Annotated in this window: 39 protein-coding genes; 14 read left to right on the top strand and 25 right to left on the bottom strand. The window is 63.9% G+C overall.

The features are described 5' to 3' along the window. Positions 1-138 precede the first annotated feature (138 nt). Together FBT96_RS13965 and FBT96_RS13970 are read right to left on the bottom strand one after the other, a co-directional pair. Positions 139-1056, bottom strand: a complete 918-nt coding sequence (locus tag FBT96_RS13965; RefSeq protein WP_136907672.1) for a pseudouridine-5'-phosphate glycosidase — start codon at positions 1054-1056, stop codon at positions 139-141. Then, positions 1053-1949, bottom strand: a complete 897-nt coding sequence (locus FBT96_RS13970) for a PfkB family carbohydrate kinase (protein WP_136907674.1) — start codon at positions 1947-1949, stop codon at positions 1053-1055. Before FBT96_RS13970 ends, FBT96_RS13965 begins: the two co-directional genes overlap by 4 nt. 327 nt (positions 1950-2276) lie before the next feature. On the opposite strand from FBT96_RS13970, the gene rpsB reads away from it, so the two are divergent. Further along, positions 2277-3032 carry a 30S ribosomal protein S2 gene (rpsB, locus tag FBT96_RS13975; protein WP_136907676.1) on the top strand — a complete coding sequence of 252 codons (756 nt, stop codon included), beginning with the start codon at positions 2277-2279 and terminating at the stop codon, positions 3030-3032. Between the two features lie 71 nt (positions 3033-3103). Continuing rightward, on the top strand, positions 3104-4012 hold the full coding sequence (gene tsf / locus FBT96_RS13980; protein ID WP_136907678.1) for a translation elongation factor Ts: 909 nt from the start codon (positions 3104-3106) through the stop codon (positions 4010-4012). A gap of 331 nt (positions 4013-4343) precedes the next feature. Here the strand turns inward: tsf and FBT96_RS13985 are convergent, their stop codons facing one another. From FBT96_RS13985 to FBT96_RS14040, 12 genes are all read right to left on the bottom strand, one after another. Further along, positions 4344-5096 (bottom strand): LuxR family transcriptional regulator, encoded by a 753-nt coding sequence (locus tag FBT96_RS13985; RefSeq protein WP_136907680.1) that lies wholly within the window; start codon positions 5094-5096, stop codon positions 4344-4346. A 176-nt stretch (positions 5097-5272) separates the two neighbouring features. Further along, a complete protein-coding gene (locus FBT96_RS13990; RefSeq protein ID WP_136907682.1) occupies positions 5273-5710 on the bottom strand; it encodes a TIGR01244 family sulfur transferase in 438 nt (145 codons plus the stop codon). A 60-nt stretch (positions 5711-5770) separates the two neighbouring features. After that, on the bottom strand, positions 5771-6454 hold the full coding sequence (locus tag FBT96_RS13995; protein WP_136907684.1) for an HAD family hydrolase: 684 nt from the start codon (positions 6452-6454) through the stop codon (positions 5771-5773). Further along, the gene (locus FBT96_RS14000; RefSeq protein ID WP_136907686.1) at positions 6445-7104 is read right to left on the bottom strand and encodes a phosphoglycolate phosphatase; all 660 of its coding nucleotides are present in this window, start codon (positions 7102-7104) and stop codon (positions 6445-6447) included. Before FBT96_RS14000 ends, FBT96_RS13995 begins: the two co-directional genes overlap by 10 nt. After that, positions 7104-7655 (bottom strand): thioredoxin family protein, encoded by a 552-nt coding sequence (locus FBT96_RS14005; RefSeq protein ID WP_136907688.1) that lies wholly within the window; start codon positions 7653-7655, stop codon positions 7104-7106. Before FBT96_RS14005 ends, FBT96_RS14000 begins: the two co-directional genes overlap by 1 nt. Positions 7656-7663: 8 nt before the next feature. After that, on the bottom strand, positions 7664-8350 hold the full coding sequence (gene rpe / locus FBT96_RS14010; protein WP_136907690.1) for a ribulose-phosphate 3-epimerase: 687 nt from the start codon (positions 8348-8350) through the stop codon (positions 7664-7666). A 56-nt stretch (positions 8351-8406) separates the two neighbouring features. Continuing rightward, complete coding sequence (locus FBT96_RS14015) at positions 8407-9783, bottom strand: ribulose-bisphosphate carboxylase (protein WP_136907692.1); 1377 nt, start codon at positions 9781-9783, stop codon at positions 8407-8409. A gap of 27 nt (positions 9784-9810) precedes the next feature. After that, complete coding sequence (fba, locus tag FBT96_RS14020; protein WP_136907694.1) at positions 9811-10875, bottom strand: class II fructose-bisphosphate aldolase; 1065 nt, start codon at positions 10873-10875, stop codon at positions 9811-9813. A gap of 82 nt (positions 10876-10957) precedes the next feature. Next, on the bottom strand, positions 10958-11959 hold the full coding sequence (gene gap / locus FBT96_RS14025) for a type I glyceraldehyde-3-phosphate dehydrogenase (RefSeq protein ID WP_136907696.1): 1002 nt from the start codon (positions 11957-11959) through the stop codon (positions 10958-10960). A gap of 8 nt (positions 11960-11967) precedes the next feature. After that, positions 11968-13941 (bottom strand): transketolase, encoded by a 1974-nt coding sequence (gene tkt / locus FBT96_RS14030; RefSeq protein ID WP_136907698.1) that lies wholly within the window; start codon positions 13939-13941, stop codon positions 11968-11970. Positions 13942-14024: 83 nt separating this feature from the next. After that, the gene (locus FBT96_RS14035; protein WP_136907700.1) at positions 14025-14903 is read right to left on the bottom strand and encodes a phosphoribulokinase; all 879 of its coding nucleotides are present in this window, start codon (positions 14901-14903) and stop codon (positions 14025-14027) included. 4 nt (positions 14904-14907) lie between these two features. Continuing rightward, positions 14908-15903: a class 1 fructose-bisphosphatase gene (locus FBT96_RS14040; RefSeq protein WP_136907702.1), complete on the bottom strand. Its 996-nt coding sequence runs from the start codon at positions 15901-15903 to the stop codon at positions 14908-14910. 92 nt (positions 15904-15995) lie between these two features. Here FBT96_RS14040 and cbbR point away from each other — a divergent pair, with 92 nt between their 5' ends. Both cbbR and FBT96_RS14050 read left to right on the top strand, forming a co-directional pair. Then, the gene (gene cbbR / locus FBT96_RS14045) at positions 15996-16937 is read left to right on the top strand and encodes a LysR family regulator CbbR (protein ID WP_136907704.1); all 942 of its coding nucleotides are present in this window, start codon (positions 15996-15998) and stop codon (positions 16935-16937) included. An 80-nt stretch (positions 16938-17017) separates the two neighbouring features. Continuing rightward, positions 17018-17989, top strand: a complete 972-nt coding sequence (locus FBT96_RS14050; RefSeq protein ID WP_136907706.1) for a quinone oxidoreductase family protein — start codon at positions 17018-17020, stop codon at positions 17987-17989. 97 nt (positions 17990-18086) lie between these two features. Here FBT96_RS14050 and FBT96_RS14055 read toward each other — a convergent pair whose 3' ends face one another. From FBT96_RS14055 to FBT96_RS14080, 6 genes are read right to left on the bottom strand one after another with little or no spacing between them, the layout of a single operon-like run. Further along, entirely contained in the window at positions 18087-19712 is a 1626-nt protein-coding gene (locus FBT96_RS14055; RefSeq protein ID WP_136907709.1) for an alpha-D-glucose phosphate-specific phosphoglucomutase, read from the bottom strand. Further along, a complete protein-coding gene (glgX, locus tag FBT96_RS14060) occupies positions 19709-21733 on the bottom strand; it encodes a glycogen debranching protein GlgX (RefSeq protein WP_136907711.1) in 2025 nt (674 codons plus the stop codon). Before glgX ends, FBT96_RS14055 begins: the two co-directional genes overlap by 4 nt. Beyond that, on the bottom strand, positions 21730-23163 hold the full coding sequence (gene glgA / locus FBT96_RS14065; RefSeq protein WP_136907713.1) for a glycogen synthase GlgA: 1434 nt from the start codon (positions 23161-23163) through the stop codon (positions 21730-21732). Before glgA ends, glgX begins: the two co-directional genes overlap by 4 nt. 57 nt (positions 23164-23220) lie before the next feature. Next, on the bottom strand, positions 23221-24492 hold the full coding sequence (gene glgC, locus FBT96_RS14070; RefSeq protein ID WP_136907715.1) for a glucose-1-phosphate adenylyltransferase: 1272 nt from the start codon (positions 24490-24492) through the stop codon (positions 23221-23223). Between the two features lie 18 nt (positions 24493-24510). Next, positions 24511-26679 (bottom strand): 1,4-alpha-glucan branching protein GlgB, encoded by a 2169-nt coding sequence (gene glgB, locus FBT96_RS14075; RefSeq protein WP_136907717.1) that lies wholly within the window; start codon positions 26677-26679, stop codon positions 24511-24513. Between the two features lie 10 nt (positions 26680-26689). Beyond that, positions 26690-29092 (bottom strand): glycogen/starch/alpha-glucan phosphorylase, encoded by a 2403-nt coding sequence (locus FBT96_RS14080; protein ID WP_169583464.1) that lies wholly within the window; start codon positions 29090-29092, stop codon positions 26690-26692. A gap of 139 nt (positions 29093-29231) precedes the next feature. Here FBT96_RS14080 and FBT96_RS14085 point away from each other — a divergent pair, with 139 nt between their 5' ends. Continuing rightward, positions 29232-30818 (top strand): alpha-glucosidase, encoded by a 1587-nt coding sequence (locus FBT96_RS14085; protein ID WP_136907720.1) that lies wholly within the window; start codon positions 29232-29234, stop codon positions 30816-30818. 157 nt (positions 30819-30975) lie between these two features. On the opposite strand, the gene FBT96_RS14090 is transcribed toward FBT96_RS14085, so the two are convergent. Then, on the bottom strand, positions 30976-32007 hold the full coding sequence (locus FBT96_RS14090) for a sensor histidine kinase (RefSeq protein WP_136907722.1): 1032 nt from the start codon (positions 32005-32007) through the stop codon (positions 30976-30978). 165 nt (positions 32008-32172) lie between these two features. Here FBT96_RS14090 and FBT96_RS14095 point away from each other — a divergent pair, with 165 nt between their 5' ends. Then, positions 32173-32568 (top strand): hypothetical protein, encoded by a 396-nt coding sequence (locus tag FBT96_RS14095; RefSeq protein WP_136907724.1) that lies wholly within the window; start codon positions 32173-32175, stop codon positions 32566-32568. Here the strand turns inward: FBT96_RS14095 and FBT96_RS14100 are convergent, their stop codons facing one another. From FBT96_RS14100 to FBT96_RS14110, 3 genes are read right to left on the bottom strand one after another with little or no spacing between them, the layout of a single operon-like run. After that, positions 32569-33087, bottom strand: a complete 519-nt coding sequence (locus FBT96_RS14100) for a gamma carbonic anhydrase family protein (RefSeq protein WP_136907726.1) — start codon at positions 33085-33087, stop codon at positions 32569-32571. It abuts the gene before it with no gap. Continuing rightward, on the bottom strand, positions 33084-33719 hold the full coding sequence (gmk, locus tag FBT96_RS14105) for a guanylate kinase (RefSeq protein WP_169583466.1): 636 nt from the start codon (positions 33717-33719) through the stop codon (positions 33084-33086). Before gmk ends, FBT96_RS14100 begins: the two co-directional genes overlap by 4 nt. A 12-nt stretch (positions 33720-33731) precedes the next feature. Then, entirely contained in the window at positions 33732-34652 is a 921-nt protein-coding gene (locus FBT96_RS14110) for a YicC/YloC family endoribonuclease (RefSeq protein WP_249306503.1), read from the bottom strand. Positions 34653-34853: 201 nt separating this feature from the next. Between FBT96_RS14110 and FBT96_RS14115 the strand changes: the two genes are divergently transcribed. After that, positions 34854-35615 carry a PAS domain-containing protein gene (locus tag FBT96_RS14115; protein ID WP_136907730.1) on the top strand — a complete coding sequence of 254 codons (762 nt, stop codon included), beginning with the start codon at positions 34854-34856 and terminating at the stop codon, positions 35613-35615. Between the two features lie 69 nt (positions 35616-35684). Here FBT96_RS14115 and FBT96_RS14120 read toward each other — a convergent pair whose 3' ends face one another. Beyond that, positions 35685-37055 carry a class II 3-deoxy-7-phosphoheptulonate synthase gene (locus FBT96_RS14120; RefSeq protein WP_136907732.1) on the bottom strand — a complete coding sequence of 457 codons (1371 nt, stop codon included), beginning with the start codon at positions 37053-37055 and terminating at the stop codon, positions 35685-35687. 166 nt (positions 37056-37221) lie between these two features. On the opposite strand from FBT96_RS14120, the gene FBT96_RS14125 reads away from it, so the two are divergent. The 7 genes from FBT96_RS14125 to FBT96_RS14155 all read left to right on the top strand — a co-directional run bounded on the left by FBT96_RS14125 (position 37222) and on the right by FBT96_RS14155 (position 43981). After that, on the top strand, positions 37222-38337 hold the full coding sequence (locus FBT96_RS14125; RefSeq protein WP_136907734.1) for a GlxA family transcriptional regulator: 1116 nt from the start codon (positions 37222-37224) through the stop codon (positions 38335-38337). 126 nt (positions 38338-38463) lie between these two features. After that, positions 38464-39648 carry an ABC transporter substrate-binding protein gene (locus tag FBT96_RS14130; RefSeq protein WP_136907736.1) on the top strand — a complete coding sequence of 395 codons (1185 nt, stop codon included), beginning with the start codon at positions 38464-38466 and terminating at the stop codon, positions 39646-39648. A 108-nt stretch (positions 39649-39756) separates the two neighbouring features. After that, complete coding sequence (locus FBT96_RS14135; RefSeq protein WP_136907738.1) at positions 39757-40545, top strand: ABC transporter ATP-binding protein; 789 nt, start codon at positions 39757-39759, stop codon at positions 40543-40545. Further along, positions 40542-41246, top strand: coding sequence for an ABC transporter ATP-binding protein (locus FBT96_RS14140; protein ID WP_136907740.1), 705 nt, complete (start codon positions 40542-40544; stop codon positions 41244-41246). The genes FBT96_RS14135 and FBT96_RS14140 overlap by 4 nt, the downstream gene beginning before the upstream one ends. Position 41247: 1 nt before the next feature. After that, the gene (locus FBT96_RS14145; RefSeq protein WP_136907742.1) at positions 41248-41628 is read left to right on the top strand and encodes a hypothetical protein; all 381 of its coding nucleotides are present in this window, start codon (positions 41248-41250) and stop codon (positions 41626-41628) included. Continuing rightward, a complete protein-coding gene (locus FBT96_RS14150) occupies positions 41628-42635 on the top strand; it encodes a branched-chain amino acid ABC transporter permease (protein WP_136907744.1) in 1008 nt (335 codons plus the stop codon). Before FBT96_RS14145 ends, FBT96_RS14150 begins: the two co-directional genes overlap by 1 nt. Beyond that, the gene (locus FBT96_RS14155) at positions 42632-43981 is read left to right on the top strand and encodes a branched-chain amino acid ABC transporter permease (protein ID WP_136907746.1); all 1350 of its coding nucleotides are present in this window, start codon (positions 42632-42634) and stop codon (positions 43979-43981) included. The genes FBT96_RS14150 and FBT96_RS14155 overlap by 4 nt, the downstream gene beginning before the upstream one ends. Positions 43982-44044: the final 63 nt, after the last annotated feature.

Here is a 44044-nt window from a genome sequence, read left to right on the forward strand (position 1 = left end):
CGTGGCGGGTATTCCCCCCCGGCAACCCCCCCGGCGACCCGCCGGGGGCTCCGCCCCCGGACCCCCGAGGTCTTTGCGGCAAGATGAACCCCGACCGCGGGTTCCGCCCGCATGGGCAGGATCGGCGCCCCGCGGGCGTCACCTCTGCGCGGCGATTTCCGTGGCAATCGCCGCCGCAAGACGGGCGTTGTTCAGCACAAGGGCGATGTTGGCCTCAAGCGAGCGCCCCTGCGTCAGGGCGAAGATGCGCGAGAGCAGGAAGGGGGTGACCGCCTTCGCCGCAATGCCCTGCGCCGCGGCCTCGGCCAGAGCGGTCTCGATGACGGGCAGGATCTCCTCGCGCGCGATCTCGGCCTCGGGGGGGATCGGGTTGGCGACGAGCTGGCCGCCCGCAAGGCCAAGGCGGCCGCGCAGCAGATGCGCGCCGGCGATCTCGGCGGCGGTGTCGGCGCGCAGCGGCGCCCGCAGACCGGAGCTGCGCGACCAGAAGGCGGGAAACGCGTCCTGACCAAAGGCGATCACGGGAACCCCATTCGTTTCAAGAACTTCCAGGGTCTTGTTCAGATCAAGGATGGCCTTGGCCCCGGCCGCGACGACGGTGACGGGGGTCAGGCCCAGCTCGGTCAGGTCGGCCGAGATGTCAAAGCTGTCCTCGGCGCCGCGGTGCACGCCGCCGATGCCGCCGGTGGCGAAGACCGCGATCCCGGCCAGATGCGCGCAGATCATCGTTGCCGCAACCGTGGTCGCCCCGGTGCCCCCGGTGGCGAGGCAAAAGGCCAGATCGGCGCGCGAGAGCTTCATCACCCCCGTCGCCTGCGCCAAGGCTTCCAGCTCCGTCCCGGTCAGGCCGATGTGGATGCGCCCGCCCATCACCGCGATCGTGGCGGGGGTGGCCCCGGCGGTGCGGACCTCGGCCTCGACCCGGCGCGCGGTTTCGAGGTTTTGCGGCCAGGGCATGCCATGGGTGATGATCGTGCTTTCCAGCGCGACGACAGGGCGGCCAGCCTCAAGCGCGGCGCGGACTTCGGGGGAAAAGGCAAGCGGCAGGGTCGTCATATGGGTTTGTCTCCGGAGACGTAGCGGGCGGCGGCGGCAAGGGCGCGGGCAAGCGCGGTCTCGCGATCGGCGCCGTCGCGTTCGGCCACCAGATGGGCGGCCATGAAAGTGTCGCCCGCGCCGGTGACGCGGGTGACAAGCACGGGGGGCGGCGCGGCGGTGAGGACACCCGCGCCCTGCCGACCGTCCGCGGCAGGCTTGCCGCCGTCGGTGACAAGCACATGACGGGCCCCGCGCGCCAGCAGGGCTTCGGCGGCGGCCTCGGCGCCCGCGAAACTGCGCTGGCACAGGATCCCGGCCTCTTCGAGGTTCACATAGATCGTCGCATTGGGCTGCGCGAGCAGCGGTGCCAGCCGCTCCGCCTTGCCGGGGCTGGCTGGCGCCACCCGCAGATCGGCGGCCGCGAACAGCGGCGCGCGGGCGATCTCGGCCAGCAGCGCCTGGGTCAGGTTGCCGTCGAGCGCCACCGGCCCCGACCAGGGCGTCCGGGCGCTGCCCAGCCGGCCATCGGCCAGCGGGCGCAGGATCTTGTCCCCCGCCGCTTCCAGACTGTGGGCGTCGGCAATCGCCGCGACAAGACCATTCGCCCCCTCGATCGCCATGTAGCGGTCGGTGGGCAGATCGTCCGAGCGATAAAGATAGCGGCAGTCGATCCCCATCAGCTCGGCCGATTGAACAAGCTCGGCCCCCTGCGTGTCGCGGCCGATCGCGGTCAGGATGGCGGGGCGCAGGCCGAAGCGTGTCAACGTCATCGCGATGTTCATCGCCACGCCGCCGGGCAGGCGGGTGATCCGCCCGGGCACGTCCGACCCCGCCCGCATGTGCACCGGCGCGCGGCCGATGATGTCCCACAGGACCGAACCGATGCAAAGAATGTCGGGAGTGTCTTTCATGGTGCCTTGGTGCTACGGCTTGGCCGGGAGAGCAAGGGGGGCGCTGCCCCCTCGGCGCTTTCGCGCCTCACCCCCGGGATATTTGGGGCAAGATAAATGAGGAATTGGCGGAGAAGACCAATTTATCTTGCCGAAAATATCCCCGCCGGAGGCATCCTTGGCCAAAGACGGGGGCGGGGGCTTGCCAGAGGGGCGGGGCTGGTCTATAGGGCGCACACTTCACAGGCGGAGGCGGGCCAACGGCGGGAGACATCCCCGTTCGGTCCACCGGTTGGGGGCAACCCTGAAATTCCTCCGCTCAGGCGCAAACCGGAAAGGAAATGGACCATGGCGCTTCCCGATTTCTCGCTGCGTCAGCTTCTTGAAGCTGGCGTTCACTACGGCCACCAGACGCAACGCTGGAACCCCCGCATGGCGGAGTTCATCTATGGCGATCGCAACGGCATCCACATCATCGACCTGACGCAGACCGTGCCGATGCTCGACGCGGCGCTGAACGTGGTCCGTGACACCGTCGCCAAGGGCGGCCGCGTGCTCTTTGTCGGCACCAAGCGTCAGGCTGCGAAAGCCGTCGCCGATGCCGCGGAAAAATGCGCGCAATACTACATGAACCACCGCTGGCTGGGTGGCACGCTGACGAACTGGAAGACCGTGTCGCAATCGATCGCCCGTCTGAAGCAGATCGACGAGATCATGGCCTCGGGCGCCGAAGGCCTGACCAAGAAAGAACGTCTGGGCATGGAACGCGAGCAGGCCAAGCTGCAGGCGTCGCTCGGCGGGATCCGCGAAATGGGCGGTCTGCCGGACCTGCTCTTCGTGATCGACGTGTCGAAGGAAGATCTTGCCATCCTCGAAGCGCAGAAGCTGGGCATCCCGGTCGTCGCCGTGGTCGATACCAACTGCTCGCCCAAGGGCGTGGATTACATCATCCCCGGCAACGATGACGCCGCCCGCGCCATCGCGCTGTACTGCGACCTCGTCTCGCGCGCCGCGCTGGACGGCATGAGCGCCCAGATGGGCGCCGCCGGCGTCGACCTGGGCGCGCTGGAAGAAGCCCCGGTCGAGGTTGTCGCCGAGGCCTGAGCCGCGGCCGTCACACAAGCTTCATTGGGCGGGGGTAACTCCGCCCTCACCCCATTCCAAGGAGAGTTCCCATGGCTGTCACCGCTCAGATGGTGAAAGAACTGCGCGAAACCACCGGCGCCGGCATGATGGACGCGAAGAAGGCGCTGACCGAATGCGACGGCAACATGGATGCCGCCATCGACTGGCTGCGCACCAAGGGCCTGGCGAAAGCCGCGAAAAAGGCCGACCGCGTTGCCGCCGAGGGGCTGATCGGCGTCGCCGTGACCACCGGCCGCGGTGTCGCGATCGAGATCAACTCGGAAACCGACTTCGTTGCCAAGAACACCGATTTCCAGGCGCTGGTGCGCGACGTGGCGAAAACCGCGCTGGAAGTGGGCGAATCGGTCGAAGTGGTGAAGGCCGCGGCGCTGAACGGCAAGACCGTTGACGAAGTGCTTGGCGAAGCCATCGCCCGGATCGGCGAGAACATGACCTTCCGCCGCCTGCACATCCTGGAAGGCGACACCATCGTCTCCTATGTCCACAATGCCGCCGCGCCGGAAATGGGCAAGATCGGCGTTCTGGTCGCGCTGAAGGGCGATGCCGCCAAGGCGCAGGAAATCGGCAAGCAATTCGCGATGCATATCGCGGCGACCGCGCCGATCTCGCTGAACGAAGCCAGCCTCGAGCCGGCCGTGCTGGAGCGCGAGCTGCAGGTGCAGACCGCCAAGGCGCTTGAAGAGAACGCGACCTCGGCCAAGCCGAAGCCCGAGCAGGTGATCCACAACAACATCATCCCGGGCCGGATGAAGAAGTTCCTCGAGGAAGTGACCCTCGTGAACCAGAAATTCGTGATGAACCCCGATGTGACCGTGGCCCAGGCCGCGACCGAGGCGGGCGTGGAAATCACCGGCTTCGCGCGTCTTGCCGTGGGCGAAGGCGTCGAGAAGAAGGAAGAGGATTTCGCCGCCGAAGTGGCGAAGATGGTCGGCGCGTAAGCGCTGCCCCCTCGGCAAAAGACAGCGCCGCCCTTCGGGGCGGCGTTTTTCGTTGCGCAGGAGGGCTTTGACGGCGGGTGGGCCGCAAGGCGCCAAATCCGGATCTTGATGCGGGAAATTGAAACGGCCCAGACGGGTGACTATAAACCCGCTGGGCCGTACCGGAAAACCGGGTGGGATCTCGTCGGATCAATCTTCGACTGCTTCCCTGTTCCTGGCCGAAGCCACCACTCACGGAACACGTGTATCTAAGGCATTTCCGTAGATTCGGAGTAGTCAGGTATTCCTTACCCTGCCAGAATGTCGCAGTCCTTTTGGACAGGTGCTTTGGCTAACTCGCCGATGTGATGAAAAGCTGCTTCTGCATCGAGGCCTTGAGCAGGGCCTGCGCGGTGGTCTCGACCTCGAGGGCCTCGCGGGCAAGGCGCAGATGCTTTTCGACCGTGGCCGTGGTCAGGCCCAGGATCTGCGCGATATCGGCCGAGGTCTTGCCGTCCCCGACCCATTCCAGCACTTCGCGCTGGCGTGCGGTCAGCGGCCGACGGGTGGTCGAAAAGGGCAGGGCGCTGATTTTCAGATGCATGATCGAATTCAGCACCCGCAGGTCGCGGCCATGTTCGTCCCAGATCGCATCGACATCGGCCTGTGTCAGGCCGGGCTGCGCGCACAGACCGATGGCCCCCTTGGCGCGGGCCGAGGTGTCGGGAAAACCGATCGAATAGCCCGCCAGGACCTGAAAGCGGCGGTTGAGGTCAAGCACCCTGCGCTCGCCCTCGGTCAGTTCGCCCGCGGCCATCCGCTCGGCGACAATGCGCCAGGAACAGGCCCCCACCGAGTCGACGGCCCATTTCACCATCGGCGCCTCCGAGAAGAGGCCGGCGCCCAGAAAGGAATTCAGATAGGCCGGATCGTGATTGGACAGGATCAGCGTATCGTCAAGAGAGCCGAGATTCTGCGTCGCGCTGAACCGGGTGAACCCATAGATCAGACGGTCGAAGCCGAACTTCGCCATCTGCGCACAGTGCATGCTCCAAATGGTCGCGATGTCATCGGCGACCAGAAGTTGTTCAAGATGATCCAGCATTGCGTGCGTCTCACACCTCGCAAGCTTGCACAGATCACGGTTTTGCCACGCGCCACCCCTTCGGCGCAAGTCCGTTCCGTCCCGCGGCGCGCGGCATGTCACAAGGTCGCAGACTGCACCATCCCCGGGCGACCTGTGCGATTATGCTTTTTTACCAAGCGTTTAAGTTTCGATCTTCATGCGCTGAAACCGCTGTTGGCGGCCTTGGCGCGCAGCATCGGCACAAGGGCCGTCAGATCGTAGCCCGCATTTTGGGCGGTTTGAACAATCTCGTCGAGGGGCCGTCGTCCGACCTGGCTCAGCGCCCAGAGATGCGAGGATCGCGTCCCGGAACGGCACCAGGCCAGAACCGGAGCTTCGGCGGCGGCAAGGGCGGCCTCGAAGCCGGCGATCAGATCGGGGGTCAGCTCGCCCGGATAATAGGGCAGATGCACATAGGAAAGCCCCGCGGCGGCGGCGGCGGCTTGCAGCGCGGCATTGAGACCGGCCTCGACCTCTTCATCCGGGCGATTGTTGATCAGGGTGCGAAAGCCGCGGCGGGCGGCTTCGGCGATATCGTCAAGGTCGATCTGCGGCGCCACGGCGAAATCGGGCGTCAGGTTGCGCAGGTCCATGTCTTCCTCCGGCAAGGTCTGCGACCACTCTGGACCGCGCTGCCGACAGGTGCAAGGGGCTCAGGGCAGGTCCGGGATGCCTTTGGTCGCGGCGGCGGTCAGATCGGGGATCCGCCAATCCGCGGCGGAAAAGTCATCGTGCCGGGTATATTCCGAGGGCGTCAGAACGACCCGAAGGCCCGCGGCCTTGGCCGCTGCAAGACCGGCGCGGCTGTCTTCAAAGGCCAGGCAGGCCGCGGGCGGCAGGCCAAGCCCCTGCAACGCCAGCAGATAGACATCCGGGGCAGGTTTCTTTTGCGCCACCTCGTCCCCGGCGGCAATCACCTCGAAGATGTCCCCGGTCGGTTGGCGGAACGTGGCGGCGATCAGCGCATCCACATTCGCCCGCGTCGTGGTGGTGGCAATGGCGAGGCGCAGACCCGCGGTTCGGGCACGGGAAATCAGCTCCGCAACCCCCGGCAACAGGCCGACCTGCCCCGAGGCGATGATCTCGACATAGCGTTTGGTCTTGGCTTGGTGCAGATCGGCAATCTTGGCATCCGAAGGGCCGGACCCCAGATTTTCGCGATGTTTCGCCATCCGCTCCTTGCCGCCGGTGGTGCGCAGAAGAGTCCGATAATCTTCCTTCGACCAGTGCCAGTCGACTCCCTGCGCCGCGAAAGTCTCGTTGAAAGCCTGCCGATGCGCTTCTTCGGTTTCCGCCAAAGTGCCGTCGACATCGAAAATCAGCGCTTTCAGCTCCATGTCCATCCCTCAACGATGCCCGGCAGGGCGCTGAAATCGTGAAACTTTGCGGCGTGGGGCAGCGCTTCGAGCGGGGTCTTGCGATAGCCCTCGGTATAGATCACGAAGGGCAAGCCTGCGTTCCGGGCGGTCTGCGCGTCGATCTCGCTGTCGCCGATGTAAAGCGCGTGTGGGCGGCGCAATACTCTGTGCGCCTCCTGCACCATCTCGGGGTTGGGCTTGCGCGTGGGCAGGCTGTCGCCGCCGATGACAAGCTGGAAATAATCGCTCAGTCCGACATGGGCGATCGCCGCAAGGGCGGGCTTGTAGGGCTTGTTGGTGGTGATCGCCATCGGGCAGCCCATCGCCCGCAGACGGTCCAGAGCCGTGATCACATCCGGGTAAAGGGTGTTCCCCTCGACTTCGGTTTCATAGCGGGTCACCAGATCGGCATAGATCGCGTCGAAAAGCGGCCCTTCCGGGTCTTCGCCCGCGGTCGTCAGCAGGCAGCGCACCAGATGGGGGGCGCCTTGCCCGACGAAACTGCGGATCTGATCGAGGCTGAGGGCCGCGTATCCGCGCGCCATCAGCACATCGTTCGAGACCTTGTGGATGGCGGGCGCCGAATCGATCAGCGTGCCATCAAGATCGAAAATCAGCGCCGGCGCCATCACTCTTTCCATTTGATCGAGCAGCCCATCGAGGCGATCTGGTCCCGCGGACCTTCGCCGGTTTCGGCCACGCTCAGCATCGCTTCGTAAAGCTCGCGACGCGCATCGACCGGGCCGGGGGTGCGCCCCGACGCATCAAGGCGACCGCGATATTGCAGCCGATAATCGGCGTTGAACCCGAAGAAATCCGGTGTGCAGATCGCATCGTAAGCCTTTGCCACGGCTTGCGTTTCGTCAAAAAGATAGGGAAAATGGAAACCCCGTTCCGCAGCCAGCCGCGCCATGTTTTCCGGGCTGTCCTCGGGGTAGCTTTCGACATCGTTCGACGAAATCGCCGCCACGCCGATCCCTGCTTCCATCAGCGCCTCGGCATCGCGTTGCAGCCGGTCAAGGATCGCCTGAACATAGGGGCAGTGGTTGCAGATGAACATGATCAGCAGGCCTTTCGGCCCGCGGATGTCGTCGAGGCTCCAAAGCCTGCCCGAAGTGTCGGGCAGGCGGAAATCGGGGGCTTTCCAGCCGAAGTCGCAGACCGGAGGGGAAACGGCCATCGCGAACCTCAGAGGGCGGCTTGCGCCGCGGCGCGGATGGCGGCGATGTTCTTGCCATAGACCTCGGGGGTCGCGACCGAGCCGCCCTTGAAGACGCCCGAACCGGCCACGAAGACATCGGCCCCAGCGGCGGCCATCAAGGGCGCCGTCACCGGGTCCATGCCGCCGTCGATCTCGATATGCACCGGACGGTCGCCGATCATCGCGCGCAGCTTGCGGACCTTGCCGGTCATGTCGATATATTTCTGCCCGCCGAACCCGGGGTTCACCGTCATCACGCAGACAACATCCGCAATATCAAGCACATGCTCGATCGCTTCGGCGGGGGTGCCCGGGTTGATCGCCACGCCCGATTTCATCCCCGCGGCGCGGATCGCCTGCAGCGTGCGGTGAATATGCGGCCCGGCCTCGACATGGGCGGTCAGCACATCGGCGCCGGCTGCCGCATAAGCATCGATATAGGCGTCGACCGGGGAAATCATCAGATGCACGTCCATCACGGTTTTCACGTGCTTGCGGAAAGCCGCGACGGCGGGCGGACCAAAGGTGAGGTTCGGCACGAAATGCCCATCCATCACGTCGACATGCACCCAATCGGCGCCCTGCGCCTCGATGGCCTGGATTTCACGGCCGAAGTCGGCGAAGTCGGCAGAAAGGATCGAGGGGGCGATCTTGATCGAACGGTCGAAGGTCATGTCGGTCTCCTGAGGGGTTGGGGCGGGGGTGTCCCCCCGCCCGAGTATCACGGCGTTCAGTTCACGCCCAGAGCGACGCGCCAGCCCGGATAGAGCTTGTCGGCATCGTTCGGGAAGCTTTCGAACGCCCGGGCCAGTTCGCGATGCGATTTCGCATAGGTCACCAGATCCACGCCCGCCTTCCAGGCGTCGCAGGACTGGCGCAGCGATTTCGCCCCGGCGGTGCCGCCATCAAGGTGGCCAAACGCGCCGCCGCCCGAGGTCTGGATCACGTTCGAATGGCCGAGGTTGTCGAAGAAGCCCGGCAGACGCAGCGCGTTCATGCCGCCCGAGATGATCGGCGTGGTGGCTTTCATGCCCAGCCAGTCCTGATGGTAGAACGGGCCCTGCGCCGCCTCGTCGGTCAGCATGTAGGCCATGATCTTGTCAGAGGCATCGCCTTCCATCTTGCCATAGCCCATCGTGCCGGTGTGGATGCCCGAGGCGCCTTGCAGACGCGACATCTTCGACAGAACGAAGGCGGTGTAGCCGCGCATCGATTGCGGCGAGGTCACGGCGCCGTGGCCCGCACGGTGATAGTGCAGGAACTGCCGCGGGAAGGAGCGACGGGCGGTGGTGATCGCCGCCGGGCCGGTGACGTAACCATCCACGAGGAAGGCGACGTGATCGGCGTTTTCGCCAAAGGTTTCAAGGATGTATTCACCACGAGCGAGCATTTCGTAATGGTCGTCGGCGGTGATGTTGGCCGAGAAAAGCTTCGCCTCGCCGGTTTCATCCTGCGCCCGTTTCATCGCATCGGCGACCAGACGGATGGTTTCCTTCAGCGGCGCGAAGGTCTGGTTGCCTTGCGGTTCATCGTTCTTGATGAAGTCGCCGCCCAGCCAGAATTCATAGCAGGCGTCCGCAAAGGGCTTCGGACGCAGGCCCAGCTTCGGCTTGATGATCGTGCCGACGACCATGCCGCCGTCCTTCACGTCGCGGCCCAGAACGCGCCACATGTCGGCGATGTTCATCGAGGGGCCGTCGAACAGGCGCAGGTAGCAGGGCGGCACGTAGAAGTCGTGCATCTTGGCGTATTCGACGTCGCCCATGCCCTGGTTGTTGCCGATCGTCAGCGTCAGGAACGAGCACAGCATCGCCCGGCCATCGATGATGTTGCGGTCGAAAAGCTCGACCGGATAGGCGATCTTCATGATCTCCTTGGCCGGGTCGATCTCATAGACCAGCGCATCGACGCCGCGGGTGAAATCGTCGGTGGTCGAGACCTCGACGTTCGTGCCGGTCGAGCTTTCGGCGGCGAAATGGGCGGCGGTTTCCAGATAGCCGTAGCCCGCCTTGGGCTTCATGACATAGGCGCAAAGCACATGGCGCCCGCCGGCGATGAGATCGGCTTCCTTGAGGTCGAGCCGGGCGTAACGGTTAGACTGATCCATGATGAGGGTCCTTTCGATCAGTTGGCTTCAGGCGGTTTTCGGCGCAAGCGAACCGCTGGCATAGCGTTTCGCCATGTCATCCATCGGGATGACCTTGATTTTCGAAGCATGGCCCGCGGTGCCGAAGGCTTCAAGACGGGCACGGCACAGATCGCGCATCGCATCCATCGCGGGCTTCAGGAATTTGCGCGGGTCGAATTCGGCCTTGTTCTGCTCGGCGATGCGGCGGAACTGCCCGGTCATCGCCATGCGGCAGTCGGTGTCGATGTTGACCTTGCGCACGCCCATCTTGATGCCGCGCACGATTTCCTCGACCGGCACGCCGAAGGTTTGCGGCATCGCCCCGCCGAATTCGTTGATGATGTCCTGCAGATCCTGCGGCACCGAGGAAGACCCGTGCATCACCAGGTGGGTGTTCGGCAGTTTCTTGTGGATCGCCTCGATCACCGACATGGCGAGGATCTCGCCATCGGGCTTGCGCGAGAACTTGTAGGCGCCATGCGAGGTGCCGCAGGCGATGGCCAGCGCGTCCACTTGCGTTTTCTTCACGAAATCGACGGCCTGATCGGGGTCGGTCAGCAGCATCGAATGGTCGAGCTTGCCCACCGCGCCATGGCCATCCTCGGCCTCGCCTTCGCCGGTTTCAAGCGAACCGAGAACGCCGAGTTCGCCCTCGACCGAGGCGCCAACCCAATGCGCCATCCGCGCAACGCGTTCCGAGATTTCGACGTTATATTCGTAGCTTGCGGGCGTCTTTGCATCCCCTTCCAGCGAGCCGTCCATCATCACCGAGGTGAAGCCGTGACGGATCGCGGTCATGCAGGTGGCCTCGTTGTTGCCGTGGTCCTGATGCATGCAGAGCGGGATTTCCGGATAGATCGCGGCCAGCGCCTCGATCATTTTCGCCAGCATGATGTCATTGGCATAGGACCGGGCACCGCGCGAGGCCTGGATGATGACCGGCGCATCGACGGCCTTGGCGGCCTCCATGATGGCGAGGCCCTGTTCCATGTTGTTGATGTTGAACGCGGGCACGCCGTAGGAATATTCCGCAGCGTGGTCCAGCAGTTGCCGAAGGGTGATCAGTGCCATTTTGGTTTCCTCAACTCGTGGAGCAGCTTTATCTTGCTCCAAATATCCCGGGGGTCCGGGGGCGAGCCGCCCCCGGCTTGGTTCAGATCAGCTTGCCCATCGCGACGGCCGTATCGGCCATGCGGTTCGAGAAGCCCCATTCGTTGTCATACCACGACAGGATGCGGACCATCCGCCCCTCCATCACCTTGGTCTGATCCATGTGGAAGACCGAGGAATGCGGATCGTGGTTGAAGTCGGTCGACACGTTCGGCTGGTCGGTATAGCCCAGAACGCCTTTCAGCGGGCCATCGGCGGCCGCGCGGATCGCGGCATTGACCTCGGCGACGCTGGTGTCGCGGGCGGCTTCGAACACGAGGTCCACCACCGAGACATTCGGCGTGGGAACCCGGATCGCGACGCCGTCGAGCTTGCCTTTCAGTTCCGGCAGCACAAGACCTACGGCCTTGGCGGCGCCGGTCGAGGTCGGGATCATCGACAGCGCCGCGGCGCGGGCGCGATACAGATCCTTGTGCATCGTGTCGAGCGTCGGCTGATCGCCCGTATAGCTGTGGATCGTCGTCATGAAGCCTTTCGAGATCCCGATCGCGTCATTCAGCGCCTTGGCCACGGGGCTCAGGCAGTTCGTGGTGCAGGACGCGTTCGACACGACCAAGTCTTCGGCCGTCAGCGTGGCGTGGTTCACACCAAACACGATGGTCTTGTCGGCGTTATCGCAGGGCGCCGACACCAGAACGCGCTTCGAACCATTTTGCAGGTGGGCCGCGGCCTTGTCCTTGGTGGTGAAGATGCCGGTGCATTCCAGCGCGACATCGACATTGCCCCAGGGCAGCTCGGCCGGGTTGCGGATCGCGGTGACCTTGATCGGGCCGCGGCCGACGTCGATCCAGTCCTCGCCGGTGGTGACGGTCGCGGGGAAGCGGCCGTGCACGCTATCAAAGCGCAGCAGATGGGCGTTGGTTTCCACCGGGCCAAGGTCGTTGATCGCGACGACTTCGATATCGGTGCGGCCCGACTCGACGATGGCGCGCAGCACGTTGCGGCCGATGCGGCCAAAACCGTTGATGGCAACTTTGACGGTCATCTTTTCCCTCAGATCAGGTTTTTTGCTTCAGAGACAATCGCCTCTGCGGTGATGTTGAAGTGTTGATAAAGCTGCGGGGCAGGGGCAGAGGCGCCAAAGCCGGTCATGCCGACAAAGGCGTCGGTCGGCCCGAGCAGCATGCCCCAGCCCTGGCGGATCGCGGCCTCGCAGCCCACCCGCGGCGCCGTGCCCAGAACCTTCGCCCCATAATCGCGCGGTTGCGCCGCGAAAAGTTCAAAGCAGGGGGCGGAGACCACGGCGGCGCGGATGCCTTCCTTCGCCAGCTGATCGGCGGCGGCGAGCGCAATCTCGACCTCGGACCCCGTCGCGATCAGCGTCACCTGCCGATCTTCGGGATCGCGCAACAGATAGGCGCCGCGCGCGGTCAGGTTCTCGGCCGTGTGGGTGGTGCGCAGGGTCGGCAGGTTCTGCCGCGACAGCACCAGCAAGTTGGGCGTCGCTTTCGAGGTCATGGCGATTTCCCAGGCCTCGGCGGTCTCAACAGCATCGGCCGGGCGGATCACGTTCAGGTTCGGGATCGCCCGCAGGCTTGCCAGATGCTCGACCGGCTGGTGCGTCGGACCGTCTTCGCCAAGGCCAATCGAGTCATGGGTCATGACGTAAGTGACCGGAACCCCCATCAGCGCCGAAAGCCGGATCGCGGGGCGGCAATAATCGGCAAAAGCCATGAAGGTGCCGCCATAGGGGCGCAGGCCGCCATGCAGCGCGATGCCGTTCATCGCCGCCGCCATCCCGTGTTCGCGGATGCCGTAGTGGATGTAGTTGCCCGCAAAGGCGCCCGGTTTCACCGAAACCATCCCCTTGGAGCGGGTCAGGTTCGAGCCGGTCAGATCGGCCGAGCCGCCAACGGATTGGGGCAGGGTGGCATTCACCACCTCGAGCGCCATTTCGCTGGCCTTGCGCGTCGCCACTTTCGGCTTGTCGGCGGAAAGACGCGCTTTATAGGCCGCGATGGCGGCGGGCAGGGCCGCGGTGTCATCGGCCTCGGCCTTGATGAAGTCGGCGCGGGCAGCGTGGTTTTGCAACCGCGCCTCCCAGTTGGCCCGCGCCGAAGCCCCCCGTGCCGCAACCCGGCCCCAGGCCGCGGTGAGTTCGGAAGGGATTTCGAAAGGAGCATGCGGCCAGTCAAGGAAGGCCCGGGCGGCGGCGATTTCCTCGGCGCCGAGCGGCGCGCCGTGCACGTCATGGCCGCCCTGCTTGTTCGGCGCGCCGAAACCGATCACGGTGCGGCAGGCGATCATCGAGGGACGCGGGTCGGCCTTGGCGGCCTCGATCGCTGCGGCGATGTCATTGGGCGCATGACCGTCGCAGGATTGCACATGCCAGCCCGAGGCGGCAAAGCGGGCCAGCTGGTCGGTCGAGGTCGAAAGATCGGTGTCGCCGTCGATGGTGATGCGGTTGTCATCCCAAAGCACGATCAGACGGCCAAGCCCCAGATGCCCGGCCATGTCGATCGCCTCGTGGCTGATGCCCTCCATCAGGCAGCCGTCCCCGGCGATGACATAGGTGAAATGATCCACAAGATCATTGCCATAGCGGGCGTTCTTCATGCGCTCGGCCAGCGCCATGCCGACCGCGGTCGCAATCCCCTGACCGAGCGGGCCGGTGGTCATCTCGATGCCGTCCGCATGGCCATATTCGGGATGGCCGGCGGTGCGGGCGCCAAGTTGGCGGAAGTTTTTCAGCTGTTCGATATCCATGTCGGCATAGCCGAGCAGATGGTGCAGCGCATAAAGCAGCATCGAGCCATGGCCCGCGGACAGCACGAAGCGGTCGCGGTCGGGCCATTTCGGCGCGGCGGGGTCGATTTTCATGAACCGGTTGAAAAGAACGGTGGCCACATCGGCCATGCCCATCGGCATGCCGGGATGCCCGGATTTCGCCTTTTCCACCGCATCCATCGCCAGCGCCCGAATGGCATTGGCCATCCGCGTTTCCTGCGCCATATCCAGATCCTTCATGGCTCCTCCTCCCTGATGAGCCGTTCGTCCGAGCGGCGGGCCCGGTTTGCCGGACCTCGCCAATGTCTTGAAATCATTGCGCCTCAGGCGCGGGCGCGGCGGCCTTCGCGGACCAGCCGCTCGATCAGCGGCGTCAGGATCAGCTGCATCGCCAGATCCTGCTTGTTGCCCGGGATCACGATCGAATTCGCCCGGCTCATCCAGGATCCATGGATCATCGAGGTCAGATAGGGGAAGTCGATGCCGCGCGGATTGCGGAACCGGATCACGATCAGGCTTTCGTCCGGCGTCGGGATCCAGCGGGTGATGAACGGGTTCGACGTGTCGACCACCGGCACGCGCTGGAAGTTGATGTCGGTCTGCGAGAATTGCGGCACGATGCAATGCACATAGGCATGCATGCGGCGCAAGATCACGTCGGTGACGGCCTCGGTCGTGTAGCCGCGCTGCGCCCGGTCGCGGTGGATCTTCTGGATCCATTCGAGGTTGATCACCGGCACGACACCGATCTTCAGGTCGGCATGGGCGGCAATGTTGACCTGATCATTCGTCACGCAGCCATGCAGGCCTTCGTAGAACAGAAGGTCGGTATCTTCCTCGAACGGCGCCCAGTCGGTGAAATGGCCCGGTTCGACACCGTATTTCGCCGATTCATTGGCGTCGTGGACATACCGCCGGGTGCGGCCCTTGCCGGTCTCGCCATATTCGCGGAAGACGCGTTCCAGATCTTCCAGCGCATTCGCCTCGTAGGAGAAATGCGAGAAGGTGGCATCGCCCGCGGCATAGCGGCGTTCCAGTTCCGCCTTCATGTCGGCGCGATTGAAACGGTGGAAGGCGTCGCCCTCGATCGAGACGGCTTTCACCTCTTCGCGGCGGAAGATCTGGTCGAAGGTGGCCTTGACGGTCGAGGTGCCCGCCCCCGAGGAGCCGACGACAGAGATGATGGGATATTTTTTCGACATGGGATCAGCTCCGGAAAAGACCGCGGGTGTTGAAGAGTGCCGAGGTCTCCTCCCCGGGCAGGTCGTGATAGGCGGTGACGCGCGCCACCTTGGCCGCGCAGCCGAAGACGAAGGGCGTGCGCGCATGCAGCTTGTCGGGCAGGGCCGAGAGGATGTCCTCGCAGCCGTCGGTGGCGCCGCCGCCCACTTGTGTGATCAGAAAGGCGATCGGCGCACATTCATAGACATGGCGCAGACGGCCGCGGGCATAGCCCTTGCGTTCGTCGCCCGGATAAAGGAACACGCCGCCGCGCATCAGGATGCGGTGGGTTTCGGCAACGAGCGAGGCGATCCAGCGCATGTTGAAATTGCGTCCGCGCGGACCCTCGGCGCCAGCGACAAGATCGTCGATGAAGGCGCGGATCGGCGAGGGCCAGTGCCGGTAGTTCGAGGCGTTGATCGCATATTCCGACGTGTCTTGCGGCAGCGCCTTGATGTCGGGCAGGCGCTTGAAGTTGCGGCTGTCGAGATCAAGCACCCAGTGATGCACGCCGCGCCCGAAGCTGCAGACCAGCGCGCATTGCGGCCCGTAGATGATATAGCCGCCCGCCAGCTGTTCCGAGCCCTTGCGCAGGAAGCTGGTGTTCGGATCGTCGGTCGCCGGGAAGACCGAGAAGATCGTGCCGATCGACACGTTCACGTCGATGTTCGAGGAGCCGTCGAGCGGGTCGATGGCAAGCGCCAGCGTGCCTTCGCCGAGCGTCACCACCTCGTCCTGTTCTTCGGAAGCGTAATAGGCGACGGCGGTGCCCGTCAGCGCCTCGCGGAAGGCGTCATCGGCCATCACGTCAAGCGCCTTTTGACCATCGCCCCCGGCATTGGTGCCGACGCCCGCCGCCAGGTCCGCATCCACCCCGTTGCGGGCAATGGTGCGGGCCAGATCCGCCCCCACACGCGCCAGCCGGGTCATCACATCCGCCAGTTCCGGGCTAAGCCCGAGACCTTCAAGCTCGATCGCCATGGCCTCCTCCTCATTCGGTTGGCCGGACGTTGCGCCGAAAGCGGTTTCATGCAAATTTGAAATTCGGCAACTCGCTTTCAGGAAAATTTAACATGGTCCGGCTGGACGGGATCACGATGAAGCAACTGCGCGCGCTGAGAGCGGTTGCAAAATGGGGCTCTCTGACCGCGGCGGGTCAGGCGCTTGGCTTGACGACGCCCGCAATTCATACGCAAATCAAGGGCTTGGAAGATGCAGTTCAAGTGCGCCTGTTGCAGCGGGCGGCGGATGGGGCGGGCTCGGACCTGACCGATGCCGGTCATGCGATGCTGTCGGCGGCGAAGCGGATCGAAGACGCTTTGTCGCAGGCCGGGGCGGATTTGGCAGCGCTATCACGCGGGAAAACCGGCCGGGTCACGCTGGGGGTGGTCTCGACGGCGAAATATTTCGCGCCAAGGCTGGTCAAGGCGCTGAGTCTTTCGCACCCGGATATCGAAGTGGCGCTGCGGGTGGGCAACCGCGAAACCACGATCGAGGGGCTGGAACGCGGCGCCTTTGAAATTGCGATCATGGGGCGGCCACCGCGGCGACCGCCGGTTCTGGCCGAGCCGCTTGGTCCGCATCCGCATACCTTGCTCGTGCCGCCGGGGCATCGGCTGCTGGGGCAGGGGGTCAGCGCCGATGCGCTGCTCGACGAGGTGTTCCTGACGCGCGAGCCGGGGTCGGGGACGCGGATCCTGATGGAGCGCTGGCTGGATCGGGTGGCGGACGGCCGCGCTTTCGAGACGATGGAGATGGAGAGCAACGAGACGATCAAGCAGGCGGTGATGGCGGGCCTGGGCATCGCCTTTCTCAGCCTGCATACGGTGACCGAGGAGCTGGGCTCGGGGCGGCTGGTGGAACTTTCGGCGCCGGGTCTGCCGATCGTGCGCAACTGGTTCATGGTCCGGCGCGAGGACGAGGTGCCGCGTCCGGTGGCCGAACGGCTGTGGGAGGCGATCCTGGCGCTTCGTGGCAGTTATTTCCCAACGATTCCGCTGATTGACGCATCGTGATCGCGGGGTCATTGTGAGCGCAAACGGTCCGCTGGCCAAGGTTGCTTCAGGCCCGGACCATCTGTCGGAAGGAGACTGCAATGCGCTATGCGATGGCCGTGACCGCCCCGGGCGGGGTGGAGAATTTTCGCCGGATCGACTGTGAGCTGCCGCCGCCCGGCCCGGGCGAGGTGGTGCTGCGCCAGACCGCGATCGGGTTGAACTATATCGACGTCTATTTCCGCACCGGGCTTTATCCCTGGGGTGTGCCGGCGGATCTGATCACCGGGGGCGAAGCGGCGGGGGTGATCGAGGCGGTCGGGCCCGGGGTTGATCTGCCGCTGGGCCTGCGCGTCGCTTATACGGTGCGCAATGGTGCCTATGCCAGTCATCGGGTGATCGCGGCCGATGATCTGGTGCCGATCCCGGACGGGATCAGCGACGAGATCGCGGCGGCGGTGATGCTCAAGGGGCTGACCGTGCATTACCTGATCCATCATTCCTATCCGGTGGCTGCGGGGGATTGCGTGCTTGTGCATGCGGCGGCGGGCGGTGTCGGGTTGCTGGCCGGGCAATGGCTGAAGCACAAGGGCGTGCGCGCAATCGGCACGGCGGGCACGCCCGAGAAATGCGCGCTGGCGCTGGCGCATGGTTATGATGCGGTGATCGATTACAAGACGCGGGATTTCGTCGCCGAGACGATGCGGCTGACCGACGGCAAAGGTGTGCAGGCGGTTTACGACTCGGTCGGTGCGGTGACGGTGAAGAAATCGATCGAAGTGCTGGAGACCTTCGGCACGCTGGTCAGTTTCGGACAAAGCTCGGGGCCTGCGCTGGATTTCCGCATCACCGATCTGGCGCGCGGCTCGCTGCGTCTGACACGGCCGACGCTGTTCCATCATACGGCGCAACCGGGTTGGCTGCGTAAAGCCAGCCGCGACATGTTCGATCTGATCCTGGGCGGAACGATCCGGGTCGAGATCGGCCAGCGCTATGACCTGAACGATGTCGCCGCGGCTCATACTGCGCTTGAAAGCCGAAAAACCACCGGCTGCACGATTTTGACCCCATGACGGATCTCGGACAGCATCTATATTTTACATAATACTGATTATCGGATTTTATAGAAACCCTAAAGGCGCCACCTCTTCGAGGTGGCGCCTTTGTTTGTCAGGTGATCACATCCGGACCTGCACGCCCAGTTCGGGCCTTGATACCTACGATCTCCTCCGTCGCCGCGATGATCGGCGCCAAAGCGACCTGCGGATCTTCGGTCAGGCCCTCCGGTCCGGCGACGTAACGTTCAAGATAGACACGCAGCGTTGCGCCTTCGGTGCCGGTACCGGACAGACGCAAAACCGCGCGAGAGCCCCCCTCGAACAAGATGCGGAAGCCCTGATGCGCGGAAACCGAGCCATCGACCGGGTCTTCATAGCTGAACTCATCTGCATCCTGAACGACAAGTCCCTGAACTTGCAGCCCTTTCAATGACGCAAGCCGATCGCGCAAATCACCGAACATGGCGTTGGCCAAATCGACCGGCAAAGCTTCGTAGTCGTGCCGCGAATAATAGTTCCGCCCGAAAGTCTCCCAGTGATCCGCCATGATTTCGGCCACGCCCATGTTTCGGGCCGCAATGATGTTGAGCCACATCAGCACGGCCCAAAGCCCGTCCTTCTCCCGGACATGGTCGGAACCCGTGCCGAAACTCTCTTCCCCGCAGAGGCTGACCCGGCCGGCATCCATCAGATTGCCGAAAAACTTCCAACCGGTGGGAGTTTCATAGCAGGTCAGCTTCAAGGCTGCCGCCACACGATCAACCGCGGCAGAGGTCGGCATCGACCGCGCCACCCCCTTCAGACCATGCGCATAACCGGGCACAAGATGTGCATTGGCGGCGACGACCGCAAGGCTGTCCGAGGGCGACACATAGATACCCCGACCGAGAACCATGTTGCGGTCCCCATCTCCGTCCGACGCGGCTCCGAAATCCGGCGCATCCGGCCGCATCATCTCGGCCATCAGCTCGTGCGCCCAGGTCGGGTTCGGATCCGGGTGCATGCCGCCGAAATCGGGCAACGGTTGTTCGTGAACGACCGTGCCTTTCGCCGCGCCCAGCCGGTTTTCGAAGATCTCGACCGCATAGGGACCGGTGATGGCACACATGCTGTCCATCCGCATGGCGAAGCCTTCGTGAAAAAGACCTCTCAAGGCTTTGAAATCGAAAATGGATTCCATCATCTCGGCATAAGCCGCGACAGGATCGACCACTTCCACCACCATATCGCCCAAGCGGCTTTCCCCGACCATCGTCAGATTGACATCCGGGGCTTCGATCTTCCGATAAGAGTCTATGACCTGCGTGCGCGCGAATATTGCCTCTGTCACTGCCTCCGGTGCGGGACCGCCATTGGCCATGTTGTACTTGACCCCGAAGTCCTCCTTGGGGCCGCCCGGATTATGGCTTGCCGAGAGAATGACGCCACCATCGGCCTTGCGCAGGCGGATCAAATTGGATGCCGCAGGCGTCGAAAGCCAGGACCCCTGCCCCACGATCATCCGCGCCGCCCCGCCAGCTGCCGCCATCTTCAGGATCACCTGAGCGGCTTCGACGCCGAAGTAGCGGCCATCGCCCCCAAGGACGAGCGTCTTGCCCGCAACGCCGCCGATCGCATCGAACGTGCTTTGAACAAAATTCTCGAGATAGCCCGGTTGCATGAAGACGGGCGTTTTCTTGCGCAACCCGGAGGTGCCGGGTTTTTGGCCCTCGAACGGGCGCGTCGGATGGGTGGTCATGGACTTGGCTCCTGCCGTGCAGTCGATCGGATGAACAGTTGAACGGATTGCGCAGCAACGCAAGTCACTGCGGCAAAATGCGGGGCTTCGGGGCGATCGGGGTCTGCCGTGTCGATCAGAAGCCGCCATTGGCCGTCGGGCAGATGCACCTCGGTTTCGCCCCCCGCATTGAAGACGGCAAACATCGCTTCACGCGCGGCAAGCCCCGGAGGGCCCTCGGCCGCCCCCCGCACCTCGGCGCAAAGACAACGAGACTGGGCATCATGCCAATCCTGCGACGACAATTCCGCACCGGAGGGCAGCCGCCAGATCAAGTCGCGAATGCCGTCCTGGGCGCGGATCTTCGCATGCAGAAAACGGGTCTGTCGCAATACAGGATGATCTCGGCGCAGACGAACAAGACGTGAGACAAAAGCAATAAGCGCCTCGTCGGCGTTTTGCCAGTCGATCCAGCCGATCGGATTGTCCTGCGCATAAGCGTTGTTGTTCCCGTCCTGAGAATTGCCCAGCTCATCCCCGGCAAGCAGCATGGGGACGCCTTGCGACAGCATCAGTGTTGCCAGCATCGCCCGTTTTCGTGCCGTCTTTGCGCGGGCATCGGGCAGCGCCTGCGAGAAATTCGCATTGTGCCCGTCGCGATTGTTTTCACCATTCGCTTCGTTTCGTTTTTCCGTATAGGAAACAAGATCATGCAGGGTGAATCCATCATGCGCCGTGAGAAAGTTGACCGAAGTCGTTGCCGGTCGGCCACGATGATCGAAGATCTCTGCAGAGCCCGCAACGCGCCGCGCCAGTTCCGGAATCAACCCCGCATCACCGCGCCAGAACTGCCGCACACCATCACGAAAGCGATCGTTCCACTCCACGAAGGGATAAGGAAAGGCGCCAAGGCGATAGCCGCCGGGACCGATGTCCCAAGGCTCTGCAATCAGTTTCACCGCGTTCAGCACCGGATCCTGCCGTATCGCAGAGATCAGCGAAGCCAGTTCCTTGAATTCTCCCGTCGAGGCTCGACCAAGCGTGGTGGCCAGATCGAAGCGGAAACCGTCGACCCCCATTTCCTCGACCCAGTGACGCAGGGCATCCATCACCAGACGCAGAACCATCGGATGCGCAAGGTTGAGCGTATTGCCCGTTCCAGTGTCATTCACGTAAGAGCGACCGCCCTCGCACAACCTGTAATAGGAATTATTGTCAATTCCGCGCAGGCTCACGGTCGGACCTGCGCCGTCGCCCTCGCCCGCATGATTGAAAACGACGTCCAGAATGACCTCGATCCCGGCCGCATGCAAAGCCCGGACCATGCTGCGAAAGCTCTCGCGCGTTCCATAGCGCGGATCGGGGGCCATGAACCCGATCGGCTGATACCCCCAGTAATTGCGCAGGCCCTTCTCGACCAGAAAGCGGTCATCGATGAAGGCGGCAACGGGCAACAATTCCACGGCCGTGACCCCAAGCCGTTTCAGATGCGCGATGATCGGAGGCGCCGCCACCGCCTCATAGCGGCCTCGCAAGGCGACGGGGATCTCGGGGTGCTGCATCGTCAGTCCGCGCACATGAGCTTCATAAATAACTGTTTGCGACCAAGATTTTGCGGGCCGATCCCAAAGTGGTTTTTGAACTTCGCAAACGATTCCGCGCGCCGTTGCCGCGACAGAATCGCGCCGATCCGGTCGGGTCGCGCCGACGCCCCCCTGCATCTGCATTCCCCAGACCAGAGGTCCCGTCAACGCCCGCGCATAGGGATCGACGAGCAGTTTGGACGGGTTGAACCGATGCCCAATCTCGGGCGCCCAAGGTCCATATACACGATATCCGTATTCCGCACCGGGACACAGACCGGGAACGAACCCATGCCAGACATCCCCGGCACGCCCGGGCAGGACAAGCCTGGTCTCCCTGTCCCCCTCAAACAGGCAAAGCTCGACCTTTTCCGCATGCGCCGAGAACAGAGCAAAGTTCACGCCACCGCAAACCGGGATAGCCCCCAGAATCTCTGCCCTTCCCGGTCCGATTTTCATTGCGCCAGCAACCGTTCATAAAGTGCCGCATAACGTGCGGCAGAACGCGACCACCCCAGATCGGACTTCATGGCCCGCTTCATCATCGCGGTCCAGATCCTGCGATCGGCATGCAGATCGCACAGCTGCCGCATCCCCTGTCGCAGCGCCAATGCATCGACCGGATGGAACACGACGCCCGTCGCCGCTTGCCCCGCCAAGCTTGCCGGGGAAGCCCCGATCACCGTGTCGGCAAGGCCGCCGACCGCGGAAACCAGGGGCAGACAGCCGTAACGCAACCCGTAAAGCTGCGTCAGGCCGCAGGGCTCGAAACGCGAGGGCACAAGCACCGCATCTCCGCCTGCAAACATCCGATGGCTCAGCGACTCGTCATAGCCGATCCGAACCCCGACACGGCCGGGGAAGCGCGCGGCCAGACCGCGCACAAGATCCTCGGCCCAGGCCTCGCCAGAGCCGAGCACCGCAAGCGCCCCTCCTCTGGCGACCAAATCCTCGACCGCAGGCGGCAGAAGGTCGATCCCCTTCTGTGCCGTCAGCCGCGAGACAAGGATCACCAAAGGTCCGTCGATCTTCTTCTCAAGTTGAAACTCAGCTTGCAACGCTTTGCGATTTATGGATTTTCCAGAAACGTTCGTGGCCGAGAACGAAATGCAATCCGGGTCGGTCCCGGGGTTCCACACCCGGTCATCGATGCCGTTCAGAATCCCGAAAACCACGCCCGCCCGCGCGGCAATGACCCCCTCAAGCCCCTGACCATATTCGCCCCGCATCAATTCCTCGGCGTAGCGGGGACTGACGGTTGTGATCGCATCGGCGGTCGTCAGTCCGGCCTTCAGGGTCGAGATATCCCCCCAGAACTCATACCCATCGCGGTGGAACGCTTCGCGCGGCAAGCGCAAGGCCACCATCCTGTCAGCCCCCACGCGCCCCTGAAACGCCATGTTGTGAATTGTGATCACACTTGGCAACGACGCCCCCGCATAGCGCAGATAGGCCGGGGCAAGGGCGCCTTGCCAGTCATGTGCATGCAGCACATCCGGCCGCCAGTCACCCGCCCCCTCGCGCGAGACCGCCGCCGCCGCCCAGCACAAAGCGGCAAACCGCGCGGCGTTATCACCGAAATCGCCGTGGATATCCGAATAGGGCCCGCCCGCCCGATCGTAGAGATGCGGCGCGTTCAGCGCCATCACCTCCATCATCCCGATTTTGCCCAGATGCAGCTCAGCCGGTCCGCCAAAAAGGTCCGGATCGCGCCAGATGACGGTCGTCGCCCCGAGCCGCACCAGCACGCCGCGATAGGCCGGGATCATCACCCGCATGTCCCAGCCCTGCCCCGCCAGAGCTTCGGGCAAGGCCCCCACAACATCGGCCAGGCCGCCCGTTTTCACCAGCGGAACCGCCTCGGACGCAACGGAAAGAACGCGTTTCATCCCCGCCCCCTTGATTATGCGTATCTGTTCGCCATTTGGACCAAGGCTGCCGCCGCCTCAGTCCAGGGCCGCCGCACGGGCGTCAAGCATGCTTTGCGTGATCAGCACAATCCCCCCCTCGGTGCGGCGGAACCACTTCGCATCTTCTTCCGGGTCCACCCCGACGACAAGCCCCGGCGGAACCTTCACCCCTCGGTCGATGACGCAACGCGTGAGCTGGGCACGTTCGCCGATATCGACATAAGGAAGGGCGACAACATGTTGAACTGTCGACCAACTATGCGACCGGCACCCGGTGAACAGAAGCGAGTTGCGCACCTCGGAGCCCGAGACGATACAATCCCCCGAGATCAGGGAACTGACCGCACTGCCGCGCCGCCCGTCCTCGTCATGGATGAACTTGGCCGGCGGCACGATCTCGGCATAGGTCCAGATCGGCCAGGCATTGTCATAAAGATCAAGCTTCGGCGTAAATTCCGTAAGGTCAATATTGGCCTGCCAGAAGGCGTCGATGGTGCCGACGTCGCGCCAATAAGGCTCGTGTTCCAGCCCGGACGTGACGCAGCTTTCAGAAAAACGATGCGCCATCGCCTTGCCGTATTTCACGATCTGCGGGATCAGGTCATGGCCGAAATCATGGCTGGAATGCGGATCCTCGGCATCGCGGATCAGCAACTCACGCAGGAATACCCAGTCGAAGACATAAATCCCCATAGAGACCAGCGAATGGGTCGGATCTTCGGGCAACCCCGGCGGATTGGCCGGCTTCTCGATGAACTGGGTGATGCGCCCGGTCTTGTCCGCAGCCATGCAGCCGAAAGCCGAGGCTTCGGCGCGCGGCACGGTCAGACAGCCGATCGTCACATCGGCCTTGCTCAACACATGCTGCAGCAACATCACCTCATAATCCATCTTGTAGATGTGATCACCGGCCAGGATGATCACATATTTGACGTCATAATCCTCGATGATGTCGATGTTCTGCGCCACCGCATCGGCCGTGCCCAGATACCATTTGCTTTCGTCGATCCGTTGGCTTGCCGGAAGAATATCAAGATATTCATTACGCTCCGCACGGAAGAAGTTCCAGCCACGCTGCATGTGACGGATCAGGCTGTGTGCCTTGTATTGCGTCGCGATCGCCATTTTGCGAATGCCGGAGTTGAGCGCATTCGACAGCGCGAAATCGATGATGCGGGTCTTGCCGCCGAAATAGACCGCAGGTTTCGCACGCCGGTCGGTCAGTTCCTTCAGACGGCTCCCCCGACCGCCCGCCAGAACGAAGGCCATGGCCTGTGACGAAAGCCTCTGGTTCGGTTGCGGTTTCATGCTTTCCTCCCTTGCGCCTCAGGCGGGCGTGAACATCACCACGGAAAGTGGTGGCAGATAGACCTCGGCGCTGAACGGGCGTCGCGCGGTGGCAATCTCGTCGGCCTCGATCGCGCCGAGATTGCCCCAGTTGGCACCGCCATAATAGCCGCTGTCGGAATTGAAGATCTCGCACCAGGTCCCCGCCTGGGGCAGGCCGATGCGATAGGTGCGGTCGAGAGGCGTCAGATTGGCTGCAACCACGACAGGATCGGCCCCCGGCGCGCGACGTTCGAAGACATAAACCGAAGCTTCGGCATCATCCGCCTCGATCCAGTCGAAACCGGAGGGGTCGCAATCGCCCCAATGCAGCGCCGGGGTGTCACGGTAAAGCTTGTTCAGATCGCGCACCAGCGCCTGCATGCCGCGGTGCAGCGGGTCGTCCAGAAGGTGCCAGTCAAGGGTGCCTTGATGCGCCCATTCGCGGCCCTGGGCGAATTCCTGCCCCATGAAAAGCAGTTTCTTGCCCGGATGCGCCCATTGGAACGCATAAAAGGCCCGCAGGTTGGCGAATTTCTGCAACCCGTCCCCCGGCATCTTGCCAAGCATCGATCCCTTGCCGTGAACCACTTCGTCGTGGCTGATCGGCAGGATAAAGTTCTCACTGTAAGTATATGAACTTGCAAAGGTAAGTTCATTGTGATGCCAGCGGCGATGAATCGGATCGCGGGAAAAATACCGCAGGCTGTCATTCATCCAGCCCATGTTCCACTTGTAGCCGAAGCCCAGTCCGCCCAGATGCACCGGCCGGGTCACGCCCGGAAAAGCCGTGCTTTCCTCGGCCACCGTCATGATCCCCGGGGCGCCGCCATAGGCCTCTGCATTGACGTCTTTCAGAAAATCGATCGCCTCCAGGTTTTCTCGGCCGCCATGGATATTGGGCACCCATTCGCCATCCCGCCGCGAGTAGTCGCGATAGAGCATCGAGGCCACGGCATCGACCCTGAGCCCGTCGAGGTGATATTCCTCAAGCCAGAACAGCGCATTGGCCAGCAAGAAATTCTTCACTTCGCGCCGACCGTAATTGTAGATCAGCGTGTTCCAGTCCTGATGGAACCCTTCTTTCGGATCCGCATGTTCGTAAAGTGGTGTTCCGTCAAAGCGGCGCAACCCGTGGTCGTCGGTTGGAAAATGCCCCGGCACCCAATCCAGGATGACCCCCACGCCCCGACGATGCGCGGCATCGACAAAGGCCGCGAATTCCTCGGGGCGACCATGGCGGATGGTGGGGGCATAAAGCCCGACCGGCTGATAGCCCCAGGAGCCATCAAAGGGAAATTCGGTTATCGGCAAAAGCTCGATATGCGTGAACCCCATCTCGACGACGTAATCGACAAGTTGCCCGGCCAGTTCGTGGTAGCTCAGAGGGCGTCCGCCCTGGTCCCAGACCCGCCGCCAGGATCCAAGATGCACCTCGTAAATCGAGATCGGCGCATGTATGTCCTGCATCTTCTGACGTTGCCCGATCCAGGCGCCGTCGCCCCACAGATGCAGTCCAAGCTCGCGCACCTGAGACGCCGTCTGCGGCGGGTGCTCGGCGCCAAATCCCACAGGATCGGCCTTGAGCGGCTGAACGACTCCCTCGGCCGACAGGATTTCATATTTGTAGACCTCGCCCGCCATCAGGCCGGGCACGAAGATTTCCCAGACCCCGGTGGCGCCACGCCGACGCATCTGATGCCGCCGACCGTCCCAGATGTTGAAATTGCCAACGACGGAAACGCGCCGCGCCGAGGGCGCCCAGACCGCGAAATGAACGCCGCGAACCCCCTCGTGCCAGATCACATGCGCGCCCAGAACCTGCCACAGACGGCGGTGTGTGCCTTCGCCGATCAGATATTCGTCAATCTCGCCCAGCACCGGGCCGAACGCATAGGCATCTTCGAAATCCCAAGTGGAATGGGCATTGCGGGCCCGCAGCCGGTATTTCCCCGCATCCCATTTTCCCGTGAAAAGTCCGCTCGTTACGGGTTGAAGCTCAACTTCCGCTCCGGTTTCCCTTGAAATTGCCCAAACCTGATCCGCCCCGGGCACAAGAGTCATGACACGGCCCCCCTCCGGGGTCTGATGCCAGCCCAGAATGGAAAAAGGATCGTCATGCCGGCCCTCGGCCAGCGCCAGCGCCTCGGCAGACAAGATCATCGACATTCCTTCACCTTCAAAGGGCGGATTCGGTCTCCCAGATATCCGTCATGTAACCACGAATGGCGCGGTCAGAGGAGAAAAACCCCATCCGCGCCGTGTTCAAGATCGCCATCCGCCACCACCGATCAGATTCGGCAAAGGTCTGGTCGACTTCCATCTGCGCATCGCGATAGGCCTCGAAATCCGAGGCCACCAGGAAATAATCGCTGTGCCACATGTTATGGACAAGCCCGTGATAGCGGCTGGGCTCCTCGGGACAAAAACGCCCCTCGGCGATCATCTGCAACACGTCCTGCAGCGGCTGGCTTTTCAGGATCGCATGGCGGGCATGTTCGGGATCCTTGCGCCGCTCCATCACCTCTTCCGCGGTCAGACCGAACAGGAAGAAATTCTCCGCCCCCACCTCGTCGCGGATCTCCACATTGGCGCCATCCAGCGTGCCGATCGTCAGCGCCCCGTTCAGCGCGAATTTCATGTTCCCCGTGCCCGAAGCTTCCTTGCCCGCGGTCGAGATCTGTTCGGACAGATCCGCAGCCGGGATCAACCGCTCGGCCATCGAGACATTGTAATTCGGCGGATAGATGATCTTCAGCCGATCCCCGACATAGGGATCGTTGTTCACCACCCGCGCCACATCATTGATCAGCCGGATGATCTCTTTCGCGGCCTGATAGCCGGGCGCCGCCTTGCCGCCGAAGATCTTCACCCGCGGCGCCACCTCGGCGGTCGGGTTGGAGCGGATCACATGCCATTCCGCGATCGTCTGCAGGATGTTCAGCAGTTGCCGCTTGTATTCGTGGATGCGCTTGACCTGTACGTCAAACAACGCGTCGGGATTGACCGTCACCCCCTGCGTCTGCGCGATCCAATTTGCCAAAGCGACCTTGTTCTCGCGTTTCGCTTTCGCAAAGTCGTCGCGGAAAGCCTTGTCTTCGCTCAGTTTATCCAGTTCGCGCAGGCGATCGAGATCCGCCTCCCAGCCCGACCCGATCGCCTCCGAAATCAACCGCGACAGCGCCGGATTGGCCATGCGCAGCCAGCGCCGCGGCGTCACGCCGTTGGTCTGGTTGATGATCCGCCCGGGATGCAGCTTGTCGAGTTCGGGGAACAGGTTCTTCTTCACCAGTTCCGTATGCAGCGCCGAAACGCCGTTCACCTTGTGCGAGGTGATGAAGGCCAACTCGCCCATCCGCACCTCGTGATGTTTGACGATCCCCACATAATGCGGTCGCGTCGGGTTCGTCCGCAAATGCCAGGCATCGATCGCTTCGATGATCTGCATATGCCGCGGCAGAACCGAGCCCATCAGATAGGTCGCCCAGCGTTCGAGCGCCTCGGGCAACAGCGTGTGGTTCGTATAGCCCAGACATTTGACGCCGATCTCCAGCGCCTCTTCGAAACTCATGCCATGCACGTCACTGAGCAGCCGGATCAGTTCGGGACCGGCGATGGCGGGATGCGTGTCATTCATCTGGATCGCGACATGATCGGGCAGATCGGTCAGCGTCAGACCCGCGGCAAGATGGCGCCGCAGAATATCCTGCAACGCCGCCGAGGTCAGGAAATACTCCTGCTTCAGGCGCAGTTCCTTGCCCTGAAACGTGGTGTCATCGGGGTAAAGCACCCGGCTGAGCGTTCGCGCCAAGGCCTCCGGTTCGGCGGCGGCGGCGAAATCCCCATGGTTGAAGCGGGCCAGATCGAAAAGCGTCGTCGGCTTTGCCGCCCAAAGCCGCAAGGTGTTCGCCCAGCGTCCCTGCCAACCGATAACCGGCATGTCATAAGCTTCGGCGATCACCGTTTCCGCCGGTGCCCAAACCGATTTGCCATTCACGATCTCGACGGAGCCCTTGAAGCCGATCTCGTAACAGACTTCGGGCCGCTCGAATTCCCAGGGGTGGCGCTGTTTGAGCCAATCTTCCGGGGTCTCCACCTGCCGGCCGGCATCGAACCACTGCCGGAAAAGCCCATGTTCATAGCGGATACCATAGCCATAACCGGCACAGCCCAGCGTCGCCATGCTTTCCATGTAACAGGCCGCAAGCCGCCCCAGACCGCCGTTTCCAAGCGCCGCATCGGGCTCGTCCTCGACGACCTGATGCCAGTCCTGCCCCAACCCCTCGATGGCTTCGCGCGCAATGGCCCGCATGCCCAGATTGATCGCGGCATCCTCAAGCACCCGCCCGATCAGGAATTCCATCGACAGGTAATAAACCCGCTTGCGGCCTTGGTCATAGGTTTGCCGGGTGGCATCGAACCAGGGGCCGACAATGTGATCACGCAGCGCAAGGCTCAGTGCCATGCGCCAGTCGTAAAGCGAGGCATGGCCCGCATCCTTGCCCATGGAATAGGTCAGATGGCGCAGGATTTCCGCTCGGAAAGCCTCGACGCTGGGCGCGCTTGCATCTCTCACTGTCAAACCCTTCTTCGTTCTCCCACCCCCTTGATGGGATGCCGCCCCGCCGCCGTCAAGCCGAACCCGCCCCATCGGACGTTCTGTCATTGCCGCGGCAAGGAATGCGCCTATGCTTGCTTCATATAGTGGCACGGAGATGACGATGGGCAGAGATTGGTGGCGGGGCGCGGTGATCTACCAGATTTATCCGCGCAGCTTTCAGGATTCGAACGGCGACGGCATCGGAGACCTGAAAGGCATCACCGAAAAGCTGCCGCATGTCGCCGCGCTTGGCGCTGATTCGATCTGGCTCAGCCCGATTTTCCGCTCGCCGATGGACGACATGGGCTATGACGTGTCGGCGTATCGCGACATCGATCCGGTGTTCGGCACGCTGGCCGATTTCGACGCGCTGGTCGCGCGCGCCCATGATCTTGGCCTCAGGGTGATCATCGACCAGGTGCTCAGCCATTCGTCTGACCGCCATCCCTGGTTTGCCGATTCGAAGCGGCGCGGTCCCAAGGCGGACTGGTATGTCTGGGCCGATCCGAAGCCCGACGGATCGCCGCCGAACAATTGGCAGTCGGTCTTTGGCGGATCGTCCTGGGAATGGGCGCCCGAGCGCGGCCAGTATTATCTGCACAATTTCCTGATCTCTCAGCCCGATCTGAACCTGCGCAATCCCGAGGTCCAGGACGAGATGCTCGAGGTGTTGCGGTTCTGGCTCGACCGCGGCGTCGACGGCTTCCGGCTCGATACGGTGAACTATTACATCCATGACGGCGCACTGCGCGACAACCCGCCGATGCCCCCCGACCCGGAGCGCTGGCCCCCGGTTTCGACCTATGACATGCAAGATCATGCCCATGACAAGAACCAACCGGAAAACCTTGATTTCCTTGCACGAATGCGCAAGCTTCTGGATCAGTACGAGAACCGCTGCATGGTCGGCGAGATCGGTGAAGTGCCCCATCGCGCGCTGCCTCTGATGGCCGAATACACCTCCGGAACGGCGCATCTGCACATGGCCTACAGCTTTGACATGCTGGGGCCGAAGTTCGCCCCGGCGCATTTCCGCAAGGTGCTGGAGGGCTTCTTTGCGGCTGCGCCCGACGGCTGGCCCTCCTGGTCCTTCTCCAACCATGACGTGAACCGCCATGTCACCCGCTGGGCCAGATACGGCGAACAAGATGCGGTGGCGAAACTGGCGATCTCGATGCTGACCTCCTTCGAAGGCACGATCGGGATCTATCAGGGCGAGGAACTGGGCCAGACCGAAACCGACCTCGCTTACGAAGAACTTACCGATCCGCCCGGCCTGCGCTTCTGGCCGGAGAACAAGGGGCGCGATGGCTGCCGGACGCCGATGGTCTGGGACGGCTCGGCGCAGGGCGGCTTCAGCACGGTGAAGCCCTGGCTTCCGGTCAAGGCCCCGCAACTTGCCCGCAATGTCGCGGCCCAGGAAGCCGATCCCGCCTCGGTGCTGCATCATTACCGCGCCGTTCTGGCCTTCCGCCGCGCCAGCGTCGCGCTGCGCACCGGCCGCACCCGCTTCCTCGACCTGCCCGATCCGGTGCTGGGATTCCGTCGCGAGACCGACACCGAAAGCCTGACCTGCCTGTTCAATCTCGGCCCCGATCCGGTGACCCTGAGCGGGATTATCGGCACGCCGACCGGACCTGTTCTGGCTGCGACGGCCGAAAACGGGATCGTGCAGCTTGGCCCGAATGGCGTCCTCTGGCTGCGCTGATACGGCAAGAACGGATAAGGAACGCGCCCTATCCCCTTCATCTTGCTGCAAATATCTCGGGGTGAGACAAGATCGGAAAGCCTTCCGGTGGCAGGCTTTCCCGCCCCCCGGGCTGTCCGTGACTGCCCGGGGGCAGAGCCCCGGAAGCCGCGCGGGATCAGGACACCGGCAGCAGGATCAGGAACCGACTGCCCTGGCCCTTCTCGCTTTCGATCTTCATCCGCCCGCGATGGCGCAGAACGATGTGCTTGACGATCGCCAGCCCCAGCCCGGTGCCGCCCTGTTCGCGCGAGCGATGGGTGTCGATGCGATAGAACCGCTCGGTCAACCGGGGCAAATGGATCGGATCGATGCCTTCGCCGCGATCCGCCACCACGACCCGCAAGGCCGCGCCCCGCAGAACCGGCTCATAATCGATCTTATCGACGGAAATCCGCACCTCGCCGCCGCTGCCGCCGTATTTGATCGCATTCTCGATCAGATTGGTGAAAACCTGCGTCAGCTGGTCGGGGTCGGCCGGGATCTTCAACCCCTCGGTCAGGCCCTCGCGGAGCAGCTGCACCTGCCGCGCCTCGGCCAGTGGCGCCAGCGCCTGCATCGCACCGCGCAGCACCGCGCCCAGATCCGTGCCCGTCGTCGGCCGCCGCCGCTCCTCGGCCTCGACCCGGCTGAGCGACAGCAGATCCCCCACCAGTCGATTCATCCGCCCGGCTTCCCGTTCCATGATCGCCAGAAACCGGTCCCGCGCCACCGGATCATCCTTGGCCGCACCGCGCAGCGTCTCGACAAAGCCCATCAGGGCCGTCAGCGGCGTGCGCAGTTCATGGCTGACATTGGCCACGAAATCACGCCGCATCGCCTCGGCCGTCTCGACCGCGGTCCGATCTTCGAAGGTCAGCGCCAAAGGTCCCTCGGCCAGCGCCGCGACCGTGACCAGCACCTGCGTTTCCCGCCCCTGACTGCCCAGCCGCAGCCGCACCTGCTGGCGCCCCTGCCCGGCCAGCACCGCTTCGACCGCGTCGATCAGCCCGGGCTGGCGCAGCACCGTCACCAGCGTCCGCCCCACCAGCCCCGGCCCCAGCAGCGCTTCGGCCCCGGAATTGGCATGCAGCACCCGTTGCGCGGGAGACACGAGCAGGATCGGAAACGGTAACGACTCAGCCAAGGAGATTGTTGACGAATCCGTCATTTTTCGGCCACCCTGACATTTCCAATGCTTGACCCGAACAAGCTTCGGGGAAACGATACGCAAGTTCAAGGCCGCATGCAAAAGCCAGGGGGGCTAAGCTTTTGCACAATTCGCGGATTAAAGTGTCATAAGCGATGGATTTCCATCGCAATACCGGATGGAACGATGCCCCCGCCGATCGATGCCCCCAAAGGCAGCAAACGTCTTGATCCCGCCGAGGTGTCGCTTGCCGGGCGCCGTATTCTGGTGGTTGATCCCTCGCAATCGCTGCCGCGCGCCCTGCGCGGCGTGCAAGGCGCCTCGATCACCATCGCGCGGCTGTCGATGATCGACGCCGAGATGCTGGCCCGCGTCCGTCCCGATGTCGTGCTTTCGCCGCTGTTCAGCCCGGGGCATGACATTCTGGATCTCGCCCGTCTGCTCGACCGGCTGGGCTATCAGGGGCCGCTGCGGGCCTATTCGCCGCCCCTGCCCAATACGTCGATCGTCTGCGCCGAAGTGCGCCAGATCTGGGGGGCACGAGATTTCGACATTCTGGAAGTGCCGCCCACCTGGAACTGATCAGACCGGCGTCAACCCGCGGGCGAACCGCGCCGCATTGGCGCGGTAATGCACGGCCGATTGCAACAGCCGCGCCTGCGCCACCGCATCAAGCGCCCGCACCACCTTGCCCGGCGCGCCCATCACCAGCGATCCGTCCGGGATCTCCTTGCCCTCGGTGATCAGCGCCCCGGCGCCGATCAGACAGCCGCGCCCGATCTGCGCGCCGTTCAGCACAACGGCCCCCATCCCGATCAGAGACCCCTCGCCGATCGTGCAGCCATGCAGCATCGCCCGATGGCCGATGGTGCAGTGCGCCCCGATGACCAGCGGAAAGCCCATGTCGGTATGGCAGATCACCGCTTCCTGCAGGTTCGTGCCGGCCCCGACCCGGATTTCCTCGTTGTCGCCGCGCAAAGTGCAGCCAAACCAGACCGAGGCGCCCGCCTCCAGGACGACCCGCCCGATCACGTTGGCGTCGGGCGCCACCCAGACCTCCGGCCCCAGCACCGGGGCCACCCCGTCCAGCGCATAGATCATCGTGCCTCGAACTCCCTGTTCAGCCCGCGCACGAACTCGGTCAGCCCCGGCTGACGCACCGCGCGCGCCCGTTCCGCCTGCAAGATCGTCACCAGCTCGGCTTCAGACGCCGCGATATCGCGGTTGATCACCACGTAATCATATTCGCCCCAATGGCTGATCTCGTCGCGGCTTTTCGCCATCCGCCCGGCGATCACCGCGTCGCTGTCCTGCGCGCGCTTCCGCAACCGGTGCTCCAGATCGGCGATCGAGGGCGGCAGGATGAAGATCGACACCACATCCTGCGCCAGCCTCGAGCGCCGCACCTGCTGCCCGCCCTGCCAGTCGATATCGAGGATCACGTCCCGCCCCTCGGCCAGCCGCGCCTCGACCGGGGCCGAGGGCGTGCCGTAAAGATTGCCGAAAACCTCGGCATGTTCCAGCATCTCGCCCGCCGCCACCATCGCCTCGAATTCGGCACGGGTGCGGAAATAATATTCCCGCCCGTCTTCCTCGCCCGGGCGCGGGTTGCGCGTCGTCGCCGAGACCGAAAACGACAGCGACGCATCCCAGGCCATCAGCCGCCGCGCCAAGGTCGACTTCCCCGCCCCCGAAGGCGAGGACAGGATGATCAAAAGGCCCCGGCGCCGCATCTCGGCCATGACTTACTCCACGTTCTGAATCTGCTCGCGCATCTGGTCGATCACATGTTTCAGGTCAAGCCCGATCGCCGTCAACGCCGTCGATCCCGATTTCGAGCACAGCGTATTCGATTCACGCACGAATTCCTGCGTCAGAAAGTCGAACTTGCGCCCGATCGGCCCGGGATCAGTCAAAAGCGCCCGCGCCGCCGCCACATGCGCCCGCAGCCGGTCGATTTCCTCGGTCACATCGGCCTTGACCGCCAAAAGCGCCAGCTCCTGCGCCACCCGCTGCGGATCGCCCCCGGTGTCCAGCACCCGCGCCAGCGCCGCCTGCAGCGCCGCCGCCACCTCGGGCCGCCGCGCCGCGGCCACTTCGGCCGCGCGCTCGGTCAAGTCGGCGATTCTGTCGATCTGCGCCACAATTATGCCACCAAGCTGCCCGCCTTCGGCCGCACGCATTGCCAGAAAATCAACCAGAAGCCGGTCCAGATCGGTCAGCAGCGCGTCGCGCAGCGGCCCCTGTTCCTCGGTCTCGGCACCGCTTTGATCCAGCACGCCGCGCAGCGACAGCAGGTCCGTGGCCCGGGCGGGCGCCAGCGCCACCCCGTGCAGCCGCGCCGCCTCCTCGACCTCGCGCAGCGCCGCCAGCGCCGTCGCCAGACCCGGGCCGGAAAGGCGCAGCCGCTCTGCCCCACTTCCCCGCGCAAGCTTAAGAGAAAGCTGGATATTCCCGCGCGAGACCCGTTGCGTCAGCGCCGCCCGCGCGGCCCCTTCCAACCCCTCCAGCTCCGGCAGGCGCAGCCGCAGATCAAGGCCCTTGCCATTGACCGAGCGGATCTCCCACAGCCAGTCGTGACCATGGCCGGAGCCGGAAACGGAGGCAAAGCCGGTCATCGACAGCGGGCCTTGCAGCGAACGGGCGGTAGAGACAGGTTTAACCATTTAAGACTTTAGTTCCCCATATGGCCGAAAAAAGGCGTATTAAGACTTCAGTAAGCATTTCACTCCCGGGGTCAACCGAAAGACCCGAAACGCCGCAGGCCGGGGGTGCAGGGGACGGCAGCCTCGGGCTGCAGGGACAGTCGCAGCTTCAGGCTGCATCGGGATGGCGCGGCTGCGGCCGCAAACACGGGAAGAACGACGATGGACCGCGACTTCGACACAGTTGAAAAAGTGGCACGGCTTGGACAGGCTGGCGTCGGGCGGCGCATCGTGGCGCAGATGCGGGCCTATTGGGACGGGCTGCGCGCCGGTCGCGACGTGCCTGCCCGGGCCGACATCGACCCGCGCGGTCTGGAAAACGCGCTCGAATATGCCTTCATCCTGGAACGCGTCGCCCCCGGCATGGGCCGCTTCCGGCTGGCCGGCATGCATCTGAACGATCTGATGGGGATGGAAATCCGCGGCATGCCGCTGACCGCGATGTTCACCCCCGAGGGCCGCAAGCGCGTGGCCGATGCGACCGAGGCGGTGTTTCAAGGCCCCGCCATCGCCGAACTCGTGCTGACCGCCGAGGCCGGGATCGGCAAGCCGCCGATGACCGCCCGGATGCTGCTGTTGCCGATGACCTCGGACATGGGCGACGTGACGCGCATCCTTGGCTGTCTGGTCGGCGAAGGCCAGGGCATCGGCCGCACCCCGCGCCGGTTCCTTGTCGATGCCGCGCATGTGCAGCCGATCACGCCCTGCGCTTCTGCCGCGCCGCTGCCCGCCCCGGTCCGCCCCGAGGCCTTCGGCCTGGGCAAGCGCCTGCCGCATCTGAACGCGCCGAAAACGCCGACGCTCGCCCCTGCGCCCGCCGCCCAGACCCCCGCCTCCCAGACCCCGGTGGCGCAGCCGCCGCGGCAGCCGACTTCGGCGATGACGCCCGAGGAACGCCGGGCGATGTTCCGGGTGGTGAAATAAGCCGCAAGAAAAAGGCCCGGCGCACATGCCGGGCCTTTTCTTTTTGTCTCAACGCATTACGGGGCGTTCTTAAAGCCCCGCCGCCTTTTTCATCACGCGCAGGTCCTGCAGCTCCTCGGCGACGAGGAAGGCCAGCTCCAGCGATTGGCTGGCATTCAGCCGCGGATCGCAGGCGGTGTGATAGCGGCTCGACAGATCTTCGTCGGACACCGCCCGCACGCCGCCGGTGCATTCGGTCACATCCTTGCCGGTCATCTCGAAATGCACGCCGCCCGGGATCGTGCCCTCGGCCTTGTGGATGGCAAAGAACTCGCGCACCTCGCGCAGCACGGAATCGAACGGCCGCGTCTTGAAGCCCGAAGCCGATTTGATCGTGTTGCCATGCATCGGATCGCAGGTCCAAAGCACCTGCGCCCCCTCGGCCTGCACGGTGCGGATCAGCCGCGGCAGATGCTCGCCGACCTTGCCCGCGCCAAAGCGCGCGATCAGCGTCAGCCGCCCCGGCTCGTTCGCCGGATTCAGCTTGGACATCAACAGCTTGAGATCTTCCTCGGTGGTCGAGGGACCGCATTTCAGCCCGATCGGGTTCTGCACGCCGCGGCAGAATTCGACATGCGCGCCCTCCACTTGCCGGGTCCGGTCGCCGATCCACAGCATGTGACCAGAGCCCGCGATCGGCAGCCCCGTCGTGCTGTCGATCCGGCACAGGGCTTCTTCGTATTCCAGCAGCAGCGCCTCGTGGCTGGTGTAGAAATCCACCTTGCCCAGCTGATGCGCCGTTTCCGAGGTCACGCCCGCGGCGGTCATGAAATCCATCGCATCCGAGATCCGCTCGGCCACTTCGCGATAGCGCGCGGCATCGGCCTCGTCGGTAAAGCCGGAAATCCAGCTTTGAACCCGGTGAATATCGGCATAGCCGCCGGTCGAGAACGCCCTCAGCAGATTGAGCGACGCCGCCGCCTGGGTATAGGCCTGCAGCATCCGGTTCGGATCGGGCAGCCGGGCTTCCTGCGTCGCCTCGAACCCGTTCACGATATCACCGCGGTAGCTCGGATATTCGACACCGCCGATGATTTCGGTCGGCGCCGAGCGCGGCTTGGCAAATTGCCCCGCCATCCGCCCGACCTTGATCACCGGCACCTTGGCGCCCCAGGTCAGCACGATCGCCATCTGCAACAGCACCTTGAAGGTGTCGCGCAGGTTGTCGGCGGAAAATTCGGTGAAGCTTTCGGCGCAATCGCCGCCCTGCAACAGGAAGGCCTCGCCCTTCGCGGCCTTGGCCAGATCCGCCTTGAGCCGACGCGCCTCACCGGCAAAGACCAGCGGCGGCATCTTGCCCAGCTGCGCCTCGACCGCGGTCAGGGCCGCAGCGTCGGGATAATCGGGCATCTGCACCCGCGGCTTCGCGCGCCAGTCCGATTTCATCCATGCCTTGGCCATAGTCCACTCCCTTCGGGGCTTTTCGTCGCTCGGCCTTATAAAGCGATGCGTGAAATAGAACAAACCCGTTTTTTCGGCCCCGGCACCGGGGCTGGCAGGCTCCTTGCCCTGCCCCAAAGGCCCCCTTGCGCTGCGACGCAAAGCCTGATTGTGTGCATGAAACGACATGAAAGACGTCGCAAAAATGCGCCTCCCCTCGACCACCCCCCGCACCCATACCCGTCCCGCGCCGTCGCAGGGCACCGTGCGCCTGACCGCGCCCGAACGCTCGCGCCGCTATGTGTTTCTGCTGCTCGACCGCTTCACCATGATGGCCTTTGCCAGCGCCATCGAGCCGCTTCGGCTGGCAAATCAGGTCTCGGGGCTGAAGCTTTACGACTGGAAACTGGCCTCGGACGACGGCCAGGACGTCACCTGTTCGAACGGCACGGTGCTGCGCGTCGATATGGGGCTGGAGGAAATCAGTCGCGACGACACCGTGCTGGTCTGCGGCGGCATCGACGTGGCCGAGGCGACGACGAAGCCGATCCTGAACTGGCTGCGCCGAGAGGCCCGGCGCGGCGCGGCGGTGGGCGGGGTCTGCACCGGCGCCTGGGCGGTGGCGAGGGCCGGTCTGCTCGAAGGCAAGCGCGCCACCATCCACTGGGAGAATCAGGACAGCTTCCTTGAGGATTTCGAGGGCGTGAAGCTGACGAAATCGGTCTTCGTGATCGACGGCAACCGGCTGACCTCGGCCGGGGGGACGGCTTCGATCGACCTGATGCTGAAGCAGATTGCCCGCGATCATGGCGAGGGTCTGGCCAATACGGTCGCCGATCAGTTGATCTACAACTCGATCCGCACCGATCAGGACACGCAAAGGTTGTCGATCCCCACCCGGATCGGCGTGCGCCATCCGAAACTGGCCCAGGTGATCGGCCAGATGGAGGCGAATATCGAAGAGCCGATCAGCCCGGCGAAACTGGCCGAGGATGTGGGCATGTCCACCCGCCAGCTGGAACGGCTGTTCCGCCGCTATCTGAACCGCTCGCCGAAGCGCTATTACATGGAGATCCGTCTGCAAAAGGCCCGCAACCTGTTGATGCAAACGGAAATGAGCGTGATCAACGTGGCCTTGGCCTGCGGCTTCGCCTCGCCCTCGCATTTCTCGAAATGCTACCGCGCGCATTATCAGACCACGCCCTACCGCGAACGCGGCACCTCGGGCGGCAGCGAGGAAGAGGCCGCCGAAATCACCGCGGAAACCGCGCTGGACGGTCTCGACGAGGATTTTCTTGACTGATGCGTCAGAATGTTGCGCAAAACAGGCCCGTTCCGACCAGAAGTTGACCAACTGGCCTATTTTCTTTTCCAGTTTACGGTTCTAACCTGCGCCGCCAGGACAATGTTCCAACTTGGGAGTGAACACATGAAGAAGCTTCTCCTGGCAAGTGCCACGCTGGCGCTGACCGCTGGCGGTGCCTTTGCCGACGAAGTGAAACTGGGCATCTCGCTCGGCTTCACCGGTCCGCTCGAATCGATGTCGCCCGCGATGGCGCAGGGTGCCGAACTGGCGATGAAGGAAGTGAGCGACTCGGGCAAGTTCATGGGCGGCGCGACCGTCGTGGGCGTGCGGGGCGACAGCACCTGCATCGACTCGGCGGCAGCCTCGGCCACCGTCGAAAAACTGATCACCGCCGATGGCGTCAAGGGGATCGTCGGCGGCATGTGCTCGGGCGAAACCGTCGCCTCGCTGCAAAACGTCGCCATGCCGAAGGGCATCGTGATGATCTCGCCCTCGGCCACCTCGCCCGCGCTGTCGTCGCTCGAGGACAACGGCCTGTTCTTCCGCACCTCGCCCTCGGATGCGCGCCAGTCCGAAGTGATGACCGACATCATCATGGAACACGGCATCAAATCGGTGGCGCTGACCTATACCAACAACGACTACGGCAAGGGCCTGGCCGACAGCTTCGCCGCGGCTTTCGAAGCCAAGGGCGGCAAGGTCACGATCAACACCGCGCATGACGACGGCAAGCCGGATTACTCGGCCGAAGTCGGCTCGCTGGCCTCGGCCGGCGGCGACGCGCTGGTGATCGCGGGCTATGTCGATCAGGGCGGCTCGGGGATCCTGCGCGGCGCGCTCGACACCGGCGCGTTCTCGACCTTCGTCTTCCCGGACGGCATGGTCGGCGGCAAGCTTGAAACCGATTTCGGCAAGGAAGTGAACGGATCGTTCGGCCAGATGCCGTCGTCGGAAGGCGAAGGCAAGGACAAGTTCCTCGCCCTCGCGACTGCCGCGGGCTTCGACGGGTCGGGCGTCTATTCGGGCGAGGCCTATGACGCGGCCTCGCTGATCCTGCTGTCGATGGCGGCGGCCAATTCGACCGATCCGGCCGTCTACAAGGGCAAGGTGATGGATGTCGCCAATGCTCCGGGCGAAAAGATCCTTCCCGGCGAACTCGGCAAGGCGCTCGATCTGATCGCGGCCGGTCAGGACATCGACTATCAGGGCGCGACCTCGGTCGAGCTGATCGGCGCGGGCGAATCCGCCGGCACCTTCCGCGAAATCGAGATCAAGGACGACAAGATCGAAACCGTCAAATACCGCTGAGGTTTCGAAAGAGATCGAAGCAGCCCGGAGAAATCCGGGCTGTTTCCTTTGAAAACAAAGCCGAAAACGGCACAGAGACCGGCCCCTCGGGGCCACCGAGGGGACTTCATGATCCGGGTCGAGAACCTGCACAAGCACTTTGGCGGCTTTCACGCCGTCGATGGGGCCTCGCTAGACATCGCCAAGGGGTCGATCACCGGGTTGATCGGTCCGAATGGCGCGGGCAAGTCGACGCTTTTCAACGTCATCGCCGGGGTGCACAAGCCCACCTCGGGGCGGGTGACGATGGCGGGCGAGGACATCACCGGCCTGAAACCGCATGAGCTGTTTCACAAGGGGCTGTTGCGCACCTTTCAGATCGCGCATGAATTCCCCACGATGACGGTGCGCGAAAACCTGATGATGGTGCCTTCGGGGCAGTCGGGGGAAACGCTGTGGAACGCCTGGTTCGGCCGCGGCCGGATCGCCGAGGAAGAGGCGGCCCTTCTGAAGAAAGCCGATGAAGTCCTTGACTTTCTGACGATTTCTCATCTGCGCGACGAACGCGCCGGGAACCTTTCGGGAGGGCAGAAGAAGCTTCTGGAACTCGGTCGCACGATGATGGTCGAGGCGAAGATCGTGTTTCTGGACGAGGTGGGCGCCGGGGTGAACCGCACGCTTCTGAACACGATCGGCGATGCGATCGTGCGGCTGAACAAGGAACGCGGCTACACGTTCTGCGTGATCGAGCATGACATGGATTTCATCGGCCGCCTGTGCGATCCGGTGATCGTCATGGCCGAGGGCAAGGTGCTGGCCGAGGGCAACCCCGCCACGATCATGCAGAACGAAGCGGTGATCGAGGCCTATCTGGGCCGCGGTCTGAAGAACAAGATCAAGGCGGAGGCGCAACAATGAGCTTTCTCGACGCCTCGGAAATGACTGGCGGCTATGGCGCCGCCGACATCCTGCACGGCTGCACGCTGAAGGTCGAAAAGGGCCAGATCGCGGTGATCGTCGGCCCGAACGGCGCGGGCAAATCGACCGCGATGAAGGCGGTCTTCGGCATGCTGCGTCTGCGCGGCGGCCGGGTGACGCTGGATGGCGAAGACATCAGCGCGCTCTCGCCGCAGGAGCGGGTGAAGAAAGGCATGGGCTTCGTGCCGCAGGTGAACAACGTCTTCCCGACGATGTCGGTCGAGGAAAACCTCGAAATGGGCGCCTTCATCCGGAAGGACGATTTCCGCGACACGATGGAACAGGTCTATGAGCTGTTCCCGATCCTGCGCGAAAAGCGCCACCAGAACGCCGGGGAGCTTTCGGGCGGGCAGCGCCAGCAGGTCGCCGTCGGCCGCGCGCTGATGACGAAACCCAAATTATTGATGCTGGACGAGCCCACCGCCGGTGTCTCGCCCATCGTCATGGACGAGCTGTTCGACCGCATCATCGAGGTGGCGCGGACCGGGATTTCGATCCTGATGGTGGAACAGAATGCCCGTCAGGCGCTCGAGATCGCCGATCAGGGTTATGTTCTGGTGCAGGGCGCGAACAAATACACCGACACCGGGGCGGCGCTGATGGCCGATCCCGAGGTCCGCCGCACCTTCCTGGGGGGTTGAGATGAAAACGCCCCTTCTGGCCGCGCTGCTCTTGGCCGCGCCCGTGCAGGCCGAAACGATCCCGCCCGACCGCGCGCTTGTGCTGAACTGTCACTTCACCCAGTCCTGCATCTCGGGCGGCTGCGGCGAGGAAGATTACAACGTGACGCTGCAAGCCCAAGGCGCAGAGGCCACCTTTCGCGACCACCGTGCCAAGATCGCTTTGGCGGGCGGTGTCGATCCGGTCAGCGGACAAATGAGCTTTGCATCGCAACCCTCTGACGGATCTTCCTATTTCTTCTCCGACTTCGGCGCCTCCGGGGCCGTTTTGTCGATCCACACCCAATCCGAGGGACAAGCCCTCGTGATCGCCTTCGAAGGCCGCTGCGAGGAGGTGCAGTGATGGATATCCTCAATGCCCTCGTGGCGATCCTGAATTACATCATCGTTCCCGCCACCGCCTATGGCGCACAACTGGCGCTGGGCGCGCTGGGCGTGACGCTGATCTACGGCATCTTGCGGTTCTCGAACTTCGCCCATGGCGACACCATGGCGTTTGGCACCGGGTTGACCATCCTTGTCACCTGGGGGCTGCAATCGATGGGCGTCAGCTTCGGCCCGTTGCCGACGGCGCTTCTGGCGTTGCCGATCGGCATCGCGCTGACCGCGGCGATGGTGCTGGCGACCGACAAGGTCGTTTACAGCTATTATCGCAAGGTCCGCGCCGCGCCGATCTACATCACCATGGTTTCGGTCGGCGTGATGTTCGTGATGAACGGCCTCACCCGCGTGCTGATCGGCGTCGACGAGATCAAATTCGCCGATGGCGCCCGCTTCCTGATCTCGGCGGCCGATTTCAAGGCCGCAACCGGCCTGACCGAGGCGCTGGCGATCCGCGCCACCACCGCGATCACCGTGATCACGGCCGGTCTGGTGGTCTGGGCGCTGTTCTGGTTCCTGGCGAAGACCCGCACCGGCAAATCGATGCGCGCCTATGCCGACAACGAGGATCTGGCGCTGCTCTCGGGCATCGATCCGAACCGCGTCGTCGCCGTGACCTGGGTGATCGCCGCGGCGCTGGCGACGATCGCGGGCACGCTTTACGGCCTCGACAAGTCGTTCAAGGCCTTCAACTACTTCCAGCTGCTGCTGCCGATCTTCGCCGCGGCAATCGTCGGGGGACTGGGCAGTCCGCTTGGCGCCATCGCCGGCGGCTTCGTGATCGCCTTTTCCGAGGTGTCGATCACCTATGCCTGGAAGAAGGTGGCGATGTATCTGATCCCCGGCTACGAACCCGAGGGGCTTTTGCAACTGCTGTCCACCGAATACAAATTCGCGGTGAGCTTCGCGATCCTGATCATCGTGCTGCTGTTCAAGCCCACCGGTCTGTTCAAAGGGAAATCGGTATGAGCACGCATCAACCGAAAGCCGCCCGCGGCGGCAAATGGCGCGCGCCCGCGATGTTCGGCGCCCTCGCCCTGCTCTTCCTGCTCGAAGGCACGGTCTCGAACAGCTTCTTCTCGGGGCATTGGGACAACGCGCTCGGCATCCTGCGGGTGGGGCTGATCTCGGCGATCCTCGCGCTTGGGGTGAACATCCAGTGGGGCTATGCGGGGCTCTTCAACACCGGCGTCGTCGGCTTTCTGGCGCTGGGCGGACTGGCGCCGGTGCTCGTCTCGATGCCGCCGACGCCGGGCGCCTTTTCGGCCGGGGGCTGGGGCGTGCTGATCGCGATGGTCATCGCCATGGCAACCCTCGTCGCCGCGGTCTTCCTGCATGGCCGCCTTGACGCGAAGCTGCGCGGCTGGGCGGTGGCCGGGGTTCTGCTGCTGGGCTTCATCGCCTATCGCACGCTCTTCGACCCGGCGGTCGAGGCGATCCAGGCGATCAACCCCTCGGCCTATGGCTATCTGGGCGGGATCGGCCTGCCGGTGCTGATCTCCTGGCCGGTGGGCGCGCTTCTGGCCGCCGCCGCCGCCTGGGTGGTGGGCAAGACGGCACTTGGCCTGCGCTCGGACTATCTGGCCATCGCCACGCTCGGCATCGGCGAGATCATCGTCGCCGTCCTGCGCAACGAGGAATGGCTGGCCCGTGGCGTTTTGAACGTGAACGGGATTCCGCGTCCCTGGCCCGTGCCTTACGAGACGAACCTGCAGCAGGATCCGGGCTTTGTCGCGCGCGCGACCAGCTTCGGGCTTGACCCGATGACCGGCTCGACGCTGCTGGTGAAGGTGCTTTATTGCCTGCTTTTCATCGCGGTGCTGGGCCTTCTGATCTGGGCGGCGCAGCTGGCGCTGAACTCGCCCTGGGGCCGGATGATGCGGGCGATCCGCGACAACGAGGTCGCCGCCGCCGCGATGGGCAAGAACGTCACCGGGCGGCATCTGCAGATCTTTATCCTCGGCTCGGCGCTACTGGGTCTGGCGGGGGCGATGCTGATCTCGCTTGACGGACAGATGACGCCCTCGGCCTACAACCCCCTGCGCTACACCTTCCTGATCTGGGTGATGGTGATCGTCGGCGGCTCGGGCAACAACTGGGGCTCGGTGCTGGGCGGACTGCTGATCTGGTTCGTCTGGATCAAGGCGGGCGAATGGGGCCCGACGCTGATGGGCATGGTCTCGACGCATCTGGCCGATGGCACGCTGAAGACCCATCTGCTCGACTCGGCGCCGCACATGCGCCTGGTGATCATGGGGCTGATCCTGCTTTTGGTGCTGCGCTTCAGCCCACGCGGCCTGCTGCCCGAACGCTAAGACCGCGAAAGGGGCCCTCACCGGCCCCTTTTCTTTTTATCTTGCCACAAATATCCCGGGGGT

Source organism: Rhodobacter capsulatus (genome assembly GCF_005144475.1).
Taxonomy (GTDB): Bacteria; Pseudomonadota; Alphaproteobacteria; order Rhodobacterales; family Rhodobacteraceae; genus Rhodobacter; species Rhodobacter capsulatus_C.

Excerpts from the sequence above, each read along its gene's own strand:
- FBT96_RS13965 (WP_136907672.1), bottom strand. The coding sequence starts at position 1,056 with ATGACGACCCTGCCGCTTGCCTTTTCCCCCGAAGTCCGCGCCGCGCTT.
- FBT96_RS13970 (WP_136907674.1), bottom strand. The coding sequence starts at position 1,949 with ATGAAAGACACTCCCGACATTCTTTGCATCGGTTCGGTCCTGTGGGAC.
- rpsB (WP_136907676.1), top strand. The coding sequence starts at position 2,277 with ATGGCGCTTCCCGATTTCTCGCTGCGTCAGCTTCTTGAAGCTGGCGTT.
- tsf (WP_136907678.1), top strand. The coding sequence starts at position 3,104 with ATGGCTGTCACCGCTCAGATGGTGAAAGAACTGCGCGAAACCACCGGC.
- FBT96_RS13985 (WP_136907680.1), bottom strand. The coding sequence starts at position 5,096 with ATGCTGGATCATCTTGAACAACTTCTGGTCGCCGATGACATCGCGACC.
- FBT96_RS13990 (WP_136907682.1), bottom strand. The coding sequence starts at position 5,710 with ATGGACCTGCGCAACCTGACGCCCGATTTCGCCGTGGCGCCGCAGATC.
- FBT96_RS13995 (WP_136907684.1), bottom strand. The coding sequence starts at position 6,454 with ATGGAGCTGAAAGCGCTGATTTTCGATGTCGACGGCACTTTGGCGGAA.
- FBT96_RS14000 (WP_136907686.1), bottom strand. The coding sequence starts at position 7,104 with ATGGCGCCGGCGCTGATTTTCGATCTTGATGGCACGCTGATCGATTCG.
- FBT96_RS14005 (WP_136907688.1), bottom strand. The coding sequence starts at position 7,655 with ATGGCCGTTTCCCCTCCGGTCTGCGACTTCGGCTGGAAAGCCCCCGAT.
- rpe (WP_136907690.1), bottom strand. The coding sequence starts at position 8,350 with ATGACCTTCGACCGTTCGATCAAGATCGCCCCCTCGATCCTTTCTGCC.
- FBT96_RS14015 (WP_136907692.1), bottom strand. The coding sequence starts at position 9,783 with ATGGATCAGTCTAACCGTTACGCCCGGCTCGACCTCAAGGAAGCCGAT.
- fba (WP_136907694.1), bottom strand. The coding sequence starts at position 10,875 with ATGGCACTGATCACCCTTCGGCAACTGCTGGACCACGCTGCGGAATAT.
- gap (WP_136907696.1), bottom strand. The coding sequence starts at position 11,959 with ATGACCGTCAAAGTTGCCATCAACGGTTTTGGCCGCATCGGCCGCAAC.
- tkt (WP_136907698.1), bottom strand. The coding sequence starts at position 13,941 with ATGAAGGATCTGGATATGGCGCAGGAAACGCGGATGGCCAATGCCATT.
- FBT96_RS14035 (WP_136907700.1), bottom strand. The coding sequence starts at position 14,903 with ATGTCGAAAAAATATCCCATCATCTCTGTCGTCGGCTCCTCGGGGGCG.
- FBT96_RS14040 (WP_136907702.1), bottom strand. The coding sequence starts at position 15,903 with ATGGCGATCGAGCTTGAAGGTCTCGGGCTTAGCCCGGAACTGGCGGAT.
- cbbR (WP_136907704.1), top strand. The coding sequence starts at position 15,996 with ATGGTCCGGCTGGACGGGATCACGATGAAGCAACTGCGCGCGCTGAGA.
- FBT96_RS14050 (WP_136907706.1), top strand. The coding sequence starts at position 17,018 with ATGCGCTATGCGATGGCCGTGACCGCCCCGGGCGGGGTGGAGAATTTT.
- FBT96_RS14055 (WP_136907709.1), bottom strand. The coding sequence starts at position 19,712 with ATGACCACCCATCCGACGCGCCCGTTCGAGGGCCAAAAACCCGGCACC.
- glgX (WP_136907711.1), bottom strand. The coding sequence starts at position 21,733 with ATGAAAATCGGACCGGGAAGGGCAGAGATTCTGGGGGCTATCCCGGTT.
- glgA (WP_136907713.1), bottom strand. The coding sequence starts at position 23,163 with ATGAAACGCGTTCTTTCCGTTGCGTCCGAGGCGGTTCCGCTGGTGAAA.
- glgC (WP_136907715.1), bottom strand. The coding sequence starts at position 24,492 with ATGAAACCGCAACCGAACCAGAGGCTTTCGTCACAGGCCATGGCCTTC.
- glgB (WP_136907717.1), bottom strand. The coding sequence starts at position 26,679 with ATGTCGATGATCTTGTCTGCCGAGGCGCTGGCGCTGGCCGAGGGCCGG.
- FBT96_RS14085 (WP_136907720.1), top strand. The coding sequence starts at position 29,232 with ATGGGCAGAGATTGGTGGCGGGGCGCGGTGATCTACCAGATTTATCCG.
- FBT96_RS14090 (WP_136907722.1), bottom strand. The coding sequence starts at position 32,007 with ATGACGGATTCGTCAACAATCTCCTTGGCTGAGTCGTTACCGTTTCCG.
- FBT96_RS14095 (WP_136907724.1), top strand. The coding sequence starts at position 32,173 with ATGCCCCCGCCGATCGATGCCCCCAAAGGCAGCAAACGTCTTGATCCC.
- FBT96_RS14100 (WP_136907726.1), bottom strand. The coding sequence starts at position 33,087 with ATGATCTATGCGCTGGACGGGGTGGCCCCGGTGCTGGGGCCGGAGGTC.
- gmk (WP_169583466.1), bottom strand. The coding sequence starts at position 33,719 with ATGCGGCGCCGGGGCCTTTTGATCATCCTGTCCTCGCCTTCGGGGGCG.
- FBT96_RS14110 (WP_249306503.1), bottom strand. The coding sequence starts at position 34,652 with ATGGTTAAACCTGTCTCTACCGCCCGTTCGCTGCAAGGCCCGCTGTCG.
- FBT96_RS14115 (WP_136907730.1), top strand. The coding sequence starts at position 34,854 with ATGGACCGCGACTTCGACACAGTTGAAAAAGTGGCACGGCTTGGACAG.
- FBT96_RS14120 (WP_136907732.1), bottom strand. The coding sequence starts at position 37,055 with ATGGCCAAGGCATGGATGAAATCGGACTGGCGCGCGAAGCCGCGGGTG.
- FBT96_RS14125 (WP_136907734.1), top strand. The coding sequence starts at position 37,222 with ATGAAAGACGTCGCAAAAATGCGCCTCCCCTCGACCACCCCCCGCACC.
- FBT96_RS14130 (WP_136907736.1), top strand. The coding sequence starts at position 38,464 with ATGAAGAAGCTTCTCCTGGCAAGTGCCACGCTGGCGCTGACCGCTGGC.
- FBT96_RS14135 (WP_136907738.1), top strand. The coding sequence starts at position 39,757 with ATGATCCGGGTCGAGAACCTGCACAAGCACTTTGGCGGCTTTCACGCC.
- FBT96_RS14140 (WP_136907740.1), top strand. The coding sequence starts at position 40,542 with ATGAGCTTTCTCGACGCCTCGGAAATGACTGGCGGCTATGGCGCCGCC.
- FBT96_RS14145 (WP_136907742.1), top strand. The coding sequence starts at position 41,248 with ATGAAAACGCCCCTTCTGGCCGCGCTGCTCTTGGCCGCGCCCGTGCAG.
- FBT96_RS14150 (WP_136907744.1), top strand. The coding sequence starts at position 41,628 with ATGGATATCCTCAATGCCCTCGTGGCGATCCTGAATTACATCATCGTT.
- FBT96_RS14155 (WP_136907746.1), top strand. The coding sequence starts at position 42,632 with ATGAGCACGCATCAACCGAAAGCCGCCCGCGGCGGCAAATGGCGCGCG.